Annotated in this window: 59 protein-coding genes; 20 read left to right on the forward strand and 39 right to left on the reverse strand. The window is 46.4% G+C overall.

Annotated features, from left to right (window positions below; all coding sequences use genetic code 11):
• Positions 1-178: 178 nt before the first annotated feature.
• The 7 genes from ACJ2PR_RS19275 to ACJ2PR_RS19305 form a co-directional block, all read right to left on the reverse strand.
• On the reverse strand, positions 179-751 hold the full coding sequence (locus ACJ2PR_RS19275) for a hypothetical protein (RefSeq protein ID WP_446878160.1): 573 nt from the start codon (positions 749-751) through the stop codon (positions 179-181).
• Positions 752-934: 183 nt separating this feature from the next.
• Positions 935-1,246 carry a hypothetical protein gene (locus tag ACJ2PR_RS19280; RefSeq protein WP_446878161.1) on the reverse strand — a complete coding sequence of 104 codons (312 nt, stop codon included), beginning with the start codon at positions 1,244-1,246 and terminating at the stop codon, positions 935-937.
• Positions 1,247-1,319: 73 nt separating this feature from the next.
• Positions 1,320-1,610, reverse strand: coding sequence for a hypothetical protein (locus ACJ2PR_RS19285; protein ID WP_446878162.1), 291 nt, complete (start codon positions 1,608-1,610; stop codon positions 1,320-1,322).
• A gap of 350 nt (positions 1,611-1,960) precedes the next feature.
• Positions 1,961-2,398, reverse strand: a complete 438-nt coding sequence (locus ACJ2PR_RS19290) for a hypothetical protein (protein WP_446878163.1) — start codon at positions 2,396-2,398, stop codon at positions 1,961-1,963.
• 1,493 nt (positions 2,399-3,891) lie between these two features.
• A complete protein-coding gene (locus ACJ2PR_RS19295; RefSeq protein ID WP_446878164.1) occupies positions 3,892-5,019 on the reverse strand; it encodes an ATP-binding protein in 1,128 nt (375 codons plus the stop codon).
• Complete coding sequence (locus ACJ2PR_RS19300) at positions 5,016-7,427, reverse strand: WD40 repeat domain-containing protein (RefSeq protein ID WP_446878165.1); 2,412 nt, start codon at positions 7,425-7,427, stop codon at positions 5,016-5,018. The genes ACJ2PR_RS19295 and ACJ2PR_RS19300 overlap by 4 nt, the downstream gene beginning before the upstream one ends.
• Entirely contained in the window at positions 7,411-8,802 is a 1,392-nt protein-coding gene (locus tag ACJ2PR_RS19305) for an AAA family ATPase (protein ID WP_446878166.1), read from the reverse strand. The genes ACJ2PR_RS19300 and ACJ2PR_RS19305 overlap by 17 nt, the downstream gene beginning before the upstream one ends.
• A gap of 263 nt (positions 8,803-9,065) precedes the next feature.
• On the opposite strand from ACJ2PR_RS19305, the gene ACJ2PR_RS19310 reads away from it, so the two are divergent.
• Positions 9,066-9,308 (forward strand): TRADD-N-associated membrane domain-containing protein, encoded by a 243-nt coding sequence (locus ACJ2PR_RS19310; protein ID WP_446878167.1) that lies wholly within the window; start codon positions 9,066-9,068, stop codon positions 9,306-9,308.
• Positions 9,309-9,529: 221 nt separating this feature from the next.
• Here the strand turns inward: ACJ2PR_RS19310 and ACJ2PR_RS19315 are convergent, their stop codons facing one another.
• Both ACJ2PR_RS19315 and ACJ2PR_RS19320 read right to left on the reverse strand, forming a co-directional pair.
• Positions 9,530-10,117 (reverse strand): hypothetical protein, encoded by a 588-nt coding sequence (locus tag ACJ2PR_RS19315; protein WP_446878168.1) that lies wholly within the window; start codon positions 10,115-10,117, stop codon positions 9,530-9,532.
• Complete coding sequence (locus tag ACJ2PR_RS19320; RefSeq protein ID WP_446878169.1) at positions 10,117-11,808, reverse strand: hypothetical protein; 1,692 nt, start codon at positions 11,806-11,808, stop codon at positions 10,117-10,119. The genes ACJ2PR_RS19315 and ACJ2PR_RS19320 overlap by 1 nt, the downstream gene beginning before the upstream one ends.
• A gap of 185 nt (positions 11,809-11,993) precedes the next feature.
• Between ACJ2PR_RS19320 and ACJ2PR_RS19325 the strand changes: the two genes are divergently transcribed.
• Positions 11,994-12,347, forward strand: a complete 354-nt coding sequence (locus ACJ2PR_RS19325) for a helix-turn-helix domain-containing protein (RefSeq protein ID WP_446878170.1) — start codon at positions 11,994-11,996, stop codon at positions 12,345-12,347.
• A gap of 738 nt (positions 12,348-13,085) precedes the next feature.
• Positions 13,086-14,366 (forward strand): acetamidase/formamidase family protein, encoded by a 1,281-nt coding sequence (locus ACJ2PR_RS19330; RefSeq protein WP_446878171.1) that lies wholly within the window; start codon positions 13,086-13,088, stop codon positions 14,364-14,366.
• 37 nt (positions 14,367-14,403) lie between these two features.
• On the opposite strand, the gene ACJ2PR_RS19335 is transcribed toward ACJ2PR_RS19330, so the two are convergent.
• Complete coding sequence (locus ACJ2PR_RS19335) at positions 14,404-14,640, reverse strand: NfeD family protein (RefSeq protein ID WP_446878172.1); 237 nt, start codon at positions 14,638-14,640, stop codon at positions 14,404-14,406.
• 148 nt (positions 14,641-14,788) lie between these two features.
• Between ACJ2PR_RS19335 and ACJ2PR_RS19340 the strand changes: the two genes are divergently transcribed.
• On the forward strand, positions 14,789-15,019 hold the full coding sequence (locus tag ACJ2PR_RS19340; RefSeq protein WP_446878173.1) for a hypothetical protein: 231 nt from the start codon (positions 14,789-14,791) through the stop codon (positions 15,017-15,019).
• Between the two features lie 168 nt (positions 15,020-15,187).
• Here ACJ2PR_RS19340 and ACJ2PR_RS19345 read toward each other — a convergent pair whose 3' ends face one another.
• Positions 15,188-15,520 (reverse strand): hypothetical protein, encoded by a 333-nt coding sequence (locus ACJ2PR_RS19345; RefSeq protein ID WP_446878174.1) that lies wholly within the window; start codon positions 15,518-15,520, stop codon positions 15,188-15,190.
• A 1,162-nt stretch (positions 15,521-16,682) separates the two neighbouring features.
• Here ACJ2PR_RS19345 and ACJ2PR_RS19350 point away from each other — a divergent pair.
• Positions 16,683-17,270, forward strand: coding sequence for an RNA polymerase sigma factor (locus ACJ2PR_RS19350; protein WP_446878175.1), 588 nt, complete (start codon positions 16,683-16,685; stop codon positions 17,268-17,270).
• 323 nt (positions 17,271-17,593) lie between these two features.
• Here ACJ2PR_RS19350 and ACJ2PR_RS19355 read toward each other — a convergent pair whose 3' ends face one another.
• From ACJ2PR_RS19355 to ACJ2PR_RS19390, 8 genes are all read right to left on the reverse strand, one after another.
• On the reverse strand, positions 17,594-17,911 hold the full coding sequence (locus tag ACJ2PR_RS19355) for a hypothetical protein (protein WP_446878176.1): 318 nt from the start codon (positions 17,909-17,911) through the stop codon (positions 17,594-17,596).
• Between the two features lie 151 nt (positions 17,912-18,062).
• Entirely contained in the window at positions 18,063-18,560 is a 498-nt protein-coding gene (locus ACJ2PR_RS19360) for a Rad52/Rad22 family DNA repair protein (RefSeq protein ID WP_446878177.1), read from the reverse strand.
• 55 nt (positions 18,561-18,615) lie between these two features.
• Positions 18,616-18,786, reverse strand: coding sequence for a hypothetical protein (locus ACJ2PR_RS19365; protein WP_446878178.1), 171 nt, complete (start codon positions 18,784-18,786; stop codon positions 18,616-18,618).
• Positions 18,787-18,851: 65 nt separating this feature from the next.
• Positions 18,852-19,013 (reverse strand): hypothetical protein, encoded by a 162-nt coding sequence (locus ACJ2PR_RS19370; RefSeq protein WP_446878179.1) that lies wholly within the window; start codon positions 19,011-19,013, stop codon positions 18,852-18,854.
• Positions 19,014-19,021: 8 nt separating this feature from the next.
• On the reverse strand, positions 19,022-19,303 hold the full coding sequence (locus tag ACJ2PR_RS19375; RefSeq protein WP_446878180.1) for a hypothetical protein: 282 nt from the start codon (positions 19,301-19,303) through the stop codon (positions 19,022-19,024).
• Between the two features lie 115 nt (positions 19,304-19,418).
• Complete coding sequence (locus ACJ2PR_RS19380) at positions 19,419-19,925, reverse strand: antirestriction protein ArdA (RefSeq protein WP_446878181.1); 507 nt, start codon at positions 19,923-19,925, stop codon at positions 19,419-19,421.
• A gap of 82 nt (positions 19,926-20,007) precedes the next feature.
• The gene (locus ACJ2PR_RS19385) at positions 20,008-20,262 is read right to left on the reverse strand and encodes a hypothetical protein (RefSeq protein ID WP_446878182.1); all 255 of its coding nucleotides are present in this window, start codon (positions 20,260-20,262) and stop codon (positions 20,008-20,010) included.
• Between the two features lie 86 nt (positions 20,263-20,348).
• The gene (locus ACJ2PR_RS19390) at positions 20,349-20,732 is read right to left on the reverse strand and encodes a hypothetical protein (RefSeq protein ID WP_446878183.1); all 384 of its coding nucleotides are present in this window, start codon (positions 20,730-20,732) and stop codon (positions 20,349-20,351) included.
• A gap of 416 nt (positions 20,733-21,148) precedes the next feature.
• Between ACJ2PR_RS19390 and ACJ2PR_RS19395 the strand changes: the two genes are divergently transcribed.
• The gene (locus tag ACJ2PR_RS19395) at positions 21,149-21,292 is read left to right on the forward strand and encodes a hypothetical protein (RefSeq protein ID WP_446878184.1); all 144 of its coding nucleotides are present in this window, start codon (positions 21,149-21,151) and stop codon (positions 21,290-21,292) included.
• 5 nt (positions 21,293-21,297) lie between these two features.
• Positions 21,298-21,741, forward strand: a complete 444-nt coding sequence (locus ACJ2PR_RS19400) for a hypothetical protein (RefSeq protein ID WP_446878185.1) — start codon at positions 21,298-21,300, stop codon at positions 21,739-21,741.
• 407 nt (positions 21,742-22,148) lie between these two features.
• Here ACJ2PR_RS19400 and ACJ2PR_RS19405 read toward each other — a convergent pair whose 3' ends face one another.
• Positions 22,149-22,271, reverse strand: coding sequence for a hypothetical protein (locus ACJ2PR_RS19405; RefSeq protein ID WP_446878186.1), 123 nt, complete (start codon positions 22,269-22,271; stop codon positions 22,149-22,151).
• A 3-nt stretch (positions 22,272-22,274) separates the two neighbouring features.
• Positions 22,275-22,592: a hypothetical protein gene (locus ACJ2PR_RS19410; RefSeq protein WP_446878187.1), complete on the reverse strand. Its 318-nt coding sequence runs from the start codon at positions 22,590-22,592 to the stop codon at positions 22,275-22,277.
• Positions 22,593-22,798: 206 nt separating this feature from the next.
• On the opposite strand from ACJ2PR_RS19410, the gene ACJ2PR_RS19415 reads away from it, so the two are divergent.
• Positions 22,799-22,990 (forward strand): hypothetical protein, encoded by a 192-nt coding sequence (locus ACJ2PR_RS19415; RefSeq protein WP_446878188.1) that lies wholly within the window; start codon positions 22,799-22,801, stop codon positions 22,988-22,990.
• Positions 22,991-23,049: 59 nt separating this feature from the next.
• Here ACJ2PR_RS19415 and ACJ2PR_RS19420 read toward each other — a convergent pair whose 3' ends face one another.
• Positions 23,050-23,331 (reverse strand): TRADD-N-associated membrane domain-containing protein, encoded by a 282-nt coding sequence (locus ACJ2PR_RS19420; protein WP_446878189.1) that lies wholly within the window; start codon positions 23,329-23,331, stop codon positions 23,050-23,052.
• Positions 23,332-23,671: 340 nt separating this feature from the next.
• Here ACJ2PR_RS19420 and ACJ2PR_RS19425 point away from each other — a divergent pair, with 340 nt between their 5' ends.
• Positions 23,672-24,061, forward strand: a complete 390-nt coding sequence (locus ACJ2PR_RS19425; RefSeq protein ID WP_446878190.1) for a hypothetical protein — start codon at positions 23,672-23,674, stop codon at positions 24,059-24,061.
• Positions 24,062-24,172: 111 nt separating this feature from the next.
• Here the strand turns inward: ACJ2PR_RS19425 and ACJ2PR_RS19430 are convergent, their stop codons facing one another.
• The 6 genes from ACJ2PR_RS19430 to ACJ2PR_RS19455 all read right to left on the reverse strand — a co-directional run bounded on the left by ACJ2PR_RS19430 (position 24,173) and on the right by ACJ2PR_RS19455 (position 27,116).
• Positions 24,173-24,685, reverse strand: a complete 513-nt coding sequence (locus tag ACJ2PR_RS19430) for a hypothetical protein (RefSeq protein WP_446878191.1) — start codon at positions 24,683-24,685, stop codon at positions 24,173-24,175.
• 7 nt (positions 24,686-24,692) lie between these two features.
• Positions 24,693-25,076 (reverse strand): hypothetical protein, encoded by a 384-nt coding sequence (locus ACJ2PR_RS19435; RefSeq protein ID WP_446878192.1) that lies wholly within the window; start codon positions 25,074-25,076, stop codon positions 24,693-24,695.
• Positions 25,073-25,399 carry a hypothetical protein gene (locus ACJ2PR_RS19440; protein ID WP_446878193.1) on the reverse strand — a complete coding sequence of 109 codons (327 nt, stop codon included), beginning with the start codon at positions 25,397-25,399 and terminating at the stop codon, positions 25,073-25,075. The genes ACJ2PR_RS19435 and ACJ2PR_RS19440 overlap by 4 nt, the downstream gene beginning before the upstream one ends.
• Positions 25,400-25,462: 63 nt before the next feature.
• Positions 25,463-25,885, reverse strand: coding sequence for a hypothetical protein (locus tag ACJ2PR_RS19445; RefSeq protein ID WP_446878194.1), 423 nt, complete (start codon positions 25,883-25,885; stop codon positions 25,463-25,465).
• Between the two features lie 74 nt (positions 25,886-25,959).
• Positions 25,960-26,613: a hypothetical protein gene (locus tag ACJ2PR_RS19450; protein WP_446878195.1), complete on the reverse strand. Its 654-nt coding sequence runs from the start codon at positions 26,611-26,613 to the stop codon at positions 25,960-25,962.
• A gap of 221 nt (positions 26,614-26,834) precedes the next feature.
• A complete protein-coding gene (locus ACJ2PR_RS19455) occupies positions 26,835-27,116 on the reverse strand; it encodes a hypothetical protein (protein WP_446878196.1) in 282 nt (93 codons plus the stop codon).
• A gap of 148 nt (positions 27,117-27,264) precedes the next feature.
• Between ACJ2PR_RS19455 and ACJ2PR_RS19460 the strand changes: the two genes are divergently transcribed.
• From ACJ2PR_RS19460 to ACJ2PR_RS19470, 3 genes are all read left to right on the forward strand, one after another.
• Positions 27,265-27,615 (forward strand): GIY-YIG nuclease family protein, encoded by a 351-nt coding sequence (locus ACJ2PR_RS19460; RefSeq protein WP_446878197.1) that lies wholly within the window; start codon positions 27,265-27,267, stop codon positions 27,613-27,615.
• Between the two features lie 11 nt (positions 27,616-27,626).
• Entirely contained in the window at positions 27,627-27,866 is a 240-nt protein-coding gene (locus tag ACJ2PR_RS19465) for a hypothetical protein (protein ID WP_446878198.1), read from the forward strand.
• Between the two features lie 65 nt (positions 27,867-27,931).
• Entirely contained in the window at positions 27,932-28,144 is a 213-nt protein-coding gene (locus tag ACJ2PR_RS19470; RefSeq protein WP_446878199.1) for a hypothetical protein, read from the forward strand.
• A gap of 88 nt (positions 28,145-28,232) precedes the next feature.
• Here ACJ2PR_RS19470 and ACJ2PR_RS19475 read toward each other — a convergent pair whose 3' ends face one another.
• Both ACJ2PR_RS19475 and ACJ2PR_RS19480 read right to left on the reverse strand, forming a co-directional pair.
• Positions 28,233-28,385 carry a hypothetical protein gene (locus ACJ2PR_RS19475; protein WP_446878200.1) on the reverse strand — a complete coding sequence of 51 codons (153 nt, stop codon included), beginning with the start codon at positions 28,383-28,385 and terminating at the stop codon, positions 28,233-28,235.
• 30 nt (positions 28,386-28,415) lie between these two features.
• A complete protein-coding gene (locus ACJ2PR_RS19480; protein WP_446878201.1) occupies positions 28,416-28,598 on the reverse strand; it encodes a hypothetical protein in 183 nt (60 codons plus the stop codon).
• A gap of 52 nt (positions 28,599-28,650) precedes the next feature.
• Between ACJ2PR_RS19480 and ACJ2PR_RS19485 the strand changes: the two genes are divergently transcribed.
• Both ACJ2PR_RS19485 and ACJ2PR_RS19490 read left to right on the forward strand, forming a co-directional pair.
• Positions 28,651-29,253, forward strand: a complete 603-nt coding sequence (locus tag ACJ2PR_RS19485) for a nucleotide-binding protein (RefSeq protein ID WP_446878202.1) — start codon at positions 28,651-28,653, stop codon at positions 29,251-29,253.
• Positions 29,246-29,536 (forward strand): hypothetical protein, encoded by a 291-nt coding sequence (locus ACJ2PR_RS19490; protein WP_446878203.1) that lies wholly within the window; start codon positions 29,246-29,248, stop codon positions 29,534-29,536. Before ACJ2PR_RS19485 ends, ACJ2PR_RS19490 begins: the two co-directional genes overlap by 8 nt.
• A 51-nt stretch (positions 29,537-29,587) precedes the next feature.
• On the opposite strand, the gene ACJ2PR_RS19495 is transcribed toward ACJ2PR_RS19490, so the two are convergent.
• A complete protein-coding gene (locus tag ACJ2PR_RS19495; RefSeq protein ID WP_446878204.1) occupies positions 29,588-30,388 on the reverse strand; it encodes a DNA/RNA non-specific endonuclease in 801 nt (266 codons plus the stop codon).
• A gap of 284 nt (positions 30,389-30,672) precedes the next feature.
• Here ACJ2PR_RS19495 and ACJ2PR_RS19500 point away from each other — a divergent pair, with 284 nt between their 5' ends.
• On the forward strand, positions 30,673-32,895 hold the full coding sequence (locus ACJ2PR_RS19500; protein ID WP_446878205.1) for a PhoX family protein: 2,223 nt from the start codon (positions 30,673-30,675) through the stop codon (positions 32,893-32,895).
• Positions 32,896-32,937: 42 nt separating this feature from the next.
• On the opposite strand, the gene ACJ2PR_RS19505 is transcribed toward ACJ2PR_RS19500, so the two are convergent.
• Positions 32,938-33,504, reverse strand: a complete 567-nt coding sequence (locus ACJ2PR_RS19505; protein WP_446878206.1) for a tyrosine-type recombinase/integrase — start codon at positions 33,502-33,504, stop codon at positions 32,938-32,940.
• Between the two features lie 268 nt (positions 33,505-33,772).
• Here ACJ2PR_RS19505 and ACJ2PR_RS19510 point away from each other — a divergent pair, with 268 nt between their 5' ends.
• The 5 genes from ACJ2PR_RS19510 (at position 33,773) to ACJ2PR_RS19530 (ending at position 35,581) form a co-directional block, all read left to right on the forward strand.
• Positions 33,773-34,045, forward strand: coding sequence for a DUF2188 domain-containing protein (locus ACJ2PR_RS19510; protein WP_446878207.1), 273 nt, complete (start codon positions 33,773-33,775; stop codon positions 34,043-34,045).
• A 7-nt stretch (positions 34,046-34,052) separates the two neighbouring features.
• Positions 34,053-34,280, forward strand: coding sequence for a hypothetical protein (locus ACJ2PR_RS19515; protein ID WP_446878208.1), 228 nt, complete (start codon positions 34,053-34,055; stop codon positions 34,278-34,280).
• Between the two features lie 166 nt (positions 34,281-34,446).
• Entirely contained in the window at positions 34,447-35,001 is a 555-nt protein-coding gene (locus tag ACJ2PR_RS19520; RefSeq protein ID WP_446878209.1) for a hypothetical protein, read from the forward strand.
• A gap of 8 nt (positions 35,002-35,009) precedes the next feature.
• Positions 35,010-35,213 carry a hypothetical protein gene (locus ACJ2PR_RS19525; protein WP_446878210.1) on the forward strand — a complete coding sequence of 68 codons (204 nt, stop codon included), beginning with the start codon at positions 35,010-35,012 and terminating at the stop codon, positions 35,211-35,213.
• Between the two features lie 11 nt (positions 35,214-35,224).
• Positions 35,225-35,581: a hypothetical protein gene (locus ACJ2PR_RS19530; RefSeq protein ID WP_446878211.1), complete on the forward strand. Its 357-nt coding sequence runs from the start codon at positions 35,225-35,227 to the stop codon at positions 35,579-35,581.
• Between the two features lie 32 nt (positions 35,582-35,613).
• Here the strand turns inward: ACJ2PR_RS19530 and ACJ2PR_RS19535 are convergent, their stop codons facing one another.
• The 7 genes from ACJ2PR_RS19535 to ACJ2PR_RS19565 form a co-directional block, all read right to left on the reverse strand.
• A complete protein-coding gene (locus tag ACJ2PR_RS19535) occupies positions 35,614-36,261 on the reverse strand; it encodes a hypothetical protein (RefSeq protein ID WP_446878212.1) in 648 nt (215 codons plus the stop codon).
• A gap of 164 nt (positions 36,262-36,425) precedes the next feature.
• The gene (locus ACJ2PR_RS19540) at positions 36,426-37,142 is read right to left on the reverse strand and encodes a hypothetical protein (protein ID WP_446878213.1); all 717 of its coding nucleotides are present in this window, start codon (positions 37,140-37,142) and stop codon (positions 36,426-36,428) included.
• A 68-nt stretch (positions 37,143-37,210) separates the two neighbouring features.
• Positions 37,211-37,909 (reverse strand): 3'-5' exonuclease, encoded by a 699-nt coding sequence (locus ACJ2PR_RS19545; protein ID WP_446878214.1) that lies wholly within the window; start codon positions 37,907-37,909, stop codon positions 37,211-37,213.
• Positions 37,910-38,046: 137 nt separating this feature from the next.
• Positions 38,047-40,674, reverse strand: coding sequence for a DEAD/DEAH box helicase (locus ACJ2PR_RS19550; protein WP_446878215.1), 2,628 nt, complete (start codon positions 40,672-40,674; stop codon positions 38,047-38,049).
• Complete coding sequence (locus ACJ2PR_RS19555; RefSeq protein ID WP_446878216.1) at positions 40,667-42,484, reverse strand: DNA-methyltransferase; 1,818 nt, start codon at positions 42,482-42,484, stop codon at positions 40,667-40,669. Before ACJ2PR_RS19555 ends, ACJ2PR_RS19550 begins: the two co-directional genes overlap by 8 nt.
• 45 nt (positions 42,485-42,529) lie before the next feature.
• On the reverse strand, positions 42,530-44,593 hold the full coding sequence (locus tag ACJ2PR_RS19560) for a PD-(D/E)XK nuclease family protein (protein ID WP_446878217.1): 2,064 nt from the start codon (positions 44,591-44,593) through the stop codon (positions 42,530-42,532).
• Positions 44,556-45,728, reverse strand: a complete 1,173-nt coding sequence (locus ACJ2PR_RS19565; protein ID WP_446878218.1) for a transposase — start codon at positions 45,726-45,728, stop codon at positions 44,556-44,558. Before ACJ2PR_RS19565 ends, ACJ2PR_RS19560 begins: the two co-directional genes overlap by 38 nt.
• Positions 45,729-45,827: the final 99 nt, after the last annotated feature.

Genomic DNA, 45,827 nt, shown 5'->3' on the forward strand with positions numbered 1-45,827 from the left:
AACTGTTTGGTACTGCCTTTGTAAGTAGTGACAGCCACAGCAAATTCGCCCTGCAATTTTTCATACAGGGCTTTGGCAAACTCATCACAGCCCGCCCCCGCTTCCCCTAGAACAATGACACTACTGCCTGATTGGATGGCGGCGATCGTCTTCTCAAACTGCTCAGAGTCTACTGAATCTATGCGGTGGCGAGTCTCTGACTGCGATATCGGCTCAGAAGCTGGTCGGCTATCTGGGCGGGATTCTGCTTTGGGATGGCATTCTCTCGCACCTGATCAACTTTCTCCTTCAGGTCAGCAGGCAAATCCTCATAACCAATCCGTTTCGACAGTTCGCCCACAATCATTTGGGGCATCGCCAATCTTTGGGCGGCAATTTCCGACGCTGCACGAAACAACTCATTCAACTGAGTCTCATCTTCCGCGATGGGGACTTCCTGAACTGGCTGAGTGGCTGGATCGAGTGAATTGGACTGATCAACCGTCGCCAATTCGCCACTTTCACTATCAACAAATCCCTCCATTGTTCCAGCTTCTCGAATGTGGAAATCGAGCCGTTTCATCTTCTGAAACTGAGAATTGTCCAGGTAGACCTTTCCCGTTTTGTCCTTACAAGCTTTGATGCCCAAAAACTTGATTCGCTCGTAGTACTGAGTCGATTTAATATCAAGTTCCCGTTGAACCTCTTCGGGTCGGTACTGCATCTCAGTAGCGGAATTTCGGTCAGGTGCGGCGGAATTCTGGTCAGTCATCACAGAAAAATTTTTATTGGGTGGTACATATTATGGGAACCTGAATAAAAAATTCATTCCGAGAGCCTACCGGAATTCCGGTGAAGAGTTAGTAAAGTACCGGAATTAGCAAAAGAGTAAATCAGTAAGTTCAGTCTCAATCTTTTCTCCTGGAATCTGTTTGATTTAACTGAGAAATAGCTATCAGTAAGCAGACAGTTGTTGTCCCACATCGCTAATACCATCGCCGTCAATCGAAGCACTACAAAATGGAAGCCAACCCGCCAACAGTAAGGCAACCAGTCTCAGGTAATAACGGCGTTTTCCCTTGACAGCACTGGGCACGATCGCGCCTTCACTAATCAGATTAGCCGTCTGATTTCTCACTTGCTCATAACTCAGTCCTGATGCCTCAACCAGTTCGTTACGGGTCAACCCATCCCGTTGCTTTAACGTCTCAATAATCTGCGATCTCGTCTGCTTCCCCTGTCCAGTCGTTTGAAAAATACTCAGCATTTCAGTAGTACCCAGATACCCTTCTTTGCTGACAAATCAAGTCTGGAACGTCAATCGTGGAAATTCGGAATGTTTAGCGTTGAATTCTTTCTAGCCACTTCTCGATAGCTAGGTCAGATAGCGCTTCCCAACAGTCTGGCTTCTCCTGATCATCCAAACAGCGCCAATATCTTTCTACGGCAACAGGAGTATCTGAGTGGCTGGTTATTCCTTCTCCCAAGCTGCGAGGTCGTTTTTCGGGAGGAGTCTGCTCCCACTCTGACTTTGTTTTCATTTTGCCGAAGCCTTCTGATATGTGACCTACATGCGCGATCGTCTGTCCATCTGTCCAAATTCGGAGGCGACCAATCACAGGTTTCTGCATATAAACAATTTTATTAGGTTCCTCTCGACTCCAGACCGGAACCTTGTATGTACTAGGCGTAGGGAGCCACAGAAATAAGACAGGTCTTTGTGACTTCTGCTGAAACAGTATCTCTGCACAAAGCTTAGTCTTTCCTAAACCGTACTGAATGGACGATCTATTTACCGTCTCTTTCATTCGCTGACTACAGCCGAGGAGTTTACTTCTTCCTTTGAGAAAACCTTCCTGCTCCTCTCTGGTGCAGCCTCCTAGCCATCTGAGCAGCAGTTCTGGAGGTTCAGGAACATTTTCTACTGTCGAGTTCTTAATCGTCTGGTAGGGAATCGAAAACTTTTGAACCGATTATTGCTCTAGGGGCTGTAAAAGGAGTAAAACGCCTCGTCTTCCTTGACTACAGTGAATCGTAGAAGCTCGAAGTGGAGCGTGTTGTACGTCTTATCAACTAAATTGTGTCGATGATAAGTGGGAGCGATCGCAATCAGCCGAACTGGACGAGAGTAATCGATCTCTGCCTGAAACGGCTTTTCGGCTAAAAGATTGGCATAGTAGCGGGTGAGTTGCTGAATCAGGTAGCGATCTTCTACGTTCTTCAACTCCAGTACAACTAGCCCTCGATCTTCATCCACAGCCAGAATGTCACAGATTTCACCATTGGCAATGTGCTGCTGTTTGAGAGGAGTCACGCCAAACAATTCAGGGAGATTTTCCCAGATGAACTTTTCGAGCGCTGCTTCACTGGCAAACTCCCAGCCATAGGAAGTTTTGCGTAGGGCAACTCCACTGGTCATAGGGTCTCACTCCAGCACGTCTAGTCATTATCCAGTAGTGTCCTGAAAAGTTTAGTAGAATCCCCTATTTCGTTGTCCAAATTAGGGGATTCTTTACTAGGTGAAAGTCTAATCCTCCTTAACAACCTTGATGAAATTAGTCAGAGTCCAAATGACAAGGCTAATTGCAACAAGCAGAGCTATTGGGCCGCCGTACTCGACGAGCTTAAGCATGACGGAATTGTTCAATGCGAGGGGTGAAATCGAGGTAGCAGGAACTTCAAGCGAGGCAGCATGGTTGTTTCGAGGCATAAGCCCTCCTAAGACATTGTTCGTTCATGCAATCATGTGGGTAACGAACTCCTGGAGGAAGTAGGCATTGAGCCGAACTGCTACCTGCGAGAGAAACAGCTTCCTCTGGGAGAGCATACCTTAGTCAAAGAATTTTCCTATTCACTGATAAAGTGAGAATTTAACAGTGAATGACATAAGTACGAGAAAAACACTTGTGTACTTTGATTCGTGATTGCCTGCATAGATAGAGTACAAGGTTATTTCAGAAAAGGGCAGTCATAGAGCATGAAGATTTGATGAATCTATAGCTCTTTCAACAAGTCATTGTGAAGCTGAGGTAAAGAATCAACAGGATTAACTTGACAAGGCACCCCCCGAACTGGTCTAACTAGTTTGCGAGAGAAACAGCTTCCTTTGGGAGCGCACCAACTTCCACAGAGTCTTTCTGCTGGAATCCAGCCATAGATGAAGAACTAAATTCTTCTGAAAACATACTGCCCTCTGGCAAGGTGAGAACTTGTCCAGGGGGCAATGTTTTTAAAGGAGGATGCGTGCCCATTAGATTAGAAACTGGTTCGGAATAAGTGCAAAATCATGCCACGAACCTCGAAAGCTATCCCCATCTACATTTTCAACGCTTTGGAAGCTGCTAACATAGCAATACTTTCACTCGCTCACTTTCATCAATACAAGCCACAGGGACGCTAATAGAGCCGATTCCAGTAAGAAAGCAGAATTACTCCCATTCCGCAAATCAAAAACTCCGCCGCAAGCGGACGGATTATGAACAGCCATTTCTTTTGGGACTTCTTATGCCCCAAGGGGCGGGGAATCTACCCCTGATGAGATTGAAGCAAAGTAAACTCACAAGTACCCAAACCCCATAATCCGTGATGAGGCTGGGAAAGAGAACGAATACAATCTTCATGTCATCGCCAGAACCCCCACACAGCCTCAGCAGCAGGTGAGCTGATTATGTGACCGGCGCTCTAGTTGGGATTGATTTAGGGGATACGCACGTTTTTATGCCACACAGCCCTGAAAGGTTTGAAAGCTTTTTGCCTTATCGCTTGAAATTGGTTCAAAGCAGCGATCTCTGAAATTCGGTTAGAAGAGCTTCTTAAGATTTCGTGGCACTGTTTTATGCTTATTCCGAATTAACCCATAATAACGTTGATCCAGCAGATGTTTCAGCCTTAACGCAACTTTCTGTTCCGTTGCTACTCAAACCTTGAAGTGCATTTTTGGCGTAGATAGTTGCGAAAGCTAGAATGGTAAAGGCTATAGTAAGCTAAATTATTTACAACTTTAACCTTCAAAAATTCGATCCACCCCGATAAGACTTCATTAACATCATATTCATCAACTCCAATAATGGTAGAAATTGTCTGTGCAGAAAGCGGCTGTTCTCGATTAGCTAAAATTTCTATCACTGATTGCGAGATCGCAGACAAAGGTTTGAAGTTCATTTTCTGCCAGTGTTGTTGATAGTAAATTTCCAGATTGACAGGTAGATTTTCATTCTCCAACGAACCAATCCCTTGATTAATAGCAGAGACAATCTCGCGTGCATACATAAAATTATTTTCACTAATCGATTTAAGAATTTGACAAACTTGATTTTTCTGTAGTGAACGATGCGATAACCATCGACATAGTTTACGATTTGATTCAGTGTTTAATTGCTGTTGGCAAAATGTTTGAATATCTAGCTCAGTTTGAATTGAATATTGGTCTAGATTTAGACTGTAGTTAGGAACCTCAACTAAAAGCCGTGACTCTTCTGTCAAACAAGGACGACGGCTTAAGAGAAAATAGATATGTGGAGGTAAATATCTTGGTAAATAGCAAAGATTTGAACTAGGCGGTTGATTCCGATCACTTGCTCGATCAATCCCATCTACTACAATCACCAGAGGCTGCTCTGCATTGAGTTGCGTGCTAATACGTCGTAGCAAGATAGAAAAAGCCCGACTCAAGGCAACATCTGCATCAAATACATCAATGTTCGGCTTCTCGTATTTGTATTGCTGAAGCAACCAGAGTAATTGATTTGAAAGCTTTACAAGAAGCGGAACAGAATCTGTATGGGATTGTAAGTGGCTAGTATAAAACAGCGAGTTAGAATACCTCATAGCATAATGACTTAAGCAGGCTGTTTTGCCACTTCCCGGTGCTCCAACAACCGTAAAATAGCCACGATCCCAGCGCCTTTGAAAATCGGCTAAGGCATCAAATACATATTGGCGTCCTATAAAAGAGCGAGTTGATTGCTGAAGAAACTGCTGAACTTGGACAGAATAAGACTCAAACGGGAACGATGCTTGGATTGCAGAGGTAATGTTCACAAAAGCTCCTCCAGCCCTTCCAAATATAGAAAATGAACTTGCCCAGATTGATCACCAGCCACAATTGTGCGTTCATCTGGTGCAACAGTACAGCAGCAAAAAGGATTTTCTCCAGTAAAGGTAGCAATTTCACGTTGAAAGAGGACATCCCACACTTTCAGAGTGTAGTCGTCAGACCCCGAAATCAGAAATCTGCCACGCCCAATTGCATGAACACTATTAACTGTGCCATGATGCCCTTCGAGGGTTAGCAAGGGTTTCTTGGAATATTTTTCAGTTGACCAGTCCCAAATTTTAAGTGTACCGTCTGTATAGGCAGAAACTAAGCGGGAAGTCTCTGGAATTAACGCTAAAGCCGTTACTGGATTACAATTTCCACCTAGCATTTTCTCGTCACCTAGCATTAGTACTTCTCTACCTGTGTAAACATTCCAAACACGAATTGTGCCATCTTCTGATGCTGAGATGACAAATCGATTATCTTCAGGAAGTGCTAGTACTGTCACAGGCTCATGGTGCCCAAGCATAGCTATCGGCTCCTTCGTGCCCAGGTTCCAAGCAAAAATTGTACCGGTTGTCGATGCAGCTATCGCATATTGATTATCATGTGTAACTACTACTGAACTTACAGGCGATCGAAGTCCTTGTAGCTTAAAGAGCAGTTTTTTCATGATCAAGCTTCGGATTGAGCCTAAAAAGCCTGGGTTTTCTCGAAAATCCCACGCTTTGAGCATATTGTCGGAAGATGCTGCAATGATGCGATCAGGGTGATATGCTGCTATTGACTGAGTCGAAGCCCGGTGGCCAGCCAACTTCCATAAACAAGTTCCCGTTTGAAGATCCCAGACCCTCATTGTCTCGTCTAAAGAGCCAGAAACAATCCACTGATTATTTCTCATTGGTACAATTGAAGTCACTGAGCTGCTGTGACCTTTCAAAGTATGCAATAATCTGTGCGATTGAAGATGCCAAACTTTGATCGTATCATCAGCAGAACCAGAAACTATGTGTTCTCTATCCGTTGTGATAGCAAGTGTAGTGACGGTGCGCTGGTGCCTGTGTTGAGACAAGGTTTCCGCTTCAGCATCTAGATCCCAAATCTTAATGGTTGTATCTTCAGAGCCGGAAATAACCTGTTTACCATCACACGTGATCGTAATTGCGCTTACAGGTTCATTATGACCTGTTAAAGCAAACAATAGTATCCCCGTTTCTAGACTCCAAACTCGGACAGTACTATCATCACCAGCAGAAACAATACGTGTATTGTCAGGGGTAATTGCAATAGCATTGATTGCTGCGGAGTGTGCATCAATTGTCCAAATATTTATACCAGTTGATAAGTTCCACAGCTTCATTTCACCACCATGCGTACCAGAGACCGCATATCGACCATCTGAAGTCATTGAAAGTGCAACGATTGATCCTGAATGTCCTTTAAGTTGAAAGAGACTAGTTTTTCGCCGCAAGTCCCATATTATTAACGTGTAATCTTGAGATCCAGAAATAGCAAGATTTCCTTCAGGGCTGACAATAATCGACGTAATAAAAGAATGATGACCTTCCAGAGAATAGAGGGGAAGTCCAGTTTCTAAGTTCCAAACTATGAGAGAACTATCAAGTGCTCCAGAAATTGCCTGTTTCCCATCAGTAGTGACAGTTACAACGGTAACATCTCCAGTATGGCCTTTAAGTGTGAACAACAATGCTCCAGTTCCTAAATTCCACACTTTGAGTACGCGACTTGATCCAAGAACTGCCCGTTTACCATCTCTAGTGACTGCAAATGCCTTGATCGGTACATCGTGTCCCTCTAAGGCAAGTAAAGACTTACCCGTGTTGATGTCCCACAATCTTAACGTTTGATCCGCCGAGCCTGAAATAACTTGTTTGTTATCGTTTGTAATTGACAGCGCAGTGATAGCTTGCCTATGCCCACGCAGTGTTGAAAGTAGCCGCCCTCCAGGTGGTGTAAAACTTTGAGATAACGGACGAAGCCAGATTGTTTTTAATTGCCAAGTTTCACATAGTAGTAAACTGATCTCAGGCAAATTAAATCCCTGCATTCTGCCCCATAGTTGTGCTGCTAACTGGCTAGGATCTTTAATTAATACATCAGCAGAGAGACGAATCGTCTTCTGAATAAGTTGTAAAGCTTCTGTTGAAGTAGAATTGTATTCTGGGCAAGAGCGCAATCCTGGTTCATTAATTAGATCGTAATCTTCAATCAAAGCTTGAACACCAAATTTGGGATGGCGAATTTTATCATTTATAAAGTTGAAACTGCTCAATAGTTGATAGTATTTTCGTAAGTTGTACGACTGAGCCAAGTTGTATGGGTATCGACCCAAATAGCTGCGTCGCTGGGCAGGGCTAGTTGCCGAAACTACATCAGTTCGTTGATTCATTCCACATCACCTCTTGAGCTAAGTGATAGTTAACAATTTGTTGATTAACATCACGAAAGATCTTGCGAGTAGGTTCTAGAGTACGCTTCGATTTTAGAAATTCAAGGAAACTCGCGTGGTAGATGCTGTGACACAGCTCTCCTTCAATCGTACATCGTCTTAAATACTCAAACCATTCATCTAAAATCTTCTGAACATCATAAGGTTCTTTACTAACCATTCCTGCAACCATCTCACAGGTTATAGGTGTCCCTACTTCAACAAGCGTGAATAGAATTATTACTTTTTGAGCTTGATCAACGCTCTCCATCCGCATTCGTACCCAGTGAGTTTGATAATATTCATGTAATCCTTGAGGCAATTGCTTAAGTGCTAAATCATCGTAGAGTCCTTCTGCAATCGCAGGTAAAACATATCGTAGATACATAAAGTTATTTTCGCTTTTTACTGCGACTTGCTCAATAAATTCCGACTGTGATAAGTGCCGATCTTGAATCCAGGTTTTCAAAGCAATTTGATGAATTGGGTCTTGTAGCATTCTTAGAATGAAATCTTTTATATCAGTTTGATTAAATTGTGCATAATCGGGTGAAGTTAAATCTAACTCCCCAACAGGGACTCCAGGTGAGACTGATAACTGCTTGTGCTCTAGGTTATAAGAGCGACGTGTAAGTAAAAAATAAACTCGATTTGGTAACGTTGTCGGCAAATGCAGTAGATTTTCAGCAGGGTCTTGGTCAACTTCATCAAGCGCATCTACAACAATCACAAGCTGCTCGGCTTTTGTAAGTTTCTGGCTTACTATTTCTAGCAGCGTTGCAAGATTAGCTTTCTCAACGTTCTGCAACTGATAGCGCTGAATCAATTGTTGACGAATGCTCTCTAGAAATAACTCAGGACGATTTCGACGTTCTGCCATAATGTTGAAGTAGCAAATTGTATGATAATCAGCTACGTATTTTGCCGCGATCGCACTCTTGCCCATCCCAGCTTCACCTACGATCGTAAAATAGCCTTTAGGAAATTGTTTAAGAAAGCGTTGAAATGCCTCAAAGACAAAATGGCGTCCACAGAACCATCGCGTTTTTTCTACAATGAGCGATTCAAACTCTTCTGGCAAGCATTGCTGACAATACCAGTCTCTTGGCGATACAATTTCAATCGGCTGAAATTTCAAGAATTCAGCAACTCGACTAACTAGATGCCGCTCAACTCCATTAGAACAGGATTTCGTACCAATTAGGCGCTTGATTGTATCAATCGACACTCCGGTTTTTTGAGCTAGTTGTTCTTGGGTGAAACCAGCCTCTTTTATTGCTTGCTTTAGATTCTGCTTACCTTGCTCACTGGATTGAACCTTACCTGATTGCAGCATTCTTGTTTCTCCTTCAACAAGAATTTCAATATAGCAATTTGTTCTAAGAGGTTCTAGGGCAGATAGGGTTTCTTAATCAAGTTCTTTGCCCTAAAAGTTAGGGCAAAGAACTTCCCACAATAAATCTACCCGCCCTTGGTAATAGACTGTACAGTTTGGCACAATACAAGCATCAAAAGATAAATAAGTGAGGCTCAGCATCAATGAAGTGCAGACTGACGAAAATTACAAAGTCAAATCAGATTGATAATGCTGATAGCAGTATGATTGAGAAAGAAATCCTGCGAGAATTATTGCGCCAGGTTCACCATAGCTACAATCTTGCAATATCCGTCACAGCAGGATCTGCACTAATCACACTGCTAGGGATTGGACTCCTTTATTTAGGCAAAATTCCAGCCGCGTCGATTACAACCGCAGGGGGAGCGATCGCCAGCTTAGGTAGTATACAGTTTGCCAAAGAGTCTAAAGAGGAATTACATGAGATGCTTGAACGTTGTCTTTAGGATAGATTGTTATGCCAGACTGCTTGAAGAAACCAGCTAATGTATGGTGGATTGAGCAGCAGAAATATAATCATCGAGCACCCATTGATAAATAGGCTTTGAATATCTCCCAAACTTACAGCGATTCTCATTTGAGTTCACCACACTCTACACCTGTCTTAAGTACTGTGGCTCAACCAGCTTATCTGCCTCAGTCGGTTTAGGTTTTCCAAATCCAGCCATCACACACCCTCCAGTAATTTACTCAACCGTCGATCGACCCACTTCAATCGATTTCGTCTCTTCCTGGCAGCGATCGCCTCCTGATGTTCCATTCCTCCCTCCTCCCCGATGTAGCAGGTCTTAACCATCTCGCCGGGGACACGTTTTGAAGGAAACATCGCCTTCCCACTGCGCCACCATGCCTGTCTAAATTGTCGCCCTTTGACGACTCCCGTTTCAATCCAGCAGCCGGGAAGCGCGATTGTTCCTTCAGCCTTCAAGCGATCGCGTTCCTGCTCCAATCGTGCCATCTCGTCATGGAACGCTTCGGCTTTATTGACCTCAACCTTGACGATCGTCTCTTTGAGCGAAAGTAATCGCTGCCTGGGTACATCACTCTCCCGCATCTGACCCGCCTCAACGTAACGGACTCGCAAATAGCGATCGTTTTGGGCAAGGGCCAACCCCATCCACGGGACATCCTTACCTCGTTGCAGCAACAAGAACCGTACAGGAAAGGGACTAGCCGCCGTCATCTCACCTGGTCTGCCATGTTCTAGGGGTAAAGCAATTTGTTCGCCCCTCAAAGGCATTTTCACCTTCGCCATCACTCTCTCTTTCGCAGCAGTCGCACAAAGTTTTGATAGCCGTCCATCCACATCTGAAGGAGCTTCACCAACACCCAGACTTGCTCTCGACTTGAGGAGGATGAATGATAGACTCCGGCGGGGGGAGTTTCCAGCAAACCCTCTAGCAGACTGAGTTGCAGGGCATTTGAGAATTTACCTACCGCAGAAAAATTGGTTGAGGGGTCGCGGCGGGGGGTTTGTGGGAGTTCAGGACTTTCTAACTGTTGAAGGAGATCAGAAAAGTTTGGACTCGAACCAGTTTCAGCCCTTACACTCTTCATATTTCCCTTCAAGGTGTAAAATCCCTTGCTGTCAAAAGGTTTTGACGATTCGGCTACTTTTACAGAAACCCCTTCAAAGATCGCTGGGATCACCTCTAGTTCAGATGTTTTACACGATCCCAAACGATCTCTCCGAGTTACCCGCAAGGGGTCGCTCTGGTAATGGGTTGGATGCCACAGATCGAGGTGACGGTACAGCGTTTTGGAACTGATACCTTGTTGCACGATCGCCCTCATTCGAGCCGTCGCCGTCAAGGGAAGCTGGCCTTCTTGCTCCAACTGCTTCACCGTCTCCCTGATGCGTCTCTGTGCGTCTTCTGAGCGGACTGTATTGAAGGGAACGACGTTATTTTCTGGAGCCTCACCATGAATCGATCCTGATCGACTGGGAGGATCGCCCAATTTCCAGTAGTAGCCTTCCGTCGATCGCGCCCACACCTTCGATCGCATCCCGATCTCATGTTGATGTCGGCACCACTGCTCATATCCAGGAGAACCGATCGCTGTCTCTTGAACAAAGTCACTCAGGGCATCCCCTTTTAATCCCTCAAAAACCACCCCGTAACAAGCGATCGTCTTCAATAAATGATTCGTCTGTCCGTGTCCCGTCCAGCCTTCCTGTATCTCGGTTTGCAGGTCATTGCGCCAGTCTTCGACGATCGTGGCTCTGCGGTGTCGTCTGACTTTATTACTCGATCTCGCAATGGCGATCGCGCCCTGCAACTCTTCGATCGACTGTCCGACGGCTGCCATATCCCAACTCTGAAAGAAGCGCTCTAATCCGCCGTTGATCGGGCTGCCATCGTCATCCAATAGACAGGAGCCAGAATTAGGCTGGAGAGGTAAGCGATGGGCGTTGTACTCGGTGTAGGTGCCCGGAAGAGCGAAGGCCTTACAGTTGGGAAAGATTTCAAGCTGTCCGGCTTTTACTTCTAACCCCTGCGCTTCGAGACACTGCCTGATGGCGCTGGCTATCCCAAAAGTGGGCATGGGGATGGGTAGCGGGATGTAAAGGTGTAAGCCTTCTGAGAAACTGGAGCGGATTAAAATACTGCGATACAGCCCGATCGTTTCCAGCGCGGCTCGAATCAGTTTCAGGGCGGTTGGGTCGTTGGCTGGATGATAGGGACTCTGGCGATCGATGTCCAGCATCCCGTAGCAGGTCAGAGAGTCAAACCGCACTCCCACCAGTTGGTTCGCATCCTGCCACTGCCTCCAAAGGACGCGAGGACGCATTGGGTACTTGGTGATGGTTTGCCAGTTGGGATCAGGTTCGTTCTGTCCTACAATGGGCTGCCAGAGATAGGGGAACAACTGACAAAACTTTTTGCCCAACGGATCAAGAGGAAGCGGGGCATGGTGCTGGTCTTCAGTAGAAAGGGCAACCATTGGGCTACATCTCCTCTTGTCCAGATTGAGAACTGCTTTCTTTTCTGAGATAAACAATTGAGACTTGAAATTTTGTCACTTTGGGGCTATTCACATGAAAGAGTGATGGACTAGAATGAACTTAAGATTCGTGGGAAGCGTACTCAATATACGTTCGATTAAATCTTATACGCTCTGGGTTAAATATGCACGATATTTTTGATAAAACTCTGAGGATTCACGGAATTACAGGTAAGCGTTTATCTGAAGTAACGGGCTTTAGTCAGACCCACATCAGCGAATTTCGCAAAGGCAAAACCAACCCGTCCTGTAACACCTTGCAATCCCTACTGGATGGGATGGATGAACTCTCACCAGGCGCTAAAAGAGATTTCTGCCTACAACTTGCGGGAACAACTCCGTCCTTCGTAGAAACAGCACCCCCTTCACAAAAGCCGTCGATCGAGGGAATGAGCAGCCTGGAACTTGCACAGCTTCTTCTCGTAGTCGCTGACAAACTTCAGCAAGGACAGCCTGCTAAACAACTAATTTCGGCATAACTCAATTCACATCCAATAACCCTTTCAAGGTCTGATGGCTGCGAGCTGATATTTTTTTGCTGTCTGAATTTATTCAAGTATCAATAAACACATCTCATTCGCCGTAACAATCCCGATTGACGTGATCTCAAACAAGTGAGTCAATGTTGTTTGGATTACATTTATCAGGGCAATTCTACGGTTGTATGAAAGAAGAAAATATGTTCAGAGAAATGGACGGTCATCAATCTCTCCCGCTGCGAGAGGCTATGTCCTCACTGAACAAGCTAACGAATAGTGATAGGACAGAAGTTCTGAAATATCTAATCTGCCAGCCAATGGATCGCTTGATACTGAGCGAGATCCTCACCGCAGTTGCTCACTACCTGATAAGCAGCAGGTTGGGCTTTACGGAGGATGCCAACTTAGTCCCGATTGCCGAACTGATCAAGAAACGGAGATAGTGATAGACCAGGGAACAGCCTTTTTATGACATCACAGTGATGTTTCTTCGATGTCACAATAACCTCAGCCATGTAGAACTAGAGCGATCGTTACGGACTCTGCCTTGAAGTAGTGAAGGTGGAACAAGTATCATTTACATGATCAACTCAATTCAAAATACTCGCGCTGATTAGCGGTCTCGCCATGCAGACCATAATTCAGTCACAGTCTGAGTTTCCTGTATTCCGCAATACAATCACTGATTATCTCTCATGGTTGAGTAATCCCATACTGAATGTGTGAGGATAAGCTCAGATGACGGAACAGGAGCAGGGACATCAGCACGACCATGACCATCACACTCATAGTCAGCCTTCGACCGACCAGGAGCCGATTGAGCTAGAGGATGAGTTGGACGATCGCCCTCCTGCTCAATTTCTCTCAAAACAGTCTCGTCGTGCTTTCTTCGCTTCAATGGGAGCCGCAACCGCACTGGGATTGAGTCAGGGATTCAAGCGCGATCCGGCGGAAGCTAAAGACGAGATGTTAGCGGCGGCTAATACTATTCGAGATGCTAAAAATCTGCATATCCTTAAAGCCACGCCTAAAAACTGCTTCTGGGGGTTCTTTGACAAGACGTTGCCCCCAGTTCTCACCGTGGACTCAGGAGACATTATCTACATCGAGGCATTAACTCACCACGCTGGAGATGCCCCTGATCTGTTGATGGATGATGGGGTAAAAGCAGTGTATGACCAGGTAACCGATCGTGGCCCAGGGGTTCACATTATGACAGGCCCGATTCAAGTCAAAGGAGCAGAACCCGGCGACACGCTGATGGTACGCATCCTTAAGACTCAACCGCGTCTACCCTATGGCAGCAACATCGCGGCTCACTGGGGCTATCTATACAATACCTTCAAGAAAGAGCGGATCACTATTTACAAGCTCGACTTTGAAGCAAATCTAGCTCGCCCTGAGTTTGCCTACGATTTCAAAGGCCGTCCGCTCTACGATAAACCTGGGTTGGTCACGCCTCCTGATCCGGCTGCTCGGCAAAAAGTCAAAGCCAAGGTTGCGATTCCGATGCGTCCCCACTTCGGGGTGATGGGTGTGGCTCCGGGCGAAAGTGGGCGAATTAACAGCATTCCACCTGGCCCGTTTGGAGGCAACATCGATAATTGGCGCATTGGGGCGGGGGCAACGATGTATTATCCCGTTTTCAACAAAGGCGCAAACTTCTTTGTAGGCGATTCTCACATGGCGCAAGGGGATGCAGAACTGTCGGGAACCGCGATCGAAGCTTCTCTAAACGGCTACTTCCAAATCTTCGTGTTGAAAGACTTTCAGATCACAAACCCCATTCTAGAAACCGATTCCCACTGGATCACACATGGTTTCAATGAGGACTTGAATAAAGCAATGAGACAGTCGGCTGATCAAATGCTTGATTTCCTGGTGAAGAAGCGAAAGATGAGTCCTGATGAGGCTTACAGCTTAATCTCGGTCGGAGTAGACTTCGGCGTAACTCAGGTAGTGGATATCCGTCAGGGATGCCATGCTGCTGTCCCAAAAAGCTTGTTCATGCCGAGTTGATTACCTTTATTCAATGTCTTCAAAGATTAGGAGTCATTTATTGAGAAAGTTGCTGGTTAAGGATTAGAGGCTCAATTTGAAGTTTGATTCCTCGCAAACCAATTACCTGAACAAAATCACCTGGCAAAAAGATCGATGGATATCTAGATTCTGCTGTCCAAAAACTGCCGCGAAACTCAATCTGCCAAAGTTTTTGAGGGTAAATAACCTGCGTGATAATCCCCTCTCCAACATAAGTTTCTTCAAAACGCTGCGGTCTTTTTAGGTCGATCATACCGCTTGTCCTCATTACGTCCTACACAATAAAGTGATGGAAATCGAATAACGTCACGCATTGTTCTTCCTCTATACCTGAGTCCAGAGACGTGACCAAATCGTTAGAAAATCACTAAATATTAACGGTTTACGAGAGGGACTTAGTAATGTTTAGATTGACAACTCATCTACTTCAGCAGTTAGCCAAACTAGCTCAGAATAAAGATGAAAAGATCGCTCTAGTCGCTATCTGCTGCATGTTCTCAGCTTTTTCGCTCATAGGAGCAATGAGCTTTTCTTCTGCAATGTACTTGAGCTACCTCAATCACTCCACATCTCAACAGTGCAGTCTCACGGCTGAAACCAACTCTAATCAACAACTTAACCATTTGCATTAAAAGAGCAGCAATAACCTACTTTTCTCTCTACTCTTTGCCAATTCTCGCAACAAAAAAGACCGTCTTAAAAGAAGTTTTAATCCATTTGATTAGGTAGTGGATTAGGCTTTTCTTTGAAGACGATCTTTGTTGTTGTACGCATACGAATGCACTCAAACCTAAGTAATACTATCCGTGCCTATAGTAAGCGCGTGAAAGGCTTTTAACATTCATGGAATGAGGGGTAGCATCCTCTACAGAAACCTCAACATAGCGTTCACTAAGTTTGGACTGTTGATTACGGTATAAGCTGAGATGTTCTTCATCTAGCTCTCCAAGTTCCTCGGCTACTAGACATTCGACTTCTTGAATCAGAAAACTAAGTTCAGGCTGTTTGGTTGCAAGTTCAAGAATTTGATCCAAACGTCTCTCTTGCAAACCGTTCAAGCAGGGGAGTGAGTGAAGCCTAATATACTCCTTGATGAGTCCCCTCCATTTTTCTAGTTCTTCGGGTGTGAACACAGCACTTCTCCTTCTGTAATGTAATGGTCAGAACAATCTGCATAGAAGCTAGGGCGTGTTAAACAGCAACCTCTCTTTAAGCAGCATATCTGGCTGAGGCAATGCTTACTCTATAGGGACTTGTGAGCCAAGAGATTTAGTACAGCAGTAAGATTCCTCAACTACTCCGAGGCAAGTTGCCACCTTAACCAGGAGAATGCTTGAGACGAGCGGGCATGAAAAAACTAATGGGTTGACTAAGTGAGCTAATGACGAAAGGTGCCACAGGACGGGTGGATGCTTGACGATCTCTACGGCTGTTGAGATTCCACTTCTGCCTCAGAAGCTTCACAGCACATGATACTCGCCGTTCTAAAAACAGAAAAAAAATATATGCAGGGAATTCTTCCACGATCATCTCCTTCAAAGTTTATGTCTCTCTACGTTCCGAAGCGATTTACGTTCCCGGTAGCGTTTGTCAATCTGAGAAAGGAACGTTCAACGTTAACTGTCGATCGTAACCCGCTTTGCGGTTCAGTCTAAAGTTGGCAGATTGATGGCTTACTGCATGGCTTTAAAGACTGTATGTATGAGTGACATCAAAAGAGGAAGTGTGACACCAATCTGTCAAAGAATTCCTGAAATTCATGAATTTGACATCTAGATACTACTTCCAGAGCATCTCTATCTTTTGGTAGATTTCCTGAGCTTTCACCATGAGCGCAACTTCTTACGTAATCATTTGGATAGAGTGATGAGTTTCTCTTATTGACTAACGTACAGTCTTTTGGACTAGAGGAAGGACACGCTTAGAGGATGAGTCCCTAGAAAAGGGAATGCGATCCTGTGAAGGGTAGCCCCTGTGACAAAACTTTAGCTTCAGTCACATAGAAGTAGCACTTATTTGATGGGGAGGAGGAATAACTCATGGAAGGTAGAAAGTCGGATCGAATGTTTTAGAACAGATAGCCCGCTCAACGTGGAAAAATCCTTGCTCTTACCCAAGGCTGCTACTTTAACCAAGCTGTAGGGATATCTGACCTGAAACGTCGAAATAGAGCCTTCTATGACCTGCTACTAGGCGAGTTCAACGTCTCATTCGTGTTGAATTCAAATTTGCAGTTTCTTGAATGTAACGCAGGGCATTTCAAGGGATGCAATCTCTACCTGGAGGACAAGCAGCGTGGAATATCATCGTGGATCTGAATTAGATTTGTTCAACCAGAGATTTTGTGAGCTATATCGAAAGAGAGATTCACAAGCAATTGCGGTCTTTGTAGGACTTGAAAGGCGGCGGCGACAGTACAATCTCCCTGATGATTTAGATGTTTACTGCGTCCTTAACGGAGTCTATCTCAAAGGTGTCCAACAGATTGAAAAAGGGGAAGTCATCAGAAACTTCTACGCTTTCGTTCGTTGGTTTGGCATGAGAGCCATTCAAGAACTCAGCCGCACAAATCAGAGGGAATGTAGTCGGACACAGCCTCTAAGTTCTGGCATGATTGAGAACCTTTCGTCTACGGCGGATTCAGAAGAGCCTTTGCTTTCAGAACTAGAATTAACCGCCAGCCTGGACAAATTGTTCGCTTCCTTACACGAACTCAGTGACCGAGATCGGCAAATCCTATACATGCGGTTCTGGCAACACAAGTCCTGGGATGAGATTGCATCAGTTTTAATTCCTGACACTTTAACAAACAGAAAAGTGGCTACAATTCGTCAGGCAGGTCATCGGGCTATCAAACGACTTAGAAAGCTCATCCAAAGTTAGTGGAAAAACTCTGCTCTTAGTGGGGCTGTCTTCCCTCTAAAGCGGAAGGTCATTTCTCGCGCCTCTCAGAACTTCTCCACCGATGTACAAACTGTTTGAAAATTTCTTAGATCAGCATATCAGCCGTACAGCTTCCCACGTTGAAAGCGCGTTCGATCTCTGGGGCTTCCTACCTTCACACCTCCTTATTTTCCGTGCAGGTAGAATCTCCGCAAGCTCCGATTTCTTACCAGACCACAAAACAAGGAGGACGAAAAAATAGGAGGGAATTAGCAAGATCGCTGCACTTCTCAAGTCTTCTCGCTGCCACTACTGGTTCAAAATCACGAAAACCGTTTGACTTCTCGACGAATGACGACGATTTGAATTTCAGCATCAACAGCTTTCGCTAATCTCACCAGAGTATCCGCCCGTGGATGACCTTCCAGAGCAGTAAGAACCTGACTACGACGATTCACCGGGGTCGCCTTCTCGTTGCCCGTTTCCTCCCGCTCAAGACGGCAATACTCTCGAACAAGATTTGAGATCCAGTCATCGCCCCACTTATCTTTGGCAGCTTGCGCGATCGTGTCCACTATTGCCTTAGCCTGTTCTGCCGAAGTCATGCTATTGGTAGCTGAAGTACGCGCTAAGAGTAGCATAAGTTAATCCTCTCTACAAAAACTCAGACCCGCCTCTTTGCAATCCTCTGGGGCTTCGTACCTTCGCGCCTCCTTATTCTCCTACCTAAGATGTTTTCTTCGCGCTGCTACGAAAACAACAGCTACAGAGAATAAGGAGGTCAAAGTTTTCTTAGCGATCGTAGAGGTAGAGACCTAATCCAAATTTTGCAGCAGCGCGACGAAAGGCCATTGACTCAGCATTACTGGAGGGGTCGCCATAGGCTAACTCACCAATCACTGTGACGGGTTTTCCCTGTGCATCTCTAAGCGGTTTGCCGTCTTCACCTTTGACGGACTTCTCCTCTTTGAGCAATTCTGTTCCGGTCGCCTCACGAATGAAAACGCCTTCTTCTGCAAAGATGCTCAAGCGATAGGTCACGAAGATACGATCGCTTGTCGTATGGATCTGGGTCACCTCCCCTTGCCAACCGGGGGCACAGCGATCAAGCAATTTACAAACGTTGTACCAGGGTATGTAGGGCAGTTTTGCGCCTCCCTGCTTTCGACTAGAGAGATACGTTTGCGGGATTGGTTTAGACAAGTCAGCCAGAATTACGGTGATCGGTCGGCGGTATTGCTTGTAAGTGGACTGGTCTGGAACAGCTTGTAAGTGGGTAGGTTGAGTCATTGTTCTAGGGGTAAAGTTTTTGCCGGGGCACCACTCCCGATCAGGTGCAGTGAAGCTACTCGTCGCTGTCTTCTTCTTCTTCCTCTTCCTCAATCTGAATAAGCCGATCGATTGCTGCTTCTAAGTGAATTAGGGCACTGTCTAGCTCATCACTTACCTCGTCGTCGTTCGCCTGGTCGCGGTAGTCGATCAATCTGGCTCGAATTCGCTCTAATTTCGCTTTCATGGTGTGTCTTGAGATAAAGGATGGCGGGCAGTTTGGCGGCACTACCCAAGCCGAAGAAGTTAGGTTTAGCTGATTGCCGTTCTTGTGGGTCTGAAGTGAATTGGAGTATGAGGGGTGTAGCTCAGTGTTTCGCCTTTTTGCATCAGGTCAAACTGCTGAGTCTTGGCATTCCAGTAAAACCAACGCTCTAGTTTGAAGGAGTAAACCGCAATATGAGATTTTTTCATGTCATCCCCTAGAACGGAATATCCATTTCAAACAGGGGACAAGCATCATGGCTCATGTGCCGATCCTGGTAGTCGTCACAGCCATTACCGTAACTGGGGACTCGCCAGATTCGGCACCAGCCCCAACCGTCATCACCTACAAGGTCTTTGAATTTGAAATGTTTGCATTGCCCACACTGGGGCGGAAATTCTACCTGTGGGGACGAGTCAATTGAGGCCTCTAATTCTGCTTCTGCTTGAATCAGATCGCGTTGCTCTAGCAGGTGGCCATGAGTGCTGAGATAGTCCATAATTAAATCTCCATCTGGTGTGTTCTGGGTGGTTGCCTCTGCTGCTCTTGGTCGGGTTGGCAGGGGCTTTTAATTGGGCGGTTTTGTCAACCTGCCGCCAAAGGTGAACGGGATGTTAGGAGCGATGGAAGACGTAGATTTTGCCGTCGCGATCGCTGCTGAAAAAATCGTCGATGAAGATGTCAGTCGCTACGCTTTTCCAATCGATATGAGACGCTAAAAACTCTGGGATTTCGTGGATTTCGTTGTAGTGTTCTTCAGCAAAATCCTTTTCGCTTTTATACTCACCGCAGTACTTCTCTTGGAAGTCTTCAACCGTTGCATACTCGTTGCCAACGTGATCGATATAAGCGACATAAGCAACACCATGTTTGATGATCAAATCCGCTAGTTCTGCAACTTTTTCAATGCTTTCGTTCTCCCCAATGCTCAAACCCTCAAAACTCTCGTAGGCGTGAATCGCCCATTCTTCTGCGTCTGCTTCTGGTGATGCCTTTAGCATTGCGTCAATCTCGCTCTGGATATCATCAGCATCCTGATCGCAATCAATCCATTCTCCGTGTAGCTTCCCGTTGTTATAAGCAGCCAGGCAAGCAACATAAATTCGAGGTGTATCTGACATGATTTGATTCTTTTTAGTGTGTTCTGGGTGTCTGTGTGGTCGGTCACAGGGGTAGTTTTTCGACTTGCTCAGGTCAGAGTGTTTATGCTTCCGTTTTGGTTCTATAAACGCCTAGCTTTTTGTGAACTAGACATTTATAGATAGCTTTGGCATTGGGCGATAGGGTTCTAAGATGAGACTCGCTTAATCCTGGGCGATATCTCATTGCACGAAGTTGGAACGCCTTCAACAAGTGATATTGAGTGATTTCTTGATAGTCGTAGGGCATCCCACGATAAAGGGTTAGCTGAGTGAAATGGTAGTAAGCGGCTGCGATATCAAAGCGGTTAAATTGCATAAAACGAAATCCTGATTGGTTGTGTTCTGGGTGTAGCTGCGTGGTCGGTCGCAGGAGCCTTTTTACGCCTTGCTCAGGGCAGAAAACTAAGCTGCGGTTGCGATCGCTTCAGTCTGTTTCTTGTGGCACCGCTCAACCGTCTCACTCGTCAGGTCACAGCATTTCAGTTCCCACTTAAAACCCGCGATCCTTTCTGCCTGCCTGGGGCCTTCGACAGTCGCCGCTAACTTGTTTTTGCGGACGTAAGAGAGACAGTCTTCAGCCTCTTTCTTTGTGGTGAAACCTAGATAGGTGCAGGACTGCCAGCCGTAACGCTCTTGAGGATCACGCAAGATGAGAATGCGATCGCTGACTTCTTGCCACTGGAAACCATGCTCGATCGCGTGAAGGCGGGTAAGTTGACGCTTTTTAGTGAGCAACAAAGACTCGATTAGGGTGATTTCTGCCTTGATGTCTTCGGTAGTAAGCATGTGTGTAAAACCAACTCAACTAAGCTAATAATAGCTTAAATTGATGTCACAAAAAGCTATTATTAGCTTACTTTACACACTCTTTATGAAGTCAAAACGTCAATTTAACTAAGGTAAAGATACTTTATCGCCTCTTATTTAAGCTATTAATAGCTTATAATAGAAGTATGGCAAGGGAGGTAAGGGGAAGCTGTAAGACGCGAGAGCTAGAAGCCAGGGAAGGGTAGCAGGGGATCTCACCGAACCCAACCTGATCGAACCAGTAGCAGGGGATCTCACCGAACTGGGACGGCAACCGCGCTAGTGAGGCGGCACAACTCACAAAGTAGGCGCAAGCAAAACCAAGCCAGCAGAGATCTGACCGGAAACCGACCAGAGTAAACCTGAGAGCCAGCGATCGAGGCAGTAAGGGAGCAATGGCAGCAGACGCAACGAAGGAACAACGCAACCCACCAGCCGGAGGCGCAACCGACTGGGAAGCTATCACCGGGGCAAGCAACAGAACCTATAAGGCACTTGCCCCACACCCAACTATTAGCAGTGGAGTTAGTCAGGAGTAAGGACGATGAAAGCAATCGGCGTGACAGGTGCGAGAAAACTAACGAAAGAACAGGCGGCCCAAGCGCACTACGAACTGTGGGAGGTGTGGCACTCTAACGAGGGCGCAATCTGGCATGTGGGAGACGCTACAGGAATCGACGAAATGGCGCGATCGACCATAGAGCCGGATCAACTACGTGAACACAACAGCGATGGCTTTGAAGTGTGGCAACTGCAACAAAGAAGCAAACGAATGATAGACGCATTAGCAGCAGATCAGGGGACACTACACGCATGGGTCAATAAACCCTGTCCCGCAGGTCTGACGGTAGCAAGCTGGCAAGGCTCAGGAACGTGGGGGACTGTGCGCTATGCAGTAAGTAAAGGTGTACCTGTCGTAATCCACTGGTTGAGCGAAGATTGCAACCTGCCAGAGTGGATGAGCCAGAAGCAACTCAGTCTTTTGTGAGGGGAGGGCAGCCGAGGGAGGAGATGCGCCGGGGTCGGGGCTGCGCCCCCCAGTCTTTTTCCTGTTCCTTTTCTGGGGTGGTTGGGTGGGGGAGCGGGGCGGGTATGAGGTCTGGAAACAAATTTCCTCTTTTCTGCCGCAACGAAGCGACAAGCAATCGGGTAAACGGGTATGAGTCCCGAAGGGCGGCAATCTCTCATAAACGAAGCGCGGTCACAAACGATCACACATCTAAAAATCTTTTACAACGCAAGAATGAACGCAAGGAGTCTTAGCGCTGAGTCTCTCTGCGCCACCCGAAGATAGCTTGCGTCTCGCTGGCGGAACCTCGGTAGGTTGTTTGCTTAAAGTCAGACGATCACACATCTAAAAGTCTTCTACAACACAAGAATGAACGCAGCAAATCTTCAGACACGCGATCGCGCAGTCAATCCGTCTACATCCAGATCGCCAAACTTGAGATCGAATCCGGCTTGATCGCTGAATCCGTCTGCATCATCAACGCAAAAAAAGGGAGCCGAAGCCCCCAAAAACTAGCTCAACCGCACACGAGAACCACGGGAAGCCGCACCCAAACGCACCTCACCCACGGGCACAACGCAAGGAACCGAGACCGCGAAACGACCGGGAGCCGAGGAAGGACAGCGAACAACGACCGAGTAACCGACCACACGCGACCAGCGAACCGCGAAATCAGACGGCAACGAGTCAAACCAGACCTCAGCGACAAAGCCAGTGAACGAGCGACCCTTGCGGTATCTGCTTCGCAGCGCGGACTCGCGCCAGAAACACTCGACCGCACCGAACTCAGCCGCCAAACCGCACACAAACTCAAAAGGCACTGACAACATAGACAAAAACCAAACGCAACGCGACCTCAACACGCCTTTCAACTGCCTTTCTTTTCACGGCACACAAACCAGTGTCAAGGGTGGCGGAAATGGGAGCGATACCGACCCAGACAAACAGCGCGAAGCACCTTAAGCCGACACTCGCGCAGCCCTTGATACGGGATCTTCAAGGCGTAAAATACCCTCGCCTGCGTTGGTTTCGATCAATGTCATCTACGGGAGGGTCTGGGGAGGAAAGCCCCACGCGACCAGGGGGAGCAATCCACAAGGGAGCCTGCGAGGAGATTAGTTTTAGTGGTGCAGCGATCGAGAGCAACCCGATTCCGCCACGCCGGAAAAACGAGACTGAGTTTCAAAAGTGGTGCAGCGATCGAGGGCGGCCGCTCCCACGAGTTTGATTTCATTGAATGGGGGCTATCGTAAACAGAAAACCCCCAGAAAACTAAAGCTTCACCCTTTATTGATGAAAGTCCTTATCGAGCCTGTCATTTGCATCTTTGGCAAGCTTGAGAAAGTGGGCACACACCAGACTAGACAAACCTCCTCCAGTAGTTGTAGATGCACCTATCCAGAAATTACCTGAACCCATTATGAAAAAACCAGCAACACTAATGACGGCACTGGTACTTGTGGCAATTAAGGCAGCATTAAAGGAAAGACGAGCTTGACGTAAACGTTCTTGAAGTCGGTCTTGGTGAAAGTTGTCCATGTGTCCGGAGTGGTTTATTTTGTTCAGCATCTTGATTAAGAATAAAGATCGACAAAACTTGCTAACTGCCCGAAAGCCTCAAGCAGGTCTTGCTACTTAGCAGTTCCCACGCCAAAAATGGTTGGATGAGAAGCGCAGACACCCTTGATTACTAAATGAGAATAGCCTTCAGTCTTGAGCGTTCCATACACGAGACGGTTCACTTCAGTCTTCGTCTCGACAGCAAAACTAAAAACAAAATTCAGAAAAAATGCTCAATCCACTCAATCTATTTTTAGCGGGTATACTTGCGAACAGGGCAGCCTGAGTGTTTCAGCGTAAAATCGTGATCAAACTTTCTTTCCTTTCCGTCTTGATCGCTGGTTTTTCAGTGCTTTGTTCCGCATCCAATGCTCGTTCGACTGCGGTAGATATTGGCACTCCTGATGGAGCGATAACCTTCCTTAGAACCCCCTTTCCACTTAAGCTCAGTCGGTTCAAGTACGAAACAACGCGACGAGATTTGAAGTATATCGGAACCGTTCAGCTAAACTCAGTTTCTCGTCCCTATGGAGGTAAAAACTCAGAGTTTAACGGTAAGTTTACAGAGATCACTACTGATGGGTCTTACGGCTGTGTAGGTCGGTTTCGGATAGTAGATTTTCCCCATGTGAGCCGCTACACAATAGTCTGGTTCATGGATGGGAGCGTCAAAGGTAAGTCATGTCCTTTTATAGGCAGAACGATCGAGGCCAGGGAGCTGCGGGTTATGGGAGACTAGAGCCTTTAGATGAGAGCGATCGCAAAGCGCCAATAAAAAAGCCCCTCGACGGCGGAAGGGACTTAATGAGTTTGGTTTTATGCCGTCAAATCTGACTGTAAATGTTTTCAGTTATGCGGCAACTGCTACTTCTACAGGAGAACACCAACACAAATGAATGGCTGTATAGATTCCTGCTCCATCTGGTCTATAAGCGTCTGTGCGGTCGATTGTCCAGGGTTCAAGGTTAGCTTTCATCAAAGTCCCTTCACCCACTGGAGAGTAGCTAAGAAGCCTTCCTGTAGGGGCTTTTCCTTCCATACTCCAACCGTATTTTAGGACTGATTGATCTTGCGATAGTTGAACATCAAAACTCAGATTAGGCGATCGCGATCTCATAAAGTTAGCTGTCCATCCAGAACGATCGACAACGGTTAGATCTGCACGGGAAACCATCACCAAGTACAGCTTTTCATCAGCACGATAGTAAGGCTCGATGTGAACAACTTTCCACAAACGATCGCTGCCCATTTTGACCAGATCAAACAGCTTTGGGAGTGAGCCAAACTGAATCAATTCAGACTGTTCACCCAACCGACGATCGATGTCTTCCTCTCGTGTTGCTTCATAAACAATTAGGCTCATAACGCTCCTAGTAACGTTTTTCTTCAAAATAGCCCTGTTCCGCGTCCTCTCCTTCAAATATACAGATGTACTGAAGGACTGCACCCGGATTTGTCGATTGCTCGACTCGTTTAAGTGTGACCCGTCTGCCTTGGCGCTTAAATTTTGCTTCCATGTCGTAGCAGTTTTGGCGACTGACTACCCCATGAGTTTCTTGAATTGGAGACGGGGACGCGATCGGAAGTGGTTTAACTGGCACTTGTTGAGGAGCCGTCTTGGGAGCAGATTGAGGAGCGCTATAACTCCCAACACTTCCACTACCCGAAACGCCACCCCCGACTGGAACAGGATACATTTCGTTTGGCTCACAGGCAACCAAAAAGAAGGCCATCGCCACAAGTAAATGTTTCATCCTGCTCTCAATCCCATTCCATAAGGAACAATCTTCGCATCCTGCGCTTTGCCGTTTTTGTAGATCACAACTAGCCAGTTCTTACGATCGTAGTTGAGATTGTATCCGTAGGCGGCCATGCCTTTTATATAGCCGTCAATCTTACAGGAAGAGTTACCTAAGATGTTGATGACGGATTGTTTGGTCACTCCCACCTTGAGCTTTTTTAGGGCGGTGTATTGAGCTTTTGAAACGGTCGTACAATCTCTAGATTTGGCTTGGACGCTGGAAAGATTCAGACTGAGAAATGCTGCAATGAGTGCAACTGTGAAAAACTTTGACATGATTGAATGACTCCTATGTTCTAAGGGGTGTAACTGGGGGGTTAGTTGGTAGCTGGCCCCTAGTTACTGCTGTCTAACTTCGTAGCCTGTTATTCGATCGCCCACTTTCCAGAGTCTCAATGTGGAATAACCAGGCCCTATGTAGACCAAATGATCGCCCTGCGTATAGTCCCAACTACCGATTCTGGAGACGATCGCATCGGTTGACTGTGGATAAGCCAAGTGTCCCAACACATCAGCCCGTGGATCTTTCCAAACTGCGGTAGGAGTCGCTTGGACTGTGGAAGGAGACACCCGGCTATTGAGTGGAGCTTCCCCCCGCGCAACTCCTTGACCATAGGAGTAGGCCTCATTCAATCCATTGCGAAGAGACTCACCTAAATCAAAAGCGGCATCGGAACGATCGACAAATGGAATCAGAGCGGCCGCTAGAATGACTCCGATCGACGGTGACAGGAATAGAATCAGTTGATGTTTTCGAGTCATTGAGGTTCTCCAGAAGAATGAGAAGGGCAATAAATAAACAACCAGCAGCGAGATAGTGTTTGAGTCGCCTCCGCTTAACGACGAAACGGCAATGGTTTGTAAATCGTGGTTGCGATCTGACTTACTTCCGAACCGTCCTCAACTTCTTCAACAGTGAGATCGAGCAATTGGGCCAGCTTTCTCATGCGTCGCTGTTTAGCGTTCTTGATGATGCTGGCGAGATCTTCTAGCTCTTGATCTTCATGCCGCAAAATCGTCTGTTTGATTTGGCTCAACTCAGACGTTGCAGTTCGGACGATCGCAGACATTGAGGCATAGGTTTGATCATCCAATTCACCGTCGTCCTCATCGTCCTGATCAGCGCTCTCAGTAGTTTTTGACTGTGCCAGAATTTCCAGGATTTCCCCGAAGTTCTGAACCTTTGAGAATGGGTTGAAGTTCCGACTCGCAAAGCACGATCGCACCTTTTCTACAAACTCTCCACCTTTGAGCCGCTTTGATTCCCCGGTCTGTCGGTAAAACTCTGAAGCTCTTTTGCTAACGTGCATTCCAACCAAATCGAGTAGAAAGCCATCTATGTAGTAGAAAGGGCCACGCTTGGGGATAGAGTGACCGAACGCTTGGTAGCTGAATTCAGTCCAGTTCTCGATCGTCTTCTCCCCAACCTGCCATTTTTCAGCCATTTGCGCGATCGACGTTTCCACGTCCGCATAGTTTGCAGTCGTCATGTTTTCTCCTTTGGAATTTCTGAGAATTCTTAGAATTTCTGAAAAGTTGTCATTAGCCATAGAAACTCTGTGACCCCCTAGAACGCCTGCTGTCGCTGGAATTTCTAGGAATTCTTGGAATTTCTAACTAATCGCCACAATAAAGCCCCCTACTCTGAGGAGGCAATAGATTCTATGTAGGTTATACAGTGATAAATTACATTGGTTGATTACATAAAACTTTACTTACGATCGTTGATCTGTCCCAAAACCTCCTGGAGCAAGTCAGTTTGACTCTGGGTGCGCTCAATCAGTTCGCGGATGATGTCAGCGTAGGCAAGCGTCACCTCGTACTGTTCGGGCGTATTTTCAAAGTCGATTCCTGACCCCCAACGCTGGATCGTGTTTTCTTTAACGCGAAGGACTCTTGCCAATAGAGCGACACAACGCTCCCGATATCCTCTGGTTTGTTCATCTTCCTCTGTAGATTTGAACCAACGCTGACAAAATTCACGAGCTTTCATCCGAGATCCCAAAACGTCGTAAGGCGAGACTCTCTTATTTTTCCTGGGATGGGCCAACATAAAAAACTTTCTGATTCTGTGTTGATATCAGGATTACATTCAGAATTAATCTATGATAGTGTACAACTTACATTAATTTCTATCCAAGATGAGTCTGCAAGCCGAAGCTCGAAACATCCTCGAAAATCTCTCCTCAATGCCCTTTGAAGAGTGCTATCCCCTGAGTCGTGGCTTTCTAGATGTGCCGACTTGTCCTGGTCTCTATGCAATTCGTCATCAAGAGCAAGGGATTTTGTATATTGGACAGACAGCCAAACTCAGACAGCGGTTTAAGGATGGACACAAAGCTTTTTTCTGGGCGTTCCTGGAATACTGCACACCTGATGAGATCAAAATCGCGATCGAGCGCCTGGGCTTTCAATCTTTGCAACGTGCTGAAGACCTTGAAATACTGATGATTCGGATGGCAAAACCGCGCTATAACACTCGTATAAAGTAGGAGAAATGACGATGCAAACTAAAACCGAGCATCTTTCACCTGAAGCCGCCCAAACCTTCCTCAACGCTTTACCAGAGAAGATTAGGTTAGGGCTGATGACCTGTGCGGCTCAACTGGAGTATCCGATCGAGGCAGTGATCGAGATGGCGATCGCTGGCTATCTGGATGAGGATTCGGTTAGTTTTGTAGGCTGCAATCCTGTAGGAATCGATTTCGGCAGGAAACCAAACTTTCAAGAGACGGCTCAGTAAGAAGATTTTGATGATGTAAAAATCGCGATCGTCAAACTGGGTAAACGAACGTTGAAACAACAGCCATGCAAGCCACCTCAGAATCTTTAAGTCCCGAAGCTGCTCAACTGATCTTGAATAGCCTGCCTGAGAAAATTCAACTTGGATTAAAGGCTTATGCTGCTCAGGTCGATCAACCGATCGAAGGCGTTCTTGAAATGATGATTGCAGGATTCCTGGATGAGGATTCGATCAGTTTCAAAAAATGCCAGCCTCTTCGAGGAATGCAGTTCGTTTAGTCTCTGCCAAACTATTCAATAGAGAGGCCACAACCGCGATGGACTGTGGCTTTTTCGGTGGGAGATTCGCGATCGCGCCCAGGAATCTCTAGCGCGTATTCACCATTCCACCATTGACAGGTTGATGTAATGGTCGTTCAATGTGCCCCCTGCCTATTTTAGAATCGAGAACAATGATGGTCAGAAGAAACCCCAACAATAGGCGAAGGGCTGGCTCAGACAGTCGAAAATTGAAATTCATTAGAATTCCCTTTTATTTTTACTCTCAATTTTAAGAACTTGCTCCGATTGCCCAAATCGCTCCATCATCGACTTCACCCGTTTCTGATGCGCGATCGTTCAAAACCGATTTAGTAAACAAGCTTTCTGTAAAACCAGAAAACCAGATACAGAAGCAACCAAACCATAAATAGCCAAAAGCTTGATCTTTCCGACATTTCAGTGTAAAACTCATTCAGCTATCTGGTTTTGCAGATAGCCAGAAAACCAAAAAGCCAGAAAACCAGATGAAGATAATTACGGTAACTGGATATAAAGGAGGGGTTGCAAAGTCCAATACAGCGATTCACATTGCCACCTTCTTTAGCGATCATGGGAAAACCATCCTGGTCGATGGCGACCCAAACCGCACAGCCCTCTCATGGTCACAACGAGGCAAGCTCCCCTTCACGGTGGCAGACGAACGACAGGCGATGAAGTTGATCTCAGGGAATGATTTCGTGGTGATTGACACACCCGCTCGACCCAACTCTGATGATTTGAAAGAACTGGCGAAAGGATGCGACTTGCTGATTTTGCCCACTACGCCCGATATCATCAGTCTGGAGCCGATGCTACAAACCGCGAGTGATCTAGGAGATGCCAACTATCGCGCCCTCATTGCGATCGTTCCTCCAGCACCTAGCAAAGAAGGAGCCTCGATGCGGAAGGATTTGATCGATAACGATATTCCTGTGTTTAAGACGATGATCCGTCGATCGGCTGGATTTCAGAAAGCAGCCTTTGAGGGTGTCCCCATTCGGGATATTTCAGACTCACGATCGCGAATTGCATGGCGCGACTATCAGGCATTAGGAAAAGAAATCATGGAGGTTCTAGGGGATGACTGACGGGAAAGAGACGAAGAGCAAGTATGGTGCGTTAATCCAGAAAGCCAGAGAACAAGAAAACCAGGAAGCTGTAAAACCAGATAACCAGATAACCAGAGAACAAGGAAGCCAGGAAACCAAACAACCAGAAGTAGGGACAGTCAAAGAGAAAGAGGTGAACCTGTGTGTGAAAGTGCCAGAATCCTTGCGGCGGCATTGGGCAGCGGAGTCTAAGCGGCAAGGGGTGACAATGACTGAAGTGATGATGGCAGCACTGGAAGCGAGGTTTGGAAGACCGGAGTAATTGAAGTTGATCTGGTAAACCAGAAATCTGGTCGTCTGGTAAGTCAGATAATTATTCAGTATCCTTCTTTGCCTCGATCGCTGCCTGAATATTCTGAGGCACATCTGAGAGGAAATCATAGCCCGTCAGCCTTTCCAACTCATCCACTGTAGTCAGATACTTTGTGTAGCTATCGTTTTGAATGCCAGTAATGTTAGGCATATTTACTGCAATCACACGAGTTTTAGAGGTCACACCCCTCACGCCCAATCCAGGTTTATCTAAAATCACGACAACCTTCCACACGGTTGCAGGAACGGTCACTTTGTCCTTAATCCGAGTCATTTTCCCCTTTAGCCCTGTTCCCCCTTCGCCAAGTGGCCCCGAAATGATGTAAAGCTCTTTGCCCTGTTCTGCCAACTCCCTCGAAAGATTTTCGAGTTGCAGCCAGGGGCCGCCATTTTGGTCTTGCGTCTGAGGCACGATATTCGTCATGAAAAAGGTTGCACAGTTGTCTGTTGTGTTGGCAGAACGATCTCCCGATCGCGACAGGTGCCCACGAGAGAAACCGCTTCCCGTATAGTCATTAGGTCTAACAACATTGAAGCCAGCAGGAAGAAGCGGATCGGGGCTGAAACCACCACAGCGATCGACATCTCCCAACCAGGAAGCATTCAGTTGCCAGCTAACCCAATTGGGCGTTCCTTTCTCATTGTTGTAGGACAGGGCATATTGCCGTCTCGTGATCAGAAAGTCATCTTTGTTTGTAACGTCTCTGGTTGCGGGGCTGGGAGTCCCCATGAGGAGTTGGACACTGCCGAAGTTTCGAGCTTGAGAAACCGTCGCACTTGCCACAATCAGCAGAAAAGACAAGGCCCCGATTATACAGTTCTGAGTGAAGGAACGCCGCCAAAACTTTGAGTTGAGCATCATATGCCTCATCTATTGCTGACTGATAACTCCATGAGTAAAGCTTTGAAATCGGACAGCAAAGAATAATTTTTGTTTAAGAAATGTATAAGAAACCCGCTCAAGGACTCATCAGACCGCCGTTGCACTCACATGATCACTCAATGATTACTTGTTCTTAACCTGACAAAAGTAGATTAGTGGGACAGTTACGGACTTGCATCTTACCCACTACGAAAGGACTGTATATGCCTCTCAAACGTCGAGATTTTCTGTCCTTCTTGAGTGGAGTCGCCGGAACGATCGCGGTAGGTTCTGTCCTCAAGTCCACTGGGCAAAAGTTTTCGATGCCCTTTCAGTCTCCTGCTGGAGAGACACCCATAGGAACTAGCCCGATCACAAGTGGACTGAGTTTTCAGCCTGTCAAGAGTCCCATCCCAAGTGTGAACAGTAAGATCGCACTCGATCAACAAATTGCAGAACTCAAACAGTTCAAAGTTGTAGATGATCTCGTGCTGCCAGAAGGCTTTACCTACGATGTGATTGCAGGTTGGGGCGATAAGGTTGGCGATTCTAGATTTGGCTACAACAACGATTACCTTTCATTTGTCGAGACAGCACCTAATGAAGGCTATCTGACCATCAACTTTGAGTACATTAGTGCAATCCCGTGGCTGCAATCCTACGAAAAAGTGTTGGGTCAGTCTCTCCCCTTCAAAGATGTGGAAGCAGCGCTCAAAAAGTCTGGTGATAAAGGGTTAGACGCAAGCAAATTACCTGCAAAAGATGCGCTTAAAGCGAAGATCAGAGCCATTTCTGAAGAAGCACTGATCGATCAGGGCATGGGTGTGATTTCTATTCGCAAAACTGCCGATGGAAGATGGGAACGCACCAACTCATCCGCAGATCGGCGCATCACTGGGATCTCTGGACTGAACGACGATCGCTATCTGAAATGTACAGGGGCCGCCAAAGCAGTGTTTCTTAAGAAGGCGGGTCAGGGCTATGTAGACAAGTTGGGCGATCGCATCATCGGCACCTTTGGCAACTGTGCAGGAGGAACTACGCCCTGGGGCACTGTTTTGAGTGGAGAGGAAAACATCCAGACTCAAGTTCCTGATGCGGTGTATGCAGATGGCACCTCATTTCCTCCCAGTCAACGCACGTTTTTGATCGACGAAGAGGAAGTGTCTGGACAGGGCAACGTTCTAGGGCTGGCAGGTAATAAGTACGGTTGGGTCGTGGAAGTCGATCCGTCCAACCCAAATGATTATGGAACAAAACACACCTGGTTAGGGCGCTATCGTCACGAAGCCGTTGGAGTGCGCGTGGAAGCAGGTAAACCACTGGCATTCTATTCAGGGTGCGATCGACGAGGCGGACACATCTACAAGTTTGTGAGCCAGGATGCAGTCACCAACCCCACTGACAAAGCCAATTCGCGGCTGCTCGAAAACGGAATGCTGTATGCTGCCAAATTTAATGCTGATGGGACTGGAAAATGGATTGCACTTAAAGCCGATACTGCTGTCAATCCTGACTTACCAAGTCAAATGGTGGGCAAGATGTTGACCCTACCCGATCGCCCCAAAGGTGGCTACAAAAAAGTCGGTAAGGATGCAGAGGTTGTCGCATTTAAGAAGAAATTCAAAACGTTGGGTGATTTGTACGTTGGCAGTCCAGAAGAGAAGCAAGGCGCAATTTTGATCGATGCTCACTATGCTGCGAGTGCGGTTGGTTCAACTTGTACCGCTCGGCCAGAGGACACGGAAATTGCACCCGATGGATCACTATACATCGCGTTCACGTCCGGCTCTCCCAGTGGTGGGGACGGTGGCCCAGATAAGCGCATCTTTAAGGGGCCAAAGGGTGAAACGCCTTACGAATACGGTTTTGTGATGCACGTAATCGAGGATGCAAACGAACCTGCTGCCATGACCTTCACCTGGAAAATGTTGGCATTGGGCGGGGAAGCTGCCGCAGGAGGGGCGGGGTTTGCGAATCCAGACAATTTGCTGATCGATCCCAGTGGAAATGTTTGGCTCGTCTGCGATATGACCTCTGATAAGGTCAACAAACCGCCCAAGGGAAAAGCTCAAGCCGATCGACGGGGGCTGTTTGGCAATAACGGGTTATGGTTTGTTCCAACTTCTGGTGGAAGTGCAGGAAGCGCCCATCTGTTTGCAATGGGGCCAATGGAATGTGAGCTAACGGGGCCGTTTTTGACTCGTGACCAGCAGACTCTATTTCTGGCAGTGCAACATCCGGGTGAATATAACGGAATCCGTCAAGCCATGAAGTCAGAGACTCGCAAATTTACCATCAAAACTCAAGACGGTAAGGAGTTTACGCAGGATCGTGAGGTGCCGATCGGCTCTAACTTTCCTAGCAAGCAAGCCAATGATCCGCCTAAACCCTCGATCGTTGCCGTGAGACGCAGTGATCAGCGAAGTGTTACAGCTATTAGTTGATACAAAGCTTGAGGCAGAAGGGATTTTGTTGATGACGATCTCTCATAAACGCGCGATCGCATCCTCCACCTGTTGCTCCGTCACTTCCAAATATTTCTGCAATGCCGATAGCGTCTCATGCCCTGAGATTTCCTGAATCACTCTTAACGGCACTCCAACGTTAGAAAGTCGCGTCAATGCAGTACGCCTGAAGCTGTGGGTACTGGCTCCCTCGATCGCCAACCTTTCAAACGCTTCTCGCAAAATTAGAGCAGCCGAATCAGGATGAATGTGTCCTCGTCCCCAACGACCGGGAAACAAATAGCGCTTGCCTACTTTAGGTTGATGAGTTTTCAGCAGTGTCATCAGTTCGGGTCTAACTGGAATCGATCGCGTTTTTAGTTTGCCTTTGGTGTTTCCCTTCCGCAAAGTCAGTTTGGTTCGGACACTGCCACCTGCCCCATAGACATCATCTGTGAGTAGCGAACAGGACTCTGCAATTCGACATCCAGTGAAGAAGCAAACTCCAAACAAAGCGCGATCACGATCAGTCGTGAGGCCTTCTTCAAAGAGTTGAGTAATTTCTGCGGGTGACAAGATCTTTGCCTGACCGTGACGGTTGACCTTCATCGCTCTGCTACATCGGGAAACTAAAATTTTACGATGTATCACCCTCAAACGCCTGAATTGCGTACACTTTCAAGAAACTGGCACATTTGCTCTCGTTTTAGAGGATTCTATTGCGAACAACTCCCATTTATTGAGAACGGAAAACTTGATGCGATCAGGGTCAACAAAGTTAACTCAGTTTGCGATCGTGCGTCTCTTTCCGATCGTGGGCATCTTATCCTCAGCAGGTTAACTCAGTTATCAGTGATAGCAATTCGGTTGTTCAACTATGCCAAAACGACATCAACAGATTGTTCCTCATCCTCAAGGGTGGGCAGTCAAGAAAGAAGGGAGTAATCGCGTGACTGCCATCTTTGACACCCAGGAAGAAGCGATCGAGTATGGGCGGCACTTAGCCATCCGACAACGATCCGAACTGGTCATTTTTAATCGCAAGGGAGTCGAACGCGATCGCAAGAATTACCGTAATCCTCGACAGCCGCGCTTTTATCCCTACTTTGTTCCGTCACTACATCCTTCAGAAAACGCATCAAATAATTAGTAGCACTATGGGCAAGGGTCAGAAGCCAATGATCGGGGCGAGAGTGCCTCATGCTTGGAAGGATCAGATTGAAGACATTTGCAGCGAGACAGGCAAGAGTGAAAGTGAAGTCGTGCAGGAAGCGATCGCTCAGTATTTGGGACGCACTGATCTTGATTCAGTTGAGTCTCTGATGAAACGGGTTGCGATATTGGAGCGGCAATTGAAGAAGCTGGCTCAATTGGTGACAAGTTGATGACGACAGCAAAGAACGGCTTTCCCATTGAATCTTTGCTGGAACCGCCAAAAGACAAACTATCAACAGAGTAGAGGAATTTAAGGAGAGGAGAGTTCCTATTCTGAAGTAGTCAGCAGAGCGTGCTAATCACAACAGCCACAAATCAGCCACAGAGACCACCCCTATGAAAATCTCGTCGATCGCCCTGCTCCTATCCTTCGCAACCCTTGGACTTGCTCTGCCTGCTCACTCTCAATCAATGCCTGGAGCCTTTCAGCTAAATCAAACGAAATCCCAAACGATCGCGCAATCGAGAGGCAGGTCGTTTATCGGGCTTCGCTACCGTAATTTGCCCAAAGGGTTGACGGATTTGGGAGGTTGGGTCGTTGGTGATGGGACGACTTCAAGGATTGCGGTTGCTCAAGTGGCTCAAGGCTCTCAACAAATGTTGTGGCTCGAAAAGCTACAGGACTATGACAGCAACGGCAGACCAATGTACCACGTCATTGATGTATTAAACCTTCCCACGATCAAACAGACAGAGCGGCTCACGGCAGGTTCTAGGGGCTGTACGCAGAATGGAAAGCGTGACCCTGAACTGGCTGTCATTGTTAAAGAGACAAACACCGAAAAGTGGACGCAAATTAGTAGAGCTTGGCGGGCTAATCGTCGCACTGGAAAGTTTGAGAAAATCAGTACCAAAGGTATTGTCTGCGAGAACTTTGCATGGGGGGTGTGACTCAAGCTATGACAAAAGACTCGTTTTCAGACCAAATTTGGTATTTGCTGCTGACTGGAGCGATCCAGGGTGAGGAGATCTTGAGCCTTCACCGCATGTTGGAATGCTATAAGCAGGGTATTGTCAATGTCGAGGAGATGCAGAAAACAATCAACGCTCACAACCCAGATTTGTTTCTAGAGCTGCCCTTTGATGAAAGCTATGAATGTTGAGGGTGGCGTAGATGAATGATTTTCACTTTTCTGAGCAGTGCCAACGATGCACCTTCAACACCCGCAACCCTCATCTACCCTGTGCAGTGCATCCCTACAGAATTGTCGATGCTCGATGCCCTGATTTTGAGTTGGATACGTCCCTTCCAGCAGTGGAGGTATGGGAGCCTGAAGGGACTTCGTATTATGCGGGTGAGTTGGTGATCGAACCTATGCAGCGATGGACGAGAGAGCAGAAGATCGCGCTGCTGGACTGGCATCCGATGTTTACGGGGCGTTGCCCTGAGTGTGAGCGATCGTTGGTGCAGACTCATCCTGAACGGGTGCATTGGGATTGTCAGTGTGGGTGGCGGGATGATTCGGTTTAGGGGTTGAGAATATTAGTGATCTTTTCCTATTTCTAACCCATGTTTTGAAGAAACTCGTGAATTCGCTGAAGTACAGAGGGTGCATGGGAAGCCAGTTCAGTAGAGATTGCTTTTTCAGTAGCACCTTTTAGAATTGAAGCAATTGATGCGAATACTGCTTTGAAGATAGCTTTCTTCGGTTTTGGGTTGGATGCTTGAGCTTCGAGTGTTTGAATATCAGATTGCAACTCATCTTTGGTTTGAGCATCAAGTTCGAGGCTATTGACCAGTTTTTTGATGTCATTTAACAGCTCACTAAGTGCAGCTTTGCTTGTGTTATCAACAAATAGGCTTTGGGTGCTGTTGTGAGTCCCCTGTTGAAATTGTGAATTGCAAGCCTTCTCAACTTGAATTAAGTTCCCAATGCTGATACCTATTTCTTTTGTGAGAAACTCATTGCGTCCTTGCAGCGCCATAGAACCCTCTGGTGTAATCTTTGCCCAAACTGCTTCGCCAGAATGAGAGCCAAGATCTTCCAACTGAACGCAACCTTGCCTCTTTAGTAGGTTCAAATTTGCACGTATTTCTTGTAAATCAAGCTCAACTCTTTCAGCGATTTGGTATTCTGTTACTGCAATAGAAGGATTAACTTTCTGCTCATCGACAACTGCTTGAAGAATGTCTAATTCTATTTTGTTCATTTTGTAAATTCAACAAATTGTGACAGTTTATATTCTAACGATCCTTCTCAATCCACCACCGATACAGCACTACTGGCTCGTCGGTTCTTGAATTATTGCTGGCAGTTGACACAAGCAGTTTCTGTTACTTAGTTCAGACAACGTAGTGGAATGCGTACCACTTACTAAAACTCGAATCCGATTTGGCGAAGTAGAAGCTTACCCAAAGACGTAATTTCATAGCCAGCAACCTTTGGAGTACCTGTAGAAGAATTGTATTGCGGGGTCTTCGTTTTAGAGTCCATTTCGTAACGATGTTCTAGCAGCCCTAATCGGGTCAAATGCTCCTTGTAGTTTTCCTGTAACGCCGCCTTGTCAAACTCTTCCTGAGATGAACCCATGTTTGTAACCGTTGGTCGCAGCAAATTTTCGTGCGTTTTCCTGAACTCGTGATCGCTGCTCATTGAACGATCAACATGAAATCTTAACCATACGACCTCGATATCATTTAATTCGTCTAGAATTCGCAGGAGATGTTTAGACTCAATATACTCAATGCTTTGAGAAGACAAGCTATTAGCAATGACAGAAGCTATATAATCTCTACGCTCATCTGTTAGCGAACGGGCAGACTGTCTTAAGCCCTCTTCCAGCAAATCAGTAAATTGTTCATCTAAAAGTTGCGATTGAATAAATTCTTGTTCTAGATTTGACAATCTACGTTCAAGAGTCTGGGCAAACTTGGTAATTCTATCAATCCGTTGATTAGGGATAACAATTCCAGCCAATTCAGCTAGTAAAGAACCAACAAAGGGGACAGTCCCAAGAGCCGCTTTTGCTGCTGAAGTTACATAATCCGACGTGTTGGATTGTAGAGAAATTCTATTTGGATTATTACTCATTGCACTCCATTAATTTGGCTTAAACCACTGATAACAAACCAGTTGAATCTCCTCTCAAAATTGTTGCTCTACTGACTAATTTGCAAAACCTTAAACGGCAACTTCTCAGTATCTTCCACAGCCATTTTTCTAGCCCAAGTTTTATCTTCAGGATTCCATCTAAATCCAGCATCCTTCGCCATTTGTTTATTATCAAAGCTCACCAGCGCTCGAAATACCTCTTTGGGTCGCAAGGCATGACTAATCATCGGCACTAGACTATCCATGCGATCAAACAGCGCCGCGATTAGCTGACAATCCGTAAGCGCTCGATGGGCACAACTCACACCAATTCCATGCGCCAAAGCAAGATTGATCAACGATTCCCTCGGACGGGTTTGCAGCGGAAACACAAAATCATCCATCGTACACAGCCACTTCATCGGCTCATCTCCTGACTGCAACACAGGTAGATGTTTACCGTCAAACCACTGCTTATCAAAGTCAGCATTATGAGCAACTGCAAACAGTGCTGTATCTGCCATATCTAGAAATATCTCAATGTTCTTTTGTTGCAGACTTTCTGAAACTGTGGGCAATACATTTGGACAGATTCGATTTGTCTTCTCTGCTGGATTTTCAGCAGGGGCGCAAAGCAGCGTGGAAAGTTGATGGAGAACTGTCTTATGCTCAATTGAATAGAGGATGGCTCCTAGCTCAATCACACGGTCTTGAGTTGGACACAAACCAGTTGTCTCGGTGTCGATAATTAAGAGGTTTGAGGACATTTGAGTTTAAATTTTCTCCAGTTAACAAGTTATACAAAATTGGTTGCTGTTTAGGATTCCATTCGCATTAGTCGGCGCATTGTTTTAACTTCTAAAGTGTATTCTTGCTATATTGTTAACTCGTTTTTTAACCAGCTTCAATCCATCAAAGAACTGTACTGACCCTGTTCAGCTTCGCTTCCTTTGAGAAGTCGATATGTCATTCCACTTGCACCTGCCATCTGTTCAGCAAATTCTTTTTTCGCCTGCACGATCGGGTCGTCAATCATGTGATCGCCTTTGACTTCCACCATGACGTAAGTATCATCTTCTTTCTGAAACAGAAAGTCAGGATAGTAGCTACGAACTGTGTGAGAGGTGGGATCAATGTATTGAACAAAGAAATCAGACTGTCCGTGTGTAAGCATCCCAGTAAAGTAAAGTTTTTTCACTTTGCCATCACGAAGTAGGTTCCAGAACAGACTTTTTTCAGGATTAGAGTCAAAGCAGTATTTATCGAGGTGAAAGCTCTTCTCGACTCCAGCACTCACCAGTTCACGGGCAGATTCATGAGAGACAATCAAATCGCGTTTAGCGCTAACGGTATAGCCCTCTTTAGAAAGCTTGACTAACTCAACTTCATACTCTTCAGTCGTTTCGCTCTGATCAATGTCATAGAAGTCCTTGAACAGGCGTGGAATGATCCAGTCGTAGAGAAGCTCATTAAACTCATTCACAGCTTTGAGAATGGCTTCCATACCGTCTTGAGTTTGTTCTAGAACTCTTTCAAGGAACAGCGGCGATTTGTTGAGATAACGCGAAATCTCAGCAACGACAGTGAGGTAGCTGAACTGACGTTTTTCTCGAATGCTCGTAATGTCTTCGGTTTTTGTCTTCCGTTTCGCCACACCTTTTAGCGGTAGTCCTTCCTGCTCGGTATGAATGAGACGATACTGCTCGGTGTCAGCTTGATCGAGTTCAAGATTGATGCCGCTGACGAGATTCTTTTCTCTCAGTTGAAACTGCCTGCGAACTCGACGCAGTTTGATAGTCTCAGTCTTCAAAACTTTGACGTTCACCGTTTCACGATCGCTGGCTGCCTCCTCGACTTCTTTGAGACTGACCCTGAAATTCTGTTGAAGCTCTGCATCAAGGATTTTTTTATTTTCCTCACTCAGGTAAACGTGTCCAGTCAGTTGACCTTCCCCGATCGCTCTGAGACATCTCATCGTCGCTTGAAGAACGAAAATCTTAGACTTGGGCTGACGGAATAGGGCAACGCCAAACAGAGATCGACAATTCCAGCCTTCGCGCCCCTTATTTACAAGCAGAATGAACTGTTTCTCAGAGTCAGGATGATCGAGACGGTTGAACTCACGGATCTCGTCATTGGTCGTAAGTTTAGGATCTCCCACGTTGACCAGAATCGCACTGGTGGGGATGCCATATTTTGCGAGTGCCTTCTCAACGGCGGGACGGAGTTCTTTTTGAAGCTCGTCGATCGTGGCAGCGAAGAAAGCGAGTTTGGGAAGCTTGCCTTCGGGTCGGATATTGAGCGTTTCCCTTATGAAATTATCGATCGCAAGTTCAACAAACTCATTATTTCGAGTGTTTTGATAGTCGTGAATTTTGACTTTCTTCAAAAATCCTTTGTCGATCGCTTCTTTTAGCCCATACGCATAGACGACTTCAGGCAGTACCTCTTTACCCACATACGGCGTTCCAGTGTAGTTGTAACAAGCCACTACGCGAGTTCCAGCCTGCTCTAGACTTCTGGCAAGCTCATCAACTGTTTTTCGCAGACTTGTTGCGGTCTCCTTGATGCCCATATCATTTGCAAGCTGATTGCCGAAAGCATGGTGAGCCTCATCAATGTAGACTCCAATTTGCTCCAATCGTCTCAGCTTCTCAAAGCGCTGGTTGGTTGTGAGAGAGTCTTCGCTGTCTGGCTCATCAAAGCCGTAGAGGTCTGCATTCTGAGCATAGACACTGTTCGCCTGGTAAGTGGGCTTGCCGCTACCTAGAAGCTTCTCAATGGGCGTTTTCTCCTTGCTCTGACGTTTGAGAATGATTTTCTGGGTGTTAGAGATGATCACATTGAAGCGCGATCGATCTAGTGTTGTGAGCGTCGTTCCAGCTTCATCAAGAAAGTGAAATTGAAGGTGAGCCGTGAGGAAGTTTCGATACTCAGCAGGAACCACTTTGGAGAGATCAAAGGTTTGAATTTCGCGCAGAGAGTGAAGAACCGTCTTATCTGGAGCAAAGACAAGGGCGTTGTGGCAATACTTCTCATCCTTCGGGAATTTGTTGGCAAGGATGAACTCATAAAAAATGCAGGTTGCCATCAAGATCGTCTTACCCGTGCCCATTGTCAGTGCAAAGATGTAATTCGAGTAGAGGCGGGCATTCGCCTTCATACGGTCGAAGATGGCTTCGTACTGATCTCTCGACAGTTCACGCAGCAAATCCATCTGAACTTGACCGGACTGTTCAGCGATCGTGCGTCCCTCAAAGTTGCCTGTCTTATCGACCCATTCCTGAAAGATTTGGTGAACAGGAGCATTGTCTAGATACTCTTTGAGAAAAATGTAAATCTCCAGCGCTTCAAATTGAGGCTGACGTAGATAGGCTTTCGGGTTGTGATCGGGGTCGTTGAAGTCAAGGAATTTCTTGGTCAGTTCCCGGTAGTGAGTGCGAATCGCCTTCCGCTTTTGTTTGTAAAAACTGAGCAGTTGAGTGAAGAAAGCAAAGTTGAGGTCAACGGTTTTGATGATCTTCTTAGCCATGTTGCACCTCTACTTCGAGCGATTCTGAGAGCAAGTCAGTGATTTTGACGCGGATTGTGCCTGCATCATCAGGGATCTCGTATCTGCCCTTCACCAAATCGTTTTTGTCAGGAATGTCAACGTGTTTAGGCTCAAGGATAGCTCCGTCATAGTTCCAGTCGATCATGATGGATTCAACGAGTTCGCGCCAATCCTCGACGTTTTCCTGTTGTAGACTCAGCTTCTGTAGCAGGTTCATGGGGTAGAACTTCTCGACCACAAGATGCTTACCCTGCACTTTGATTTGTGCTTCTGAGTCGCGCTTAAATTCGAGGTTTGACTTGTCCCGCAGGATGTCTACAACTTCGACATCGATCTTGAAGGGTTGGGCTTCCTTCTCAAGAACGGCTGCTAGATCGGGTTCATGTCCCATGCAGACGAGAAGGATTTTCTCAACGGGTTTGGTGGGAGCGTCTTTCTGGCGTTTCTCGAAAGCTTTGTAGTCAAACCCAGTGGTTAGCTCAGTGAGATCGGCGCGAGTGGCGATTCGGTTGACGGGCATGATTTTGACCATGCGATCGTCTTTGATGCCGTCGAATAGATGACCTCGTTCTAGGGGTTGCACTTCGAGGGCTTCAAGGAGGATATCTTTGGCTTCTAGTGGATTTCGGAATACATCGTAGTGGTTGACGTTATGAACCTCAAAGCTTGTGTAGGGGGTAATGGGTTCTTCTCCAGTCTGTAAATTGCCTTGTTGCTGTTGGTGTTCTAGATCACTAGGGATGGCTAAGAGCCGTTTAGTCGTAATTTGTACGGCTCCGAGATTGATGTCTGCACCAATGAAGCGTCTGCCTAATTGGGTGGCTACAGATTGAGTAGTACCGCTTCCCATAAAGCAATCGAAGACAATATCACCAGGGTCTGATGAGGCTTGAATGATGCGTTCTAACAGAGCTTCTGGTTTTTGTGTCGGATATCCTGTTCTTTCTGATGCCATTGGATTTATGACAGGAATTTCCCAGACATCACCAATCTCTTTTTCTCGGCTCTCTTGATACAAATTTTTTCCGTTCTCGTCTCGTAACCATTCATTTATTCCTAGATCCTTGTTCCAACGACGAACCGGTTGCATTCTCGCTTCTTTAACAGGAACAAGCACTGGATTATAAACAAATTCTTTGCCTTTTGAATAGACATAGATGGTGTTATGAAAGCTGTCAAAAGCCGCGGAGTTTGCTCCATATTTATTAGTGTAATACCAGATTATCTCATTAACAAAAGCTTCTTTTCCGAAAACCTCATCCAGTAGAAGCCTTACGTAAGAATCCACTCTGTAATCAGAATGAACGTATATGCAAGCACCATCCTGCATTAGTTCTTTTAGTAAAATCAATCTTTCAAACAGAAACTGGAGATATTCGTCGTTTGACCACATATCTGTATACTGCTTGTCTTCAAATACTGAGCTTTCTACAGGTAGCTTAGTTTTCTCATTAGATCCTCCTTTTCTACGTATCGTCATCCGATAGTTTTCACTAGATGCAAACGGTGGATCGATATAAACCAAATTTACCTTTCCACGAAACTCCTTCAGCAAATGACTCATCACCTGAAGGTTATCGCCCCAGTAAATCTTGTTCCGCCAACCCTCAACAGCCTCACCATGAACCTCTTTCAACTGAGCCGGATAGTACTGCGTCGATCGGAAAGGACGCTTGCCCTTCCAATGCAACATCGGATAGCCCTTAATTGGTTCAAACTGGTAATCCTCAACGTTGTTCACCGTCGATACACCAGGAAGATTCATCGTTCTCTGTTGACTGCTGACCATCGTTACTCTGCCGTTCCGTACTGAATAAACTTTATTTTTAGGTGACTAAGAAGCTCTAAACTTCCAATTCTTTGCATCGCAGTAATGCCGCATATCGCAAGCTTCACACTGCTTTTCAGGTCGATGTTTGATGCCGAAATCTTTTACCTCAATTCGACTCACCACTTCATCAAAGGTAGAGATCGTCTTCTCAATTGATCGGCTATTCTTTGAGAATGTAATGCGAGGATTACCACTTTCTTCGCCAGTGTAATAGAGATGACTTTGGCTTACCTCTAACTTCATCCTTTCCTCAACAATGTGAGCATAAATCTCAAGTTGACGACGATAGCGATCTAATTTTTCCCTATCTCTCAAATTGTTAACGTCTAGTTTCTTTTCTGACTTAAAATCGACAATTTCAACCGTTCCATTCAATCCTTGAATAAGGTCAATACTGCCTTTCAAGATGTAATCATCTTTCACCAATGAAACATCAACTTCTGCCTCTTTGATGTGTGTCCAATCTCCCTGATTCTTGCGGTAGTATCGCAACACATGATCAAGTGCTGCACTTTTCACAACAGCAGCTAAATAGACCCGTTCTCGCTTGGTCAAATAGGCATAGTTAGTATCAAACCAAGATTCAATTTGCGCCACAGAAAGCTTGTGTTCTTCGCCTCGAATAACGGTCTTGTGAATGTCCTCGATCGTCTGATGCACCAACGTACCAAACAGAATCGGACTCGTGCGAATCGGTGCGAACTCCAACTCCTTGAAAAAACGATATTGCTCGGCACAGTTCTCGTACAGAGTTAGATGCGATGTGAAGGAGTATTCGCGCTTGAGGTTGACATCCTTCACTTTCTCTAGCGGCAATCTTTCCGGTTGAAACCGCTCATCCTTCCAATTTGGTAGCGTCTCGTAGACCTGAGCGAAATGCTTTGAGGGAGTTCGCCCCTGTCCCTGTTTCTCCTGGCAAGTCAGCACCAACAGGTTTTGGGCGCGAGAGAAAGCGGTATAGAACAGACGACGGAAATCGTAGAACTTCACCTGCTCTAATGGCTCAAATGCAGGACGAAGCAAGTAGCCGTTTTCAAGAACCTCATCCAAGTGGCTGTGCTGCTTGCGAGGGGAATTGCCTAGCGACCCCACAATGACGATCGGAAACTCTAACCCCTTCGATTGGTGAATCGTCAGGAACGAAACACATCCGCTTGGTGCATACTCTGACTTGTCTTCGTACTCACTAATTCCACCATCCTGTAAGAATCGGAAAAACTGATTAAACAAGTCTTTCAAGTTCTTCTCTAGAAAGCCTGGTGTAAAAACACTGATGTTGTAGAGATATTCAAACTTGCCAAGTAGCTGTGACAAGACTGCCAGATTTCGCATTGCGCGACTATTCTGTAGTCCCTTTTGACGCAGCAAATCTTCGTCTAGATAGCGGCTAAACAAAGGGAAGCGTAGAAGTTGATAAAACAGCCCAGAGAAAGCGTAGTCAGCGTTGTTGGTCATGTTGAGATGACGTTTTGCAACCGCTCTTCCCCACTTCAGCAAATCTGCATTTTCAGGCTTCCGTAACTCTTCAGCGAATGGGTTGAAACACTGCTCGTCGTAGTAATTCCAAATTTTTAACGTGACATTCTCATCCCATTGCCGAATGGTCGGATATTGAGGAAACAGAAAGAGGAGCGCCCCGATCATTAGCCGAACCTCTTCTCTCTCAAAAAATTGGTTAGATCGGGGAGAGTAGACGCTGATTCCGTTCTGTTCTAGAAATCGAGACAGAGCAACCACTTTATCGTTTTTAACTGAGCTAAATAGAAAAGCGACTTGATTCCAGTCTGTGAGATTCCCGCGATCGCGCATCGAGTGTAGAAAGTTCAATACCTCCTCATGCCATTCTTCCTGAGACTGCCCAGACACTTTGATCACCGATGGCACTTCAGAAAACTCATCGTCTCTCGGCTCGATCGTCTTCTGAAAGCGAAAGGTCTTACCGTCATGCTCCCAGTCCTGTCCGCGCATCCAGCCGTTATAGAAGCTGATGATGTCAGGGTGAGATCGGTAGTCTGCTTGACTGACAAAACTAGGAAGCCGGAATGCAAGAGAGGACAGTAAATTCACGCTTCAAGGAGTCGTCGCGTTGTCGCTTGGAAGCAAAAGCAGGATGCGGATCAGGTAAGCCCGATAGAAAGCGACAAACAGAGATCTCCCACTGTTGAGTGATAGCCAGCCGAATCCAGTTCCAACCAAGTTTGAGATAACTCATGCCGCGATGCCAATGGGCATCCACTTGACGACGCTTGCCGGATGCCACGACTTGCGTTCCTTGCAGCACCAAAAACAGCACCGTTAAGGCAAGCACCCCACACAATTGAGAGAGGGCGAACTTGTCGCGCAACCGCGAAGCCTCCAGGTTGAACCCATTGGATTTGAGGTCTAAAAACGACTCCTCTATCTGAAACCTCAAGCGATATTGAGCAAAAGTTTGCAGCGTGGTCACCTCATCACTGACAATCACCCAGTCTTCCCCGCTCTGTTGGTCATGAGCAAAGGCGAGATAGACATTCGGGTAGGGCACTGTTTTGCCGATCAAGACCGCTGGCGTGAAGTAGGCTTGTCCCGGTTGCAGCACGACCGACGACACTTTATGCCACTGAGCCTCAAGCTGAAACTGGAACGAGCGTTTGATGCGAATCCGAAAATGCCAGCCCAGATTCTCTCGCAGATACTTCATCAACTTGCCATCAGCAAACCCTCGGTCCGCGAGCAACACCACAGATACGCCCTCTGGCATCACCCGTTCGGCTTGCCGCAAAACCCGCTGCACACTCCACAAGCGCACCGTACTACTCGACTGCGCCACGATGCGCCATGCCACCGGAACGGTTCGCCCGCGATAGACGACACCCACCCAGATGATACAGAAGCAATTCCAGACCATCGTGGTATCTAAGCTCAAATACACCCGGTCATTGCCCCACTCGGACAAGGCTTGCTTCACCAGCGCTTGGTGGACCGACATCACGTCAATGCGTCGATTCGACAGCCAACGTCGAAACCGTCTTGGGTGGGACTGGGCAATCTTGGCTCGACTCTTGACATACACCCCAAATCCACTCAGATGCACGTTCTGGCTTTGAACGATGCCGATGATCATCCAACACAATGTTTGCAGGTGACGCGCATCTTTCCACTCAATCTCGCCTTGACTCAGAAATTGCGACAGCGCATGATAGAGACGGGAAGTTGGTGACATTGATTTGACTGATTTGTGTGGTTACTTCTCAGCTTAAATCATGCTCTACTTCCCTCCTAGCTTCCTTTCTCGCTTTCCTGAGTTTTGTCAGTCAAGCAG

This window comes from Phormidesmis sp. 146-33, from assembly GCF_052939515.1.

Bases quoted from the DNA above. Each gene is read 5' to 3' on its own strand.
- ACJ2PR_RS19455 (WP_446878196.1), bottom strand. From the start codon at position 27,116: ATGAAAGCTCGTGAATTTTGTCAGCGTTGGTTCAAATCTACAGAGGAA.
- ACJ2PR_RS19470 (WP_446878199.1), top strand. From the start codon at position 27,932: ATGCAAGCCACCTCAGAATCTTTAAGTCCCGAAGCTGCTCAACTGATC.
- ACJ2PR_RS19475 (WP_446878200.1), bottom strand. From the start codon at position 28,385: ATGAATTTCAATTTTCGACTGTCTGAGCCAGCCCTTCGCCTATTGTTG.
- ACJ2PR_RS19550 (WP_446878215.1), bottom strand. From the start codon at position 40,674: ATGGCTAAGAAGATCATCAAAACCGTTGACCTCAACTTTGCTTTCTTC.
- ACJ2PR_RS19375 (WP_446878180.1), bottom strand. From the start codon at position 19,303: ATGGACTATCTCAGCACTCATGGCCACCTGCTAGAGCAACGCGATCTG.
- ACJ2PR_RS19510 (WP_446878207.1), top strand. From the start codon at position 33,773: ATGCCAAAACGACATCAACAGATTGTTCCTCATCCTCAAGGGTGGGCA.
- ACJ2PR_RS19520 (WP_446878209.1), top strand. From the start codon at position 34,447: ATGAAAATCTCGTCGATCGCCCTGCTCCTATCCTTCGCAACCCTTGGA.
- ACJ2PR_RS19440 (WP_446878193.1), bottom strand. From the start codon at position 25,399: ATGTCAAAGTTTTTCACAGTTGCACTCATTGCAGCATTTCTCAGTCTG.
- ACJ2PR_RS19320 (WP_446878169.1), bottom strand. From the start codon at position 11,808: ATGGTTGCCCTTTCTACTGAAGACCAGCACCATGCCCCGCTTCCTCTT.
- ACJ2PR_RS19340 (WP_446878173.1), top strand. From the start codon at position 14,789: ATGTTTAGATTGACAACTCATCTACTTCAGCAGTTAGCCAAACTAGCT.
- ACJ2PR_RS19370 (WP_446878179.1), bottom strand. From the start codon at position 19,013: ATGAAAAAATCTCATATTGCGGTTTACTCCTTCAAACTAGAGCGTTGG.
- ACJ2PR_RS19285 (WP_446878162.1), bottom strand. From the start codon at position 1,610: ATGCAGAAACCTGTGATTGGTCGCCTCCGAATTTGGACAGATGGACAG.
- ACJ2PR_RS19380 (WP_446878181.1), bottom strand. From the start codon at position 19,925: ATGTCAGATACACCTCGAATTTATGTTGCTTGCCTGGCTGCTTATAAC.
- ACJ2PR_RS19415 (WP_446878188.1), top strand. From the start codon at position 22,799: ATGTCATCTACGGGAGGGTCTGGGGAGGAAAGCCCCACGCGACCAGGG.
- ACJ2PR_RS19430 (WP_446878191.1), bottom strand. From the start codon at position 24,685: ATGAGCCTAATTGTTTATGAAGCAACACGAGAGGAAGACATCGATCGT.
- ACJ2PR_RS19565 (WP_446878218.1), bottom strand. From the start codon at position 45,728: ATGTCACCAACTTCCCGTCTCTATCATGCGCTGTCGCAATTTCTGAGT.
- ACJ2PR_RS19355 (WP_446878176.1), bottom strand. From the start codon at position 17,911: ATGCTACTCTTAGCGCGTACTTCAGCTACCAATAGCATGACTTCGGCA.
- ACJ2PR_RS19480 (WP_446878201.1), bottom strand. From the start codon at position 28,598: ATGAGTTTTACACTGAAATGTCGGAAAGATCAAGCTTTTGGCTATTTA.
- ACJ2PR_RS19485 (WP_446878202.1), top strand. From the start codon at position 28,651: ATGAAGATAATTACGGTAACTGGATATAAAGGAGGGGTTGCAAAGTCC.
- ACJ2PR_RS19500 (WP_446878205.1), top strand. From the start codon at position 30,673: ATGCCTCTCAAACGTCGAGATTTTCTGTCCTTCTTGAGTGGAGTCGCC.
- ACJ2PR_RS19515 (WP_446878208.1), top strand. From the start codon at position 34,053: ATGGGCAAGGGTCAGAAGCCAATGATCGGGGCGAGAGTGCCTCATGCT.
- ACJ2PR_RS19410 (WP_446878187.1), bottom strand. From the start codon at position 22,592: ATGTTGTCAGTGCCTTTTGAGTTTGTGTGCGGTTTGGCGGCTGAGTTC.
- ACJ2PR_RS19305 (WP_446878166.1), bottom strand. From the start codon at position 8,802: ATGCTGCAATCAGGTAAGGTTCAATCCAGTGAGCAAGGTAAGCAGAAT.
- ACJ2PR_RS19435 (WP_446878192.1), bottom strand. From the start codon at position 25,076: ATGAAACATTTACTTGTGGCGATGGCCTTCTTTTTGGTTGCCTGTGAG.
- ACJ2PR_RS19530 (WP_446878211.1), top strand. From the start codon at position 35,225: ATGAATGATTTTCACTTTTCTGAGCAGTGCCAACGATGCACCTTCAAC.
- ACJ2PR_RS19360 (WP_446878177.1), bottom strand. From the start codon at position 18,560: ATGACTCAACCTACCCACTTACAAGCTGTTCCAGACCAGTCCACTTAC.
- ACJ2PR_RS19325 (WP_446878170.1), top strand. From the start codon at position 11,994: ATGCACGATATTTTTGATAAAACTCTGAGGATTCACGGAATTACAGGT.
- ACJ2PR_RS19460 (WP_446878197.1), top strand. From the start codon at position 27,265: ATGAGTCTGCAAGCCGAAGCTCGAAACATCCTCGAAAATCTCTCCTCA.
- ACJ2PR_RS19465 (WP_446878198.1), top strand. From the start codon at position 27,627: ATGCAAACTAAAACCGAGCATCTTTCACCTGAAGCCGCCCAAACCTTC.
- ACJ2PR_RS19535 (WP_446878212.1), bottom strand. From the start codon at position 36,261: ATGAACAAAATAGAATTAGACATTCTTCAAGCAGTTGTCGATGAGCAG.
- ACJ2PR_RS19365 (WP_446878178.1), bottom strand. From the start codon at position 18,786: ATGAAAGCGAAATTAGAGCGAATTCGAGCCAGATTGATCGACTACCGC.
- ACJ2PR_RS19545 (WP_446878214.1), bottom strand. From the start codon at position 37,909: ATGTCCTCAAACCTCTTAATTATCGACACCGAGACAACTGGTTTGTGT.
- ACJ2PR_RS19385 (WP_446878182.1), bottom strand. From the start codon at position 20,262: ATGCAATTTAACCGCTTTGATATCGCAGCCGCTTACTACCATTTCACT.
- ACJ2PR_RS19390 (WP_446878183.1), bottom strand. From the start codon at position 20,732: ATGCTTACTACCGAAGACATCAAGGCAGAAATCACCCTAATCGAGTCT.
- ACJ2PR_RS19555 (WP_446878216.1), bottom strand. From the start codon at position 42,484: ATGGTCAGCAGTCAACAGAGAACGATGAATCTTCCTGGTGTATCGACG.
- ACJ2PR_RS19330 (WP_446878171.1), top strand. From the start codon at position 13,086: ATGACGGAACAGGAGCAGGGACATCAGCACGACCATGACCATCACACT.
- ACJ2PR_RS19335 (WP_446878172.1), bottom strand. From the start codon at position 14,640: ATGATCGACCTAAAAAGACCGCAGCGTTTTGAAGAAACTTATGTTGGA.
- ACJ2PR_RS19400 (WP_446878185.1), top strand. From the start codon at position 21,298: ATGAAAGCAATCGGCGTGACAGGTGCGAGAAAACTAACGAAAGAACAG.
- ACJ2PR_RS19280 (WP_446878161.1), bottom strand. From the start codon at position 1,246: ATGCTGAGTATTTTTCAAACGACTGGACAGGGGAAGCAGACGAGATCG.
- ACJ2PR_RS19300 (WP_446878165.1), bottom strand. From the start codon at position 7,427: ATGAATCAACGAACTGATGTAGTTTCGGCAACTAGCCCTGCCCAGCGA.
- ACJ2PR_RS19395 (WP_446878184.1), top strand. From the start codon at position 21,149: ATGGCAGCAGACGCAACGAAGGAACAACGCAACCCACCAGCCGGAGGC.
- ACJ2PR_RS19490 (WP_446878203.1), top strand. From the start codon at position 29,246: ATGACTGACGGGAAAGAGACGAAGAGCAAGTATGGTGCGTTAATCCAG.
- ACJ2PR_RS19315 (WP_446878168.1), bottom strand. From the start codon at position 10,117: ATGGCGAAGGTGAAAATGCCTTTGAGGGGCGAACAAATTGCTTTACCC.
- ACJ2PR_RS19445 (WP_446878194.1), bottom strand. From the start codon at position 25,885: ATGACTCGAAAACATCAACTGATTCTATTCCTGTCACCGTCGATCGGA.
- ACJ2PR_RS19420 (WP_446878189.1), bottom strand. From the start codon at position 23,331: ATGCTGAACAAAATAAACCACTCCGGACACATGGACAACTTTCACCAA.
- ACJ2PR_RS19450 (WP_446878195.1), bottom strand. From the start codon at position 26,613: ATGACGACTGCAAACTATGCGGACGTGGAAACGTCGATCGCGCAAATG.
- ACJ2PR_RS19525 (WP_446878210.1), top strand. From the start codon at position 35,010: ATGACAAAAGACTCGTTTTCAGACCAAATTTGGTATTTGCTGCTGACT.
- ACJ2PR_RS19540 (WP_446878213.1), bottom strand. From the start codon at position 37,142: ATGAGTAATAATCCAAATAGAATTTCTCTACAATCCAACACGTCGGAT.
- ACJ2PR_RS19290 (WP_446878163.1), bottom strand. From the start codon at position 2,398: ATGACCAGTGGAGTTGCCCTACGCAAAACTTCCTATGGCTGGGAGTTT.
- ACJ2PR_RS19310 (WP_446878167.1), top strand. From the start codon at position 9,066: ATGATTGAGAAAGAAATCCTGCGAGAATTATTGCGCCAGGTTCACCAT.
- ACJ2PR_RS19275 (WP_446878160.1), bottom strand. From the start codon at position 751: ATGACTGACCAGAATTCCGCCGCACCTGACCGAAATTCCGCTACTGAG.
- ACJ2PR_RS19505 (WP_446878206.1), bottom strand. From the start codon at position 33,504: ATGAAGGTCAACCGTCACGGTCAGGCAAAGATCTTGTCACCCGCAGAA.